Source organism: Streptomyces sp. NPDC045967 (assembly GCF_056430495.1).
Genome location: NZ_JBWKLE010000016.1, coordinates 1 through 55,659 on the forward strand (window position 1 = coordinate 1; position 55,659 = coordinate 55,659).

Annotated in this window: 52 protein-coding genes and 2 pseudogenes (1 of these 54 only partly in view); 32 read left to right on the top strand and 22 right to left on the bottom strand. The window is 73.5% G+C overall.

The features are described 5' to 3' along the window. Positions 1-561 precede the first annotated feature (561 nt). From AC07FY_RS25145 to AC07FY_RS25165, 5 genes are all read left to right on the top strand, one after another. A complete protein-coding gene (locus AC07FY_RS25145) occupies positions 562-852 on the top strand; it encodes a hypothetical protein (protein WP_479010029.1) in 291 nt (96 codons plus the stop codon). A 138-nt stretch (positions 853-990) separates the two neighbouring features. Beyond that, positions 991-1,830, top strand: coding sequence for an SDR family oxidoreductase (locus AC07FY_RS25150; protein WP_479010031.1), 840 nt, complete (start codon positions 991-993; stop codon positions 1,828-1,830). A 41-nt stretch (positions 1,831-1,871) separates the two neighbouring features. After that, positions 1,872-3,347 carry a cytochrome ubiquinol oxidase subunit I gene (locus AC07FY_RS25155; RefSeq protein WP_479010034.1) on the top strand — a complete coding sequence of 492 codons (1,476 nt, stop codon included), beginning with the start codon at positions 1,872-1,874 and terminating at the stop codon, positions 3,345-3,347. Continuing rightward, positions 3,344-4,414 carry a cytochrome d ubiquinol oxidase subunit II gene (locus AC07FY_RS25160; protein ID WP_479010037.1) on the top strand — a complete coding sequence of 357 codons (1,071 nt, stop codon included), beginning with the start codon at positions 3,344-3,346 and terminating at the stop codon, positions 4,412-4,414. Before AC07FY_RS25155 ends, AC07FY_RS25160 begins: the two co-directional genes overlap by 4 nt. Positions 4,415-4,463: 49 nt before the next feature. Next, positions 4,464-6,239 (top strand): cation:proton antiporter, encoded by a 1,776-nt coding sequence (locus AC07FY_RS25165; RefSeq protein ID WP_479010040.1) that lies wholly within the window; start codon positions 4,464-4,466, stop codon positions 6,237-6,239. Positions 6,240-6,262: 23 nt separating this feature from the next. Here the strand turns inward: AC07FY_RS25165 and AC07FY_RS25170 are convergent, their stop codons facing one another. Continuing rightward, positions 6,263-8,113 carry a glycoside hydrolase family 15 protein gene (locus AC07FY_RS25170; RefSeq protein WP_479010043.1) on the bottom strand — a complete coding sequence of 617 codons (1,851 nt, stop codon included), beginning with the start codon at positions 8,111-8,113 and terminating at the stop codon, positions 6,263-6,265. Between the two features lie 256 nt (positions 8,114-8,369). On the opposite strand from AC07FY_RS25170, the gene AC07FY_RS25175 reads away from it, so the two are divergent. The 4 genes from AC07FY_RS25175 (at position 8,370) to AC07FY_RS25190 (ending at position 13,184) form a co-directional block, all read left to right on the top strand. Beyond that, positions 8,370-9,656 (top strand): DUF2254 domain-containing protein, encoded by a 1,287-nt coding sequence (locus tag AC07FY_RS25175; RefSeq protein ID WP_479010046.1) that lies wholly within the window; start codon positions 8,370-8,372, stop codon positions 9,654-9,656. 156 nt (positions 9,657-9,812) lie between these two features. Further along, positions 9,813-11,174, top strand: coding sequence for a hypothetical protein (locus tag AC07FY_RS25180; RefSeq protein ID WP_479010049.1), 1,362 nt, complete (start codon positions 9,813-9,815; stop codon positions 11,172-11,174). Next, positions 11,171-11,749, top strand: coding sequence for a potassium channel family protein (locus AC07FY_RS25185; protein ID WP_479010052.1), 579 nt, complete (start codon positions 11,171-11,173; stop codon positions 11,747-11,749). Before AC07FY_RS25180 ends, AC07FY_RS25185 begins: the two co-directional genes overlap by 4 nt. A gap of 34 nt (positions 11,750-11,783) precedes the next feature. After that, positions 11,784-13,184: a chloride channel protein gene (locus tag AC07FY_RS25190; RefSeq protein WP_479010055.1), complete on the top strand. Its 1,401-nt coding sequence runs from the start codon at positions 11,784-11,786 to the stop codon at positions 13,182-13,184. Between the two features lie 79 nt (positions 13,185-13,263). On the opposite strand, the gene AC07FY_RS25195 is transcribed toward AC07FY_RS25190, so the two are convergent. The 3 genes from AC07FY_RS25195 to AC07FY_RS25205 form a co-directional block, all read right to left on the bottom strand. Then, positions 13,264-13,572, bottom strand: coding sequence for an SHOCT domain-containing protein (locus AC07FY_RS25195; protein ID WP_479010057.1), 309 nt, complete (start codon positions 13,570-13,572; stop codon positions 13,264-13,266). A 47-nt stretch (positions 13,573-13,619) separates the two neighbouring features. Further along, complete coding sequence (locus tag AC07FY_RS25200; protein ID WP_479010059.1) at positions 13,620-14,060, bottom strand: DUF6325 family protein; 441 nt, start codon at positions 14,058-14,060, stop codon at positions 13,620-13,622. A 204-nt stretch (positions 14,061-14,264) separates the two neighbouring features. Beyond that, positions 14,265-14,729: a GAP family protein gene (locus tag AC07FY_RS25205; protein ID WP_479010062.1), complete on the bottom strand. Its 465-nt coding sequence runs from the start codon at positions 14,727-14,729 to the stop codon at positions 14,265-14,267. A 315-nt stretch (positions 14,730-15,044) separates the two neighbouring features. Here AC07FY_RS25205 and AC07FY_RS25210 point away from each other — a divergent pair, with 315 nt between their 5' ends. From AC07FY_RS25210 to AC07FY_RS25220, 3 genes are all read left to right on the top strand, one after another. Further along, entirely contained in the window at positions 15,045-16,445 is a 1,401-nt protein-coding gene (locus AC07FY_RS25210; protein ID WP_479010065.1) for an MFS transporter, read from the top strand. Between the two features lie 80 nt (positions 16,446-16,525). Next, positions 16,526-18,472 carry a helix-turn-helix domain-containing protein gene (locus tag AC07FY_RS25215; protein ID WP_479010068.1) on the top strand — a complete coding sequence of 649 codons (1,947 nt, stop codon included), beginning with the start codon at positions 16,526-16,528 and terminating at the stop codon, positions 18,470-18,472. 106 nt (positions 18,473-18,578) lie between these two features. Continuing rightward, positions 18,579-18,935, top strand: coding sequence for a hypothetical protein (locus AC07FY_RS25220; protein WP_479010070.1), 357 nt, complete (start codon positions 18,579-18,581; stop codon positions 18,933-18,935). A 34-nt stretch (positions 18,936-18,969) separates the two neighbouring features. Here AC07FY_RS25220 and AC07FY_RS25225 read toward each other — a convergent pair whose 3' ends face one another. Together AC07FY_RS25225 and AC07FY_RS25230 are read right to left on the bottom strand one after the other, a co-directional pair. Then, positions 18,970-19,590 (bottom strand): L-threonylcarbamoyladenylate synthase, encoded by a 621-nt coding sequence (locus AC07FY_RS25225; protein WP_479010073.1) that lies wholly within the window; start codon positions 19,588-19,590, stop codon positions 18,970-18,972. Positions 19,591-19,615: 25 nt separating this feature from the next. Then, positions 19,616-19,846, bottom strand: a complete 231-nt coding sequence (locus AC07FY_RS25230; RefSeq protein ID WP_479010076.1) for a DUF6296 family protein — start codon at positions 19,844-19,846, stop codon at positions 19,616-19,618. Positions 19,847-20,048: 202 nt separating this feature from the next. On the opposite strand from AC07FY_RS25230, the gene AC07FY_RS25235 reads away from it, so the two are divergent. Then, positions 20,049-21,272 (top strand): MFS transporter, encoded by a 1,224-nt coding sequence (locus tag AC07FY_RS25235; protein ID WP_479010079.1) that lies wholly within the window; start codon positions 20,049-20,051, stop codon positions 21,270-21,272. Between the two features lie 90 nt (positions 21,273-21,362). Here the strand turns inward: AC07FY_RS25235 and AC07FY_RS25240 are convergent, their stop codons facing one another. Next, positions 21,363-22,754, bottom strand: a complete 1,392-nt coding sequence (locus tag AC07FY_RS25240) for a cellulase family glycosylhydrolase (protein ID WP_479010382.1) — start codon at positions 22,752-22,754, stop codon at positions 21,363-21,365. Positions 22,755-23,608: 854 nt separating this feature from the next. On the opposite strand from AC07FY_RS25240, the gene AC07FY_RS25245 reads away from it, so the two are divergent. After that, positions 23,609-23,767 carry a hypothetical protein gene (locus tag AC07FY_RS25245; RefSeq protein ID WP_479010082.1) on the top strand — a complete coding sequence of 53 codons (159 nt, stop codon included), beginning with the start codon at positions 23,609-23,611 and terminating at the stop codon, positions 23,765-23,767. 161 nt (positions 23,768-23,928) lie between these two features. Here the strand turns inward: AC07FY_RS25245 and AC07FY_RS25250 are convergent, their stop codons facing one another. Both AC07FY_RS25250 and AC07FY_RS25255 read right to left on the bottom strand, forming a co-directional pair. Next, a complete protein-coding gene (locus tag AC07FY_RS25250) occupies positions 23,929-24,168 on the bottom strand; it encodes a chaplin (RefSeq protein ID WP_479010085.1) in 240 nt (79 codons plus the stop codon). A gap of 220 nt (positions 24,169-24,388) precedes the next feature. Then, positions 24,389-25,288, bottom strand: coding sequence for an aminoglycoside phosphotransferase family protein (locus tag AC07FY_RS25255; RefSeq protein ID WP_479010088.1), 900 nt, complete (start codon positions 25,286-25,288; stop codon positions 24,389-24,391). A 157-nt stretch (positions 25,289-25,445) separates the two neighbouring features. On the opposite strand from AC07FY_RS25255, the gene AC07FY_RS25260 reads away from it, so the two are divergent. Beyond that, positions 25,446-25,652, top strand: a complete 207-nt coding sequence (locus AC07FY_RS25260; protein ID WP_479010091.1) for a hypothetical protein — start codon at positions 25,446-25,448, stop codon at positions 25,650-25,652. A 131-nt stretch (positions 25,653-25,783) separates the two neighbouring features. Further along, a complete protein-coding gene (locus AC07FY_RS25265) occupies positions 25,784-26,539 on the top strand; it encodes a DinB family protein (RefSeq protein WP_479010094.1) in 756 nt (251 codons plus the stop codon). Here the strand turns inward: AC07FY_RS25265 and AC07FY_RS25270 are convergent. Together AC07FY_RS25270 and AC07FY_RS25275 are read right to left on the bottom strand one after the other, a co-directional pair. Beyond that, positions 26,519-26,761 carry a DUF6059 family protein gene (locus AC07FY_RS25270; RefSeq protein ID WP_479010096.1) on the bottom strand — a complete coding sequence of 81 codons (243 nt, stop codon included), beginning with the start codon at positions 26,759-26,761 and terminating at the stop codon, positions 26,519-26,521. The two genes, AC07FY_RS25265 and AC07FY_RS25270, sit on opposite strands and share 21 nt — an antisense overlap. Positions 26,762-26,922: 161 nt before the next feature. After that, on the bottom strand, positions 26,923-27,174 hold the full coding sequence (locus AC07FY_RS25275) for an AMP-binding enzyme (RefSeq protein WP_479010098.1): 252 nt from the start codon (positions 27,172-27,174) through the stop codon (positions 26,923-26,925). Here AC07FY_RS25275 and AC07FY_RS25280 point away from each other — a divergent pair. The 11 genes from AC07FY_RS25280 to AC07FY_RS25330 all read left to right on the top strand — a co-directional run bounded on the left by AC07FY_RS25280 (position 27,164) and on the right by AC07FY_RS25330 (position 39,316). After that, positions 27,164-27,391 (top strand): hypothetical protein, encoded by a 228-nt coding sequence (locus AC07FY_RS25280; RefSeq protein ID WP_479010101.1) that lies wholly within the window; start codon positions 27,164-27,166, stop codon positions 27,389-27,391. The genes AC07FY_RS25275 and AC07FY_RS25280 overlap by 11 nt on opposite strands. After that, complete coding sequence (locus AC07FY_RS25285; protein ID WP_479010104.1) at positions 27,384-28,574, top strand: acyl-CoA dehydrogenase family protein; 1,191 nt, start codon at positions 27,384-27,386, stop codon at positions 28,572-28,574. Before AC07FY_RS25280 ends, AC07FY_RS25285 begins: the two co-directional genes overlap by 8 nt. After that, the gene (locus AC07FY_RS25290) at positions 28,571-30,118 is read left to right on the top strand and encodes an AMP-binding protein (protein WP_479010106.1); all 1,548 of its coding nucleotides are present in this window, start codon (positions 28,571-28,573) and stop codon (positions 30,116-30,118) included. Before AC07FY_RS25285 ends, AC07FY_RS25290 begins: the two co-directional genes overlap by 4 nt. Positions 30,119-30,304: 186 nt before the next feature. Next, on the top strand, positions 30,305-31,156 hold the full coding sequence (locus AC07FY_RS25295; RefSeq protein ID WP_479010109.1) for an ABC transporter substrate-binding protein: 852 nt from the start codon (positions 30,305-30,307) through the stop codon (positions 31,154-31,156). Beyond that, entirely contained in the window at positions 31,153-31,953 is an 801-nt protein-coding gene (locus tag AC07FY_RS25300) for an amino acid ABC transporter permease (RefSeq protein ID WP_479010112.1), read from the top strand. Before AC07FY_RS25295 ends, AC07FY_RS25300 begins: the two co-directional genes overlap by 4 nt. A gap of 37 nt (positions 31,954-31,990) precedes the next feature. Further along, positions 31,991-32,809, top strand: a complete 819-nt coding sequence (locus tag AC07FY_RS25305; RefSeq protein ID WP_479010115.1) for an amino acid ABC transporter ATP-binding protein — start codon at positions 31,991-31,993, stop codon at positions 32,807-32,809. Positions 32,810-32,965: 156 nt separating this feature from the next. Continuing rightward, a complete protein-coding gene (locus tag AC07FY_RS25310) occupies positions 32,966-33,169 on the top strand; it encodes a cold-shock protein (RefSeq protein WP_069918725.1) in 204 nt (67 codons plus the stop codon). A 197-nt stretch (positions 33,170-33,366) separates the two neighbouring features. Then, complete coding sequence (locus AC07FY_RS25315; protein ID WP_479010118.1) at positions 33,367-35,370, top strand: hypothetical protein; 2,004 nt, start codon at positions 33,367-33,369, stop codon at positions 35,368-35,370. A gap of 4 nt (positions 35,371-35,374) precedes the next feature. Further along, positions 35,375-36,853: an ABC transporter substrate-binding protein gene (locus tag AC07FY_RS25320; protein WP_479010121.1), complete on the top strand. Its 1,479-nt coding sequence runs from the start codon at positions 35,375-35,377 to the stop codon at positions 36,851-36,853. Positions 36,854-36,926: 73 nt separating this feature from the next. Then, a complete protein-coding gene (locus tag AC07FY_RS25325; RefSeq protein WP_479010124.1) occupies positions 36,927-37,481 on the top strand; it encodes a PadR family transcriptional regulator in 555 nt (184 codons plus the stop codon). 113 nt (positions 37,482-37,594) lie between these two features. After that, the gene (locus AC07FY_RS25330) at positions 37,595-39,316 is read left to right on the top strand and encodes an acyl-CoA dehydrogenase family protein (protein ID WP_479010127.1); all 1,722 of its coding nucleotides are present in this window, start codon (positions 37,595-37,597) and stop codon (positions 39,314-39,316) included. Between the two features lie 71 nt (positions 39,317-39,387). On the opposite strand, the gene AC07FY_RS25335 is transcribed toward AC07FY_RS25330, so the two are convergent. The 4 genes and pseudogenes from AC07FY_RS25335 to AC07FY_RS25350 all read right to left on the bottom strand — a co-directional run bounded on the left by AC07FY_RS25335 (position 39,388) and on the right by AC07FY_RS25350 (position 41,932). Next, positions 39,388-39,573 carry a hypothetical protein gene (locus tag AC07FY_RS25335; RefSeq protein ID WP_479010396.1) on the bottom strand — a complete coding sequence of 62 codons (186 nt, stop codon included), beginning with the start codon at positions 39,571-39,573 and terminating at the stop codon, positions 39,388-39,390. Positions 39,574-40,214: 641 nt separating this feature from the next. Beyond that, a pseudogene (locus tag AC07FY_RS25340) lies at positions 40,215-40,412 on the bottom strand (serine/threonine protein kinase); the annotation flags it as partial. Between the two features lie 34 nt (positions 40,413-40,446). Beyond that, complete coding sequence (locus AC07FY_RS25345; RefSeq protein WP_479010129.1) at positions 40,447-40,665, bottom strand: hypothetical protein; 219 nt, start codon at positions 40,663-40,665, stop codon at positions 40,447-40,449. Between the two features lie 166 nt (positions 40,666-40,831). Further along, positions 40,832-41,932, bottom strand: coding sequence for a M20 family metallopeptidase (locus tag AC07FY_RS25350; RefSeq protein WP_479010132.1), 1,101 nt, complete (start codon positions 41,930-41,932; stop codon positions 40,832-40,834). Between the two features lie 113 nt (positions 41,933-42,045). Here AC07FY_RS25350 and AC07FY_RS25355 point away from each other — a divergent pair, with 113 nt between their 5' ends. The 3 genes from AC07FY_RS25355 to AC07FY_RS25365 are packed head-to-tail and all read left to right on the top strand — an operon-like array spanning position 42,046 to position 43,693. Further along, on the top strand, positions 42,046-42,474 hold the full coding sequence (locus AC07FY_RS25355; RefSeq protein WP_479010133.1) for a hypothetical protein: 429 nt from the start codon (positions 42,046-42,048) through the stop codon (positions 42,472-42,474). Then, positions 42,468-42,728, top strand: coding sequence for a helix-turn-helix transcriptional regulator (locus AC07FY_RS25360; protein WP_479010136.1), 261 nt, complete (start codon positions 42,468-42,470; stop codon positions 42,726-42,728). Before AC07FY_RS25355 ends, AC07FY_RS25360 begins: the two co-directional genes overlap by 7 nt. Further along, positions 42,725-43,693, top strand: coding sequence for an NAD(P)-dependent alcohol dehydrogenase (locus AC07FY_RS25365; RefSeq protein WP_479010138.1), 969 nt, complete (start codon positions 42,725-42,727; stop codon positions 43,691-43,693). The genes AC07FY_RS25360 and AC07FY_RS25365 overlap by 4 nt, the downstream gene beginning before the upstream one ends. Before the next feature lie 33 nt (positions 43,694-43,726). Here the strand turns inward: AC07FY_RS25365 and AC07FY_RS25370 are convergent, their stop codons facing one another. Beyond that, positions 43,727-45,070, bottom strand: coding sequence for an LCP family protein (locus AC07FY_RS25370; RefSeq protein ID WP_479010140.1), 1,344 nt, complete (start codon positions 45,068-45,070; stop codon positions 43,727-43,729). 186 nt (positions 45,071-45,256) lie between these two features. Continuing rightward, positions 45,257-45,679: a YjbQ family protein gene (locus AC07FY_RS25375; RefSeq protein WP_479010143.1), complete on the bottom strand. Its 423-nt coding sequence runs from the start codon at positions 45,677-45,679 to the stop codon at positions 45,257-45,259. Between the two features lie 180 nt (positions 45,680-45,859). On the opposite strand from AC07FY_RS25375, the gene AC07FY_RS25380 reads away from it, so the two are divergent. Both AC07FY_RS25380 and AC07FY_RS25385 read left to right on the top strand, forming a co-directional pair. After that, positions 45,860-47,182, top strand: a complete 1,323-nt coding sequence (locus AC07FY_RS25380) for an MFS transporter (RefSeq protein WP_479010145.1) — start codon at positions 45,860-45,862, stop codon at positions 47,180-47,182. Then, a complete protein-coding gene (locus AC07FY_RS25385; RefSeq protein ID WP_479010148.1) occupies positions 47,179-48,411 on the top strand; it encodes an anhydro-N-acetylmuramic acid kinase in 1,233 nt (410 codons plus the stop codon). Before AC07FY_RS25380 ends, AC07FY_RS25385 begins: the two co-directional genes overlap by 4 nt. On the opposite strand, the gene AC07FY_RS25390 is transcribed toward AC07FY_RS25385, so the two are convergent. The 5 genes and pseudogenes from AC07FY_RS25390 to AC07FY_RS25410 all read right to left on the bottom strand — a co-directional run. Beyond that, positions 48,383-50,389, bottom strand: coding sequence for an MFS transporter (locus AC07FY_RS25390; RefSeq protein ID WP_479010151.1), 2,007 nt, complete (start codon positions 50,387-50,389; stop codon positions 48,383-48,385). The two genes, AC07FY_RS25385 and AC07FY_RS25390, sit on opposite strands and share 29 nt — an antisense overlap. Before the next feature lie 46 nt (positions 50,390-50,435). Continuing rightward, positions 50,436-50,795: pseudogene (locus AC07FY_RS25395) on the bottom strand (protein kinase domain-containing protein); the annotation flags it as partial. 181 nt (positions 50,796-50,976) lie between these two features. After that, the gene (locus tag AC07FY_RS25400; protein WP_479010153.1) at positions 50,977-53,382 is read right to left on the bottom strand and encodes an ATP-binding cassette domain-containing protein; all 2,406 of its coding nucleotides are present in this window, start codon (positions 53,380-53,382) and stop codon (positions 50,977-50,979) included. Between the two features lie 130 nt (positions 53,383-53,512). Continuing rightward, entirely contained in the window at positions 53,513-53,929 is a 417-nt protein-coding gene (locus AC07FY_RS25405) for a VOC family protein (protein ID WP_479010156.1), read from the bottom strand. Positions 53,930-54,176: 247 nt separating this feature from the next. Then, positions 54,177-55,659, bottom strand: partial view of a protein kinase domain-containing protein gene (locus AC07FY_RS25410; protein WP_479010158.1) — the 3' portion only. The gene runs 668 nt beyond the window's last position; the window shows 1,483 of its 2,151 coding nt (coding positions 669-2,151); its start codon lies off the right edge, out of view — the gene reads right to left on this strand; it ends in the stop codon at positions 54,177-54,179.

A 55,659-nucleotide genomic window follows, 5' to 3' on the forward strand; every position in this document is an offset into this window, starting at 1 on the left:
GGGTACATGTCATAGCTCTACCGACGGGGGGGACCCGCCGGGTAGGGCTCGCGGTGGCAAGTCCTCGTCGTGGCGCGTGTTTGCAAGCGTTGGGGGGGGGGGGGGGGGGGGGCACCCCCCCCCCCCCCGGGCCCGCGCCGCCCTCCGACGTGCACCGGGGGAGGACCTGGGCCGGATCGGAGGTATCCGACCCACCGGACGGACCACCCCGGCGGGACGCACGGACGGGACGACAGCGAGGGGCACGTCATGACGACCCGTACGAGCGCGCCCGGTCGGCGACAGACGCGCACCAGCGGTCGGCCCGTGGGGACGTGACCTCCGGGACGCCACCCATGACACGCGAAACCACGGCGGAACCGCCCCTGGAGAAGCGCGGCGTGCACCCCTTCCCCCTGCCGATCGGCGTCAACCTCAGCCACGACGCCGACGGCCGTGCCACGCACACCTGCGTCTGCATCCGGTGCAACCGGGTCGACGGCTTCCCCTGCCCGGTGGGCGGCAAGTCCGACGCGGAGGTGATCCGCGCCGAGCCGGGCCCTGCTCCATCCCCGCGTCGTGATGGCCACGCACACCCGAGTGGTGTGCCTGGGGACCGGTGCCGGGGGCCGCGGCGTCAGCGCGGCCGCCGGCCGGCTCCCCGACGGCTCGGAGGTCCGCTTCACCGCCGACCTCGTGGTCGTCTCCTGCGGGGCGGTCAGCTCCGCCGCGCTGCTGCCGGCCTCGGCGAACGAGCGCCACCCGGTCTTCCCGAGCATCGGCGCGGTCAACCCCTCCCTCACCGCCATCGCCCTGCGGGTCGGCGACCACATCCTGGCCCGGCTGGGCTGGAACGCGGTCCGCTGCTCCTAACGGACGAAGATGCTCGGCGAAATGGCGCAACCGCCGTCCGCGGGACATGCCGGTCCGCCGACTCCGGTGATTGCGTGGGCGTGCCCGGCCGAGCTGCCGCCGGACAGGGCCTGATCGCGCGGCGAGGGGACAGACGGCATGAATGCCACCGCGGGGGCACCGCAGGACTTGATCCCGACCCGTCTGCTGCAAGGGCAGAAAGCCCTGGTGACCGGTGCCAATTCGGGCATCGGCAAGGCCACCGCCCTCGGCTTGGGCCGGGCCGGCGCCGACGTGGTCGTGAACTACGTGGCGGGTCGCGAGGCCGCCGAGGAGGTGGCCGAGGAGATCGCCTCGTTCGGGGTGCGCTCCGCCGCCTACGAGGCCGACGTGTCCCAGGAGGACCAGGTCGTCGCCATGACCGCCCGGATGGTCGAGGAGTTCGGGACCATCGACATCCTGGTCGCCAACGCGGGGCTGCAACGCGACTCCCAGGTCGCGGACATGACCCTCGCCCAGTGGCAGAAGGTCCTCGACGTCAATCTCACCGGCCAGTTCCTGTGCGCCCGGGAGGCGGTCAAGGAGTTCCGGCGCCGGGGCGTGGTACCCGAGGTGTCCCGCTCCGCGGGGAAGATCATCTGCATGAGCTCGGTGCACCAGCTCATCCCCTGGGCGGGCCACGTGAACTACGCGTCCTCCAAGGGCGGTGTGCAGATGATGATGCGGACCCTGGCGCAGGAGCTCGCACCCGAGCGGATCCGGGTGAACGCAGTCGCGCCGGGGGCCATCAAGACGCCGATCAACCGGGACGCCTGGGAGACGCCCGAAGCGCGGGAGGACCTGCTCCGGCTGATCCCCTACGACCGGATCGGTGACCCGGAGGACATCGCCCACGCCGTGGTCGCCCTCGCCTCCGACCTCATGGACTACGTGGTGGGGACCACCCTGTACGTCGACGGCGGCATGACGCTCTTCCCGGGCTTCGCCACCGGCGGATGACCCCTCCCGGCCCCTGACGTCCACGAAGGGCGAAGGCTTACATGCCCACCTCGCTCCACCTGCTGGCGGATGCCCCGGCGCAACTCCTGCCGGCCCGGGAACTCATGGCCTTCACCCTGGGCTCCCACATCATCCTGGTACCCCTCGGTGTGGCCTTTCCCTTCATCACCCTGGTCATGCACCACCGCGGGCTGCGCCGCAACGACGCCACGGCCCTGCTCCTGGCCCGCCGCTGGTCGGCCGTCATGGCGGTGCAGTTCGCCCTCGGCATCGTCACCGGCACGGTGCTGTCGTTCGAGTTCGGCCTGCTCTGGCCCGGTCTGATGGGGCGGTGGGGCGACGTCTTCGGCATCGGCTTCGGCGTCGAGGCGTGGGCGTTCTTCCTGGAGGCCGTGCTCATCGCCATCTACCTGTACGGATGGCGGCGGCTGAATCCCCGGACGCACTTCCTGCTCGGGCTGCCGCTGCCGTTCGCCGCGCTCCTCGGCGCCTTCGGCATCCTGGCCGCCAATTCCTGGATGAACACGCCCCAGGGCTTCTCCCTCGACTCCAAGGGCAACCCGGTCGACGTGGACGTCCGGAAGGCGATCTTCACACCGATGTTCGGTCCGCAGTACTGGCACTTCGTCGTGGCGATGGTGATCACCGCGGGCTTCGTGGTGGCCGGGGTCTACGCCGTCGGCTGGCTGCGCGGCCGCCGGGACCGCTACCACCGGCTCGGTTTCGCCGTTCCCTTCACCATCGCCGCCGTCCTCACCCCGGTGCAGCTCGTCCTCGGCGACTCCATCGCCCGGTCGGTGTTCCACAAGCAGCCGGTCAAGTTCGCCGCGATGGAGATCGTCTGGGACACCGACACGCGCGTACCGGAGTACGTCTTCGGGCGCCTGCGGGAGGACGGGACGGTCGCGGGCGGCATCAAGATCCCGCTGCTCGACTCGGTGCTCGCCGGATTCAGCCCGAACACCGAGGTGGTGGGGCTCACTTCGGTCCCGGCGGACCAGCGTCCCACGGCCGTTCAGGCGACCATCGCGCACTGGGCCTTCGACGTCATGGTCCTCATCGGCTCCGCCCTCGTCCTGCTCGCGCTGTGGTACGGACTGGTCTGGCTGAGGCACCGCCGGCTGCCCGCCTCGCCGTGGTTCTACCGCTCGGCGGCCTGCGCGGGCGCCGGCTCCGTCGTGGCCGTCGAATGCGGCTGGATCGCCACCGAGGTGGGCCGCCAGCCCTGGATCGTCTACCAGAACATGAAGGTCGCCGAGGCGGTGACCTCGACCCGCTCCACCACCCTGTGGATCATGCTCGGCGTCGTGGTGGTGGTGTACGCGTGCCTCTTCGGCACCTTCCTCGTCGTGCTGCTGAAGATGCGTACGCGATGGCGGCGCGCCGACGCGGAGCGGGCCGCCGGAGGGACGGGCCACGCCCCGGAGGCCGACACCCCCTACGGGCCGCGCGCACCGCTGCCCGTGGGCGGCTCCGCCCCGAAGGACCCCGCCCGGCCCGAGGGAGGCAGCCCGTGATCGCCGACCTCATCGCCGTGGTGCTGCTCCTGGCCGTGACCGCCTACGCCTGCGCCGGCGGCACCGACTACGGGGCCGGCTTCTGGGACCTGACGGCCGGGGGCACGGAACGCGGCCGGCGTCCGCGGTGGCTCATCGACCACGCCATGGCCCCGGTCTGGGAGGTGAACAACGTCTGGCTGATCTTCGTTCTCGTCATCATGTGGACCGGCTTCCCGGTCCTGTTCCAGACGGTGTTCTCCGCGATGTGGCTCCCGCTGGCGCTGGCCGTCACGGGCATGGTCCTGCGCGGCGCCGGCTTCGCCTTCCGCAAGCCGTCCCGGCGGCTCGCCGACCGGCGGCTGTACGGGGCCGTGTTCGCCGTGGCCTCGGTCGTCACGCCGTTCTTCCTCGGCGCCGCCGTCGGCGGGGTCGCGTCGGGACGGGTGGCGCCCGGTACGGCGGCGTCGGCGGACGCCTGGGCCAACCCCACCTCCCTGCTCTTCGGGCTGGTCGCCATCGCGACGACGGCCTTCCTGGGCGCGGTGTTCCTCACCGCGGACGCCCGCCGGTTCGAGGCGCCCGACCTGATCGGCTACTTCCGGCGGCGGGCGCTCGCCAGTCTCGCCGTGGTCAGCGTCCTCGCGGTGGCCACGGGCTTCGTCACCCACGCGGACGCCCCCCACGTGTGGCACGGGCTCACCCGCGGGCTCGGGCTGCTCTTCGTCGTTCTGGCCGGCGCGGCCTCCGTCGTGACGGCGTGGCTGCTCCGGCGACGGCCTGGCGCGTGGGTCCGGGTGACGGCGGTCGGTGTCGTCGCCGCCGCCGTCTTCGCCTGGGGCACGGCGCAACGCCCCTACCTCCTCCCGACGTCGCTGACCGTGGCCGATGCCGCGGGTGATCCCGCCACGCTGACGTGGCTGGCGATCGTCACCCTGGTGGCCCTGGTGCTCGTCGTGCCGGCCGTCGTCCTCCTCTACTGGCTCGACACCCGCGGGGAGCTCGAGGAGCTCACCGACGCCGAGCTGGTCCGGGAGGGCGGCGCGCCGGGCGAGGGTGCGGGACACGACAGCCGGCCGACGTCCTGACCCCCCTCGACCTCCCCTTCGCGCCCGCACTCCGACGGAGGAAGCCGCTGTGACCGACGACGAGATCCTCCTGGGACTCGCCCTGACGGTGGTGCTCGCCACCGGATCGCAGATCCTGGCGAACAAGCTGCGCGTCCCGGCGCTGATCATCCTGCTCCCCGTGGGGTTCGCGGCCGGCGCCATGACGGACGTCATCCACCCGGACAAGCTGCTGGGGCCGGACTTCTCGGCCCTGGTGTCGCTGTCCGTCGCCGTCATCCTCTACGACGCCGGCCTGGGACTGGACCTGCGCAAGCTGGCCCACCACGCCCGGGGGGTCGTGATCAGGCTGCTCGTGTACGGCGTACTGCTCACCTTCCTCGTCACCGGGGCGGTGGGACCGGCGATGTTCGGCATGCCGCTGCGCGTGGCCGCGATGCTCGGCATGATCCTGGTCGTCTCGGGGCCCACCGTCGTGGGGCCCCTGCTGGACTTCGTGCGCCCGAGCGACAAGGTGCGCCGCATCCTCATCTGGGAGGGGACGCTGATCGACCCGATCGGCGCCATCCTCGGCGCGCTCACCTTCCACGCCGTCGCGTCGTCGCACCGGATCGACATCGGACGGGGTTACCAGCTGGGCCAGTTCGGCCTCAGCCTCGCGTTCGGGCTGCTGGGCGGGGCCGTGGCCACCGCGCTGCTGTGGTTCACCCTGCGCACGCTCCGGCTCGGCGAGACGCCAGGAACCCTGGCGCAACTGGCCGTCGTCATCGGCGTGGCGGCGGTCTGCGACGTCGTGCGGGACGACACGGGGCTGATCGCCGGAGTCGTGGCCGGACTGGCCGTCTCCAACATCCGCGGCTTCGACATGCCCGCGCGCCGGCCCTTCCTGGAGACCCTGGTCCAGCTGATCATCGGACTGCTCTTCATCTCCATCTCCTCCACCGTCACGCCGGCGTCCGTGGTGCCGGTGCTCCTGCCCTCCCTCGCCCTCATCGCGATCCTGGTCCTGGTCGTCCGGCCGCTCGTGGCGTTCGGCGCCGCGGCGGGCACGGACCTATCACGGGGCGAACGCGCCTTCGTCGGATGGATGGATCCGCGCGGCATCGTCGCGGCGGCGACGGCTTCGGCCTTCTCCGCCGGCTTGGTGGAACGGGGGGTGGCCGGCGCGACGAAGATCCTCCCCGTCACCTTCCTGGTGATCGTGGGCACCGTCGTGCTGTACGCCCTGACGGCGGTGCCCGTCGCCAGACGGCTGGGCGTGGTCAAGAAGGAGGGCACGCGCGTCCTCCTCGTGGGCGGCCAGCCGTGGGTGATCGACCTGGGCCGTGCCCTGCGGTCCGCCGGCCTCGACGTGCTGATGTGGGCGGGACGCGAACAGGAACGGGAGGCGATCAAGCTCGCCGCCCTCGACCTGGCCAAGGGCGAGCTGCTGGCCACCGCCATCAACCCCGGGGCGCGCCTGGAGGGGGTGACGGCCGTCTTCCTGGCTACCGACGACGACGACTTCAACGCCCTGGCGTCGATCACGATACGGGACAACGTGGAGGGGCCCGTGTACCGGGTCGGGCCCCCGCACGACAGCCACGGCGTGGTCGCCCCCTACACCGGTGGCGACATCCTCTTCGGCCGCTCCTTGGTCCGGCACGTGCTGGCCGAGCGCTACGAGCGGGGGGCACGGTTCGTGGTGCGGCCCTTCTCCCACACGCTGCCGCGGGAGCACGACACGCTCTTCGTGGTGCGCGCGGACCGCAGGCTGGTCCCGGTCACCGAACGGCAGGCGGCCGTCCCGAAGGAGGGCGACACCGTCGTCCTCCTCGGTCCCGTCCCCGCCCCCGCCGGACGGTGACGGGCGCCAACCCGCTCCGTGCCCTACCTCCCGCTGCCGGACGACCCCCCGAGCAGCCGGTCCAGGGTGAGCGCCGCGTCGATGAGGGCCAGATGGGTGAAGGCCTGCGGGAAGTTGCCGAGCTGCCGCCCGGTCAGGTCGATCTCCTCGGAGTACAGGCCCAGGTGGTTGGCGTAGGTGAGCATCTTCTCCAGCACCAGTCTGGCCGTGTCCGTGCGGCCGGCCCGCGCCAGGGCGTCGACGTACATGAAGGTGCACAGGGAGAAGGTGCCCTCGGAGCCGCGCAGCCCGTCGGGTGACGCCTCGGGGTTGTAGCGGTAGACCAGGCTGTCGCTGACCAGTTCGCGTTCCATCGCATCGAGGGTGGACTTCCACATCGGGTCCTGCGGCGTGATGAAGCCGACCGTGGGCATCCGCAGCAGCGACGAGTCCAGCACGTCGTCGCCGTAGTGCTGGACGAACGCCTGCTTGTCCGCGTCCCACCCCTTGGCGAGCACCTGGCGGTAGATGTCGTCCCGTGCGTCCACCCAGCGGCCGCGCGCCGCCGGACGGCCGTCGTCGGCGGCGATCCGCACGGCGCGGTCGAAGGCGACCCACGACATGACGCGGCCGTAACTGAAGTCCTTGCGGCCGCCCCGGGTCTCCCACAGCCCCTCCCCGGGCTGGTCCCAGTGGTCGACCAGCCAGTCGAGCAGGGTGTGCAGGGCTTTCCAGCCCCCGGTGTCGAGGTGCATGCCGCGCTGGTGCGCGAAGTAGATGCTGTCGAGCGCCTCGCCGTAGATGTCCAACTGGAGCTGGTCGGCCGCACCGTTGCCGATGCGGACCGGTGCGGAGCCGCAGTAGCCCTCCCAGTGCTCCAGGGTCTCCTCGGCGAGGTCGGTGGAGCCGTCGACCCGGTACATGACGTTCAACGGCCCCGTGGCGTCGTCCCCCTGGCCGGCCTCCTGCTTCACCCGGGCGTGCAGCCACTCGATGAAGGCGGCAGCCTCCTCCTTGAACCCCAGGCCGAGCAGGGCGTACACGGAGAACGAGGCGTCGCGGATCCAGGTGAACCGGTAGTCCCAGTTGCGCTCCCCGCCCAGCTGTTCGGGCAGCCCCGCCGTGGGCGCGGCGACCAGTGCGCCGGTCGGCGCGTAGGTCATCAGCTTCAGCGTCACGGCCGAGCGTTCCAGGGCCTCCCGCCAGCGGCCCGAGTAGGTGGACTGCCCCAGCCAGGAGCGCCAGAAGCGGACCGTCTCGCCGAAGAGCCGCTCGAACTCCTCCACCCGGAACTCCCGCGGCGGGCCGCCGGGGGAGGACTCGAGGACCATGCCGCGCTGCTGCCCTGCCCGCAGGCTCAGGGAGAAGCGCAGGTCCGTGTCGCCGGAGAGGGTGCTCAGCAGGCGCTCGTCGTCGGGCTCCCGGACGGGGTGGACGGCGAGGTCCAGCCCCTCGGAAGTGAACAGGGCGCCGTGCTCCGTGACGTGCAACTCGTGCGGCTTGCGGCCGTAGTCGAAGCGCGGGGCGATCTCCCCCTCGAACGCCATGCTGCCCCGGACGCACCGCAGCATCCGCACCAGGCGGTGCCGGTCCGTCGCAGTCGTGCCGGTCACGGGCATGAAGTCGACGACCTCGCCCGCTCCGGCCTCGGTCATGAAGCGCGTCACCAGAACGGCGGTGTCCGGGTGGTAGAGCTGCTTGGTCGTGTAGGTCTCGGCGACCGGCCGCACGGTGAAGTGGCCGCCCTCGCGCCGGTCGAGCAGCGCGCCGAAGACGCTGGGCGAGTCGAAGCGCGGACAGCAGAACCAGTCGATCGTCGCATCGGTCGTCACCAGGGCCGCGGTCTGCAGATCACCGATCAGGCCGTGGTCCTCGATCAGGGGGTAGGCATCCATCGTGGCCCCTTCCCGCGCCGGGCGACCACACCGCCGGCGCGTTCACACCGCGGTCGGCTGGGGTCCTGCGGCACCCGATCAGCTTAGGCCGACCGGGTGCGCGCGTCCTGTCGAGCCGCCCTGCGCCCGGCGGCGGGGAGTGCCGCGGCTGCGGCGGGACAGTGGCCGCCCTACCGTGGGTTGACGGCTCTTCCCGAGGGCCCGTCTCGTGTGCCTGCCGAGCACCCGACTCCTCCAGGCGAAGGGGGCGTGTGGCGTGGGTGTGCCGACCTCCTGGGCGGACCGGTTCCGGCTGCGGCAGTACGTGATGGCCAGCCTGTGGATCGTGCCGATGCTCGGTCTCGTCCTCGGCACCCTGCTCGCCGAGCTCGCGCTGGCCGCCGACCGGGCCGACTGGCCGCCCAGCGGTTGGCACTACTCGGCGACGACGGCGAGCGGCGTGCTCACCGCCATCGTGGGGGCGATGGTGGCGCTGCTCGGCTTCGTCGTCACCATCGGCGTGCTGGTGGTGCAGCAGGCGACGGGCACCCTCTCGCCCCGCTACATGCGCCTGTGGTACCGCGACCGGTTGCAGAAGGCGGTACTGGCCATGTTCACGGGGGCCTTCGCCTTCGCCTTCTCCCTGCTGCGCAGCGTCGAGACCGACTCGGTTCCCGACCTCGGGGTGACCCTGGCCGGTGCGGCGGTGGCGGTCAGCCTTGTCCTCCTGCTCGTCTACCTCAACCGGTTCACCCACGGTCTACGGCCGGTGGCCATCGCCGAACGGGTCGCGCGCATGGGGGAGGGCGTCTTCACCACCGGCGCCGCGCAGATCCGGGGCGCCGCCCCCCACGGCGACGTGCCGGCGCCGTCGGAGGGTCCCGTGGTGCGCATCCGCAGCGTGCGCGGCGGGGCGGTGCAGGCGTTCGACGTGCGGGGCCTGGTCGCGGAGGCCGCGCGCCACGACTGCGTGCTGGTGGTGACGCGGCTGATCGGGGACTTCGTACCGCCCGGCACCGTGCTGGCGGAGGTGCACGGAGGAACATCCGCCCCGGACCCGGCACGGGTGTGCGGTCGGGTCGCCCTGGGGGCCGAGCGCACGATCGAACAGGACCCCGCCTTCGCCCTGCGGGTCCTCGTGGACATCGCCATCAGGGCCCTGTCACCGGCGGTCAACGACCCGACCACCGCGGTACAGGTGATGAACTACATCGAAGGGCTGCTGCACACGGTCGGCGCCACCCGCCTCCCCGGCCGGTACGTCCTGGCCGATCGGGACGGCGCCGCCCGCCTCGTCCTCCCGGGGCGGGACTGGGACAACTACCTCCAGCTCGCCGTCTGCGAGATCCGGGAGTACGGGGCTTCGTCCGTGCAGGTCTGCCGGCGGCTCCGCGCCCTGCTCGAGGGCCTGCTCGAAGCCCTTCCCGCCTGGCAGCACCCCTCCGTCCGGACCCAGCTGGACCTGCTCCGGGCCGCGGTCGAACGCGAGTTCGCCGACCCGGCCCGCCGGGCCATCGCCCTCCAGCCCGACCACCAGGGCATCGGCGGGCAGCACCCCGCGTAAGCCCCTCCCCGTCCGTTCCCCCCGCTCGGCGCCTGCGCCAGAAGGGGGAACGTGACGCCGCTCCGGTCGCGGGAGCGGGGTGGAGCACCTTTGCTGGACTGACGGCGGGTGCTCCGCCGCCCGACGCCGCCCCGAAGCGCCCTCCAGGAGATCCGTATGGAACCCCAGCTCAGCCGGCCGGATCCCTCCCGCGCCGTGCCCCCGACGCAGGGGCAGCCGAACGAGTTGGCCGATCTGAAGCGGCGGATCGCGGAGCTGGAGAGCGGCGGGAGGCCGCGACGGCACCGGTGGCGGTCGCTGCTCTCCGCCGTCCTGGCGATCCTGGCCGCCGTGCTCTCCGTCCTCGCCGTCGTCGCCGTGTGGGCCAACAGCATGGTGGCGGACACCGGACGGTACGTCGACACCGTGGCGCCGCTCGCCGACGACCCGGCCGTGCAGACGGCGGTGACCAACCGCGCCACGACCGCGATCCTCGACCGGATCGATGTGAAGTCCCTGGTCGCCGAGCTCTCCTCGGAGGCCGGCAAGGAAGGGGCGCCCCCCGCCCTGGCCAAGCTGATCGGTGAACTCGAAGGCCCCATCGAGAACGGCCTCAAGGAGCTGGTGAGCAGCACGGTCCACCGGGTCGTCGCGAGCCCGGCGTTCGCCACCCTGTGGACGGACGCCAACCGGGTGGCACACCGCTCCCTGGACAAGGCGCTCACCGGCAAGGGCGGCGGCGCCGTGACGCTGAAGGGCGACCAGGTGGCCGTCGACATCGCCCCCATCGTCGAACGGGCCAAGGACGAGCTGGTGAAGTCCGGCCTGTCACGCGCCGCCGGCATCCCCGAGGTGCACACCGACTTCGTCGTGTTCTCCTCGGACGAGCTCGCCAAGGTGAAGACGTACACCCGGATCCTGCAGATCCTCGGCTCGTGGCTCGGCGTGATCGCCCTGCTGCTCGCCGCGGCGGCGGTCCTGCTGGCCGCGCACCGGCGGCGCGTGCTGGTGGCGACGGCGCTCGGCGTGGCCTTCGGGATGCTCGTGCTCGGCGTCAGCCTGGCCGTCTTCCGCAGCATCTACCTCGACCGGCTTCCGGCCGCGGTGTCGCAGGACGCGGCGGCCGCCGTCTTCGACGCGCTCGTGAGGTTCCTGCGGGCCACCGTCCGGGCGGTCGCCGCCGTGGCCCTGGTGACGGCCTGCGCCGCCTTCCTGAGCGGACCCTCGCGGCCCGCGGTCGCGGTGCGGCGGGCATGCGCCGGCGCGATCGCGTCCGTGCGGGGCACCGCCGCCTCGAGCGGCCTGCGGCTGGGCGCGGTGGGCCGTTTCGTCCACCGGTACAAGCGCTGGATCGGCGGGGCGATCCTCCTGGCCGCCCTGGTCGTCCTCGTCATCTGGTCGTACCCGACCACGGCGGTCGTGCTGTGGATCGTCGCCGCGGTCCTCCTCGCCTTCGCGGTGCGGGAGTTCCTCGACGACCCCGGTACGGCGGACGGGCCGCGCCGACGCGACGGCGGGAAGGAACCGCTGCCCTCATGAGCGACGCGCCGCGCGCAGGCGGTACGCGGTGGTGGCGGCGCCCCTCCGGCCGTCTGCGTTTCCTCCTTCCGCTCCTGCGTTCCTCCGTCGTGGTGGCGGCGACCGTCGCGCTGTACTTCCTGCTCCCCCTGGACCGCGATGCCGACCGGCACACCGCCACCTGGCTGACCCTGGGTCTGCTGGGCATCGGTGCGCTCCTCGCGCTGCAGACGGCCGGCATCGTCACCTCGCCCTACCCCCGGCTGCGGGCCGTCGAAGCGCTGGCCACCGCCGTCCCGCTCTTCCTGCTGCTGTTCGCGGCCACGTACTTCCTGTACGCGCGGGAGCAGGGGCCGGCCTCCTTCTCCGAGCCGCTCAGCCGGACCGACGCCCTGTACTTCACCGTGACCGTGTTCGCGACCGTCGGCTTCGGCGACATCGTGCCCCTCTCGCCGACGGCGCGGGTGCTGACCACCCTCCAGATGGTGGCCGACCTCGTCCTCGTCGGGCTGATCGCGAAGGTCATGGTCGGGGCCGTACGGCTCGGACTGGAACGGCGCCAGTCCGGCGCCGCTTCCGAGCGGCGCGATCCATGACGTGCACGTCCCCGACCCTGGAAGGACGCCGTCCATGACGACGCCGAAGGCCGGCCCGGCTCCCTCCGGAGAGCCGGAGGAGGTTTCCGAGGCCGACCGGTTGCGGGACTTGCTGCGGACGCCCGCCTACCGCAAGCTCCTCGTCTTCAGCGCGTTGATCGGCATTCCGATCTCGCTGGCCGCCTTCTGGTTCCTCGTCGCCCTGCACGAGCTGGAGCACGTCCTGTGGGCCGACCTGCCGGAGGCATGGGGCTGGGACACCCCGCCCGCCTGGTGGCCGCTGCCCCTGCTGGCCGTCGCCGGGGTCCTCGTGGGACTGGTCGTGACCCATCTGCCCGGCGCCGGCGGTCACGTCCCCGCGTACGGCCTCCACGCCGGAGGGGCGTCGGCCGCCGCCCTGCCCGGGGTGGTCCTCGCCGCGGTCGCGAGCCTGCCGCTCGGCGCCGTCCTCGGCCCCGAGGCGCCGCTGATCGCACTGGGCGGCGGTCTGGCCCTGCTGTTCCGCAGGCTCGTGCGCGCCCCCGACACCCCGCAGAGCACCGCACTGCTGGGAGCGGCCGGCGCGGCGGCGGCCATCGCGGCCATCTTCGGCAACCCGCTCGCCGCCGCGGTGCTGCTGCTCGAGGTGGCGGGCGTGGGCGGGCCCCGGCTGTTCATCATCATGCTTCCCGCCCTCCTGTCGAGCGGCGTGGGGGGGATCGTGTTCACGGGTTTCGGGCGCTGGACGGGCCTGCATACGGGCAGCCTCTCCATCCACTTCCCCATGTCGCCCCCGCGTCTGGACACCGGCGACGTGGTGTGGGCGGTCCTGCTGGCGGTCGGCCTGGGCGTCCTGCTGCATTTCGTGATCGTCTTGGGCCGTCTGACCGCCTCGTTCGTGGCCGCGGCGCCGCTGGTCCGCACGCTGGTGTGTGCACTCGCCGCCGCGGGCTGCGCGGCTCTGTACGCGGTGGTCACGGGCCGCAGTCCGGTGGAGGTGGCTTCGTCCGGCCAGGCCACCATGGCCCAGTTGACGGCCGATCCCCACGCCTGGAGCGTCGGCGCCCTGGTGGCCGTCCTGGTGTTCAAGGCCGCCGCGTACGCGCTGTGCCTGGGCAGCCTCCGCGGCGGCCTGGTGTTCCCCGCGCTGTTCCTCGGCGCGGCGGCAGGCGTGCTGCTCGCGCCGCTGCCCGGGCTCGGGGTGATTCCCGGCGCCGCCGCCGGCATGGCAGCGGCGTCCGCGGCCGCACTGCGGCTTCCGGTCAGCAGCGTGGCCCTCGTGGTCCTGGTGCTCGGGAACTTCGACACGGTCCCCGTGGTGATCCTGGCGGCTGTGACGGCCTTCGTGACCGCCGAGCTGCTCCCGGCGGGCCCGGCCCCCCGGGCGCCCCGCGCGCGGAAGAAGAAGCCCGCGACCCCGGAGGGGGCCGCGGGTGGCCGCGCGGTCCCCGAGTGAGGCAGGGGCCGGCGGGAGCGGCGGGCGGGCACGGGCGTCGTGAGGCAGGGCCGGCGGGCCGGCCCGGGGGTCGCCCCGTTCAGAGGGCGAGGATGCGCTCCTTCTGCGCCGCGAACTCCGCCTCGGAGAGCACCCCTTGGTCCCTGAGCTGGGCGAGTTCCTTCAGCTGGCCGATCTTGGTGTCCATCGACGCCGCGGCCGGCGGTCCGGGCGCGGGGGAGGGTGCGGGCGCCGGAGCGTCGTACGCCTGCGGTGGAGCAGCGGCGGCCGGCCCGTCGTCCTGTTGGGCCCATCGGCCGGCCTGCCGGCGCGAGACCCGGTTGGAGACGGCGGTGGCGGTACCGGAGATGACCGCGGTGCGGGCGATCCCGCGGAGCAGACCAGGCATGGCGGTGTCCTTGTCGTCGGGGGCTCTTGGATCCGGAGGGGACGGCCTCAGACCTCGGTGGCCTCCACGGCCCGCAGGAGGTCCTCGAGCGGGATCCGCCCGTTGGCCACCATCCGGGCCCCGCCACGGCGCAGAGCGGCCGCCAGCGGCGCGGCCCAGACGTTCTCGTACACGATGACGCCCGCGGAATTGCCGGGTTCGAGGACCGAGGCGGCCTCCTGCAGGTCCCCCTCGTCCAGCAGTCCCGAGGAGGCGCCTTCGAACACGGCCAGGTCGAGCAGCCCGTCGCCGTCCATGTCCGCGAGTTTCAGCGCGCGGACCGACCCGTCCTCGTCCTTGCGGACGAAGGAGAGGTCGAGGATCCGGATGACGTGCCGGTCGACGAGATCCAGCAGCAGGGGCAGGCCCTCGCCGGTCATGCGGTTTCCGGGGAACTCCAGGACCAGGTAGTCGACCGGCCCCATCTCGGTGAGTTCGTCGACGCTCATACCGACTCCTCGTCCGGCGGTCTCCCGCCTCCGATGGCGCGGCCGCCGTGCGCTGACCGCCGCTGTGCCACCCTCCATTCCAGCACCGCGCGACCGGCCACGCACCTTCGCGGCGGCAGGCGTGCAGGCGTGCAGGCGTGCGGGTGGGCAGGCGGCGGTCGGGGGCGACCGGGGGTCAGGTGAGTTCGTCCAGGCTCCTGCCGGTCAGCCAGAAGCCGATCGCCAAGGACAGGACGACGACGGCCTGGTCCCGGTGGCCGGTGCCGGCGGTGGAGCTGTACGCGGCGTTCCCGGCCGCCCGGCTCCAGGCACTGCTGCACGCGATAAAAGGCTGGAGCCCGCGAGGAGGCAGTAGAGCACCAGCGTCAGCCAGGTGACGGCCTGCGACAGGTCGGTGTTCACCGCGGTCGCGGCCCCCGCGGCGACGAGGCCGAACGGCTGCAGCAGGGCGGCGATGCCGGCGGCCGACCACCCGGAGGCCCGGCTCAGCCTGCCCAGCCACGCCGGCTCCTTCCCGGGGCGCCTCGCCCCGCGCCGTTTGCGCAACCCGTAGAGGACCAGCGCGACTCCGAGGGCGAGCTTGACGACGATGACGGCGGTCGAGGGGGCGGTGTGCTGCCTCGGCGGTGTTCCGCCGGTGAAGGGCAGGACGCAGGCGATCACCAGCACCAGGCACCCGGCCGTCGTCCGTGACCCGGTGCCCGCAGGGTCACGGAGACCGGGCTGTACGCGGACGTGGTCCGCCGAACCCAGTCGGCCACGGGAACGCGGGACGCGCGAGAGGTGGACGCCCGTCGGAGCGATGCGGCTGCCCGCCGGGGGGCGGGCAGCCCACGCCTGCGGGGAGCGACGCCGGGACTCATGGCGGCGGGCCGCACTCGTGGGCCCTGAACTATGGTGCTCCGCCACATACGCCCCTGACCTGCGTCTTACTACCGTGTGGCGACACGGAAACCTCCTCGGACCTGCCTGGAAGTGGTGCACATGGCCGCCGCAACTCCCTCCCCGACGCCACCCGGTTCCCTCAAGCGGGTCGTCGCCGCCAGCCTCATCGGCACCACCATCGAGTGGTACGACTTCTTCCTCTACGGCTCCGCCGCAGCGCTCGTCTTCAACCAGTTGTTCTTCCCCAGCAGCGAGCCGCTGGTCGGCACCCTGCTCGCGTTCCTGACCTATGCGATCGGCTTCGCGGCCCGCCCCCTGGGCGGCCTGGTCTTCGGCCACTACGGGGACAAGATCGGCCGGAAGAAGCTCCTGGTGCTCAGCCTCGTCATGATGGGCGGCGCGACCTTCGCCATGGGCCTGCTGCCCACCCACGCGAGCATCGGCGTCGGCGCCCCGATCCTGCTGACCGTGCTGCGCCTGATCCAGGGCTTCGCCCTGGGCGGCGAGTGGGGCGGCGCGGTGCTGCTGGTCTCCGAGCACGGCGACGACAAGGACCGCGGCTTCTGGGCCTCCTGGCCCCAGGCCGGCGCCCCCGGCGGCAACCTGCTCGCCACCGGCGTCCTCGCCGTGCTGGCCGCGGTCCAGTCCGACGAGGCGTTCCTCGCCTGGGGCTGGCGGATCCCGTTCCTGCTCTCCGGCGTGCTGGTGGTGATCGGCCTGTGGATCCGGGTGTCGGTCTCCGAGACCCCCCTCTTCCTCGAAGCCCAGGCCAAGGCCGCCGCGGAGGCCGCCGCGGGTGACACCGGCGCCCCGAAGCCGCCGGTGGTCGAGGTGTTCCGGACGAACTGGCGCGGCGTGCTCACCGCCATCGGCACCCGCCTCGGCGAGAACATCTCGTACTACGTCCTGACGGCCTTCCTGCTCGTGTACGTCACCTCCCACCTGGGCCTGTCCAAGAGCGACGGTCTGAACGCCGTCCTGATCGGCTCCGCCGTCCACTTCGTCACCATCCCGCTGTGGGGAGCGCTGTCCGACCGGATAGGCCGCCGCCCGGTCACGCTCATCGGCTCACTGGGCATGACCGGCTGGGCGTTCGCCTTCTTCGCGATGCTCGACTCCCGGTCCTTCCCGGTCATCGCCGCCGCCGTCACGGTCGGGCTGCTGTTCCACGGCGCGATGTACGGGCCCCAGGCCGCCTTCATCTCCGAGATGTTCGACACCAGGGTCCGCTACTCCGGCGCCTCGATGGGCTCGCAGCTCGCCTCCATCATCGGCGGCGCCCTCGCCCCCATCATCGCGGTGGCCCTGCTCGACGACTACGGCTCCTCGCTGCCCATCTCCCTCTACCTGGCCGCGGCCACCCTCATCACGAGCGCGACCGTGCTGGCCGCGAGGGAGACCCGCGGGCGTAACCTGGCCGGGCCGTCCGGCACGGGCCCGGTCAGGGTCCCCGGTCACCGGACCGGGGCCGACGCCGAGCTGACGTCCCCCGGCACCTAGGCCCTGTCGTCGAAGTCGCGCCTGGCCGCCGCCGCCGTCAGCGGCGGCGCCCGGCCCCTCGCCCCCGGAAAGAGCCCGACATGCCGAGCACCGCGAACAGCCCCGGCGACGGCGGGGCGTTCACCGCCCTGCGCCGACTGCTGGACCTGCTCGCCGAGGGCGCGCCCGCCGAGGACTTCGCCCGGGCCGCCGAAGCCGCCCGGCAGGCCGGCCTCCCCACGGCACGGGCCCAGGAGATCGCCGAGGCCACCGAGGTCGCCCTCGCCATCCGCCGCACCCTCAGCCAGCACCGCCGCCGCGAGGCCGAGTTGGCGGCCCTCTTCGACACCGCCGGCGACCTCGCGGCACTGCGCGACCCCGACGCCGTCCTGCGGGCCATCGTCCACCGGGCCAAACTCCTCCTCGGCACGGACGTCACCTACCTCTCCCTCAACGACGACGAGGCCGGCGACACCTACATGAGGGTGACCGACGGCTCCGTCTCCGCCGCCTTCCAGCAGGTGCGCCTGGGCATGGGGGAGGGGTTGGGCGGACTGGTCGCGGAGACGGCCCGCCCCTACACCACCGGCGACTACCGCGACGACCCGCGGTTCAAGCACACCGCCACCATCGACAGCGCCGTCGCGGAAGAGGGCCTGCGGGCCATCCTCGGGGTGCCGCTGCGCCTGGGCACCCGCGTGATCGGCGTCCTCTACGCCGCCGACCGCACCGCGCGCACCTTCACACCGGACGAGGTCGCCCTGCTCGCCTCGCTCGCCGACCACGCGGCCATCGCCATCGACAGCGCCCGGCTGCTGGCGGAGACCCGTACCGCGCTGGTCGACCTCAACGCTGCCTCCCAGACGATCGAGGCGCACAGCCGGGCCATGCGGCGCGCGGAGGACGCCCACGACCGGCTGACCGACCTGGTGCTGCGCGGCGCGGGGGTCACCGAGGTCGCCACCGCCATCGGTACCGTCCTGCAGGGCGGCACCCTCATCCACGACGCGGACGGAACCGAACTCGCCCGGGCCGGCGCGGACCCGGAGCCACCGCCGCCCGAGGCCGTCGCCGCCTCCCGGGCGGGCGGCCGCGCGGTCCCGGTCCGGGGAACCTGGGTGTGCGCGGTCCTCGCCGGCCACGAACTCCTCGGCAGCATCGCCCTGACCGGCCGGCCCGACCTCGACGACGCCGACCGCAGGCTCTTCGAACGGGCCAGCGTCGTCACCGCCCTGCTCCTGCTCCTGCGCCGGTCGGTCGCCGAGACCGAGGACCGGGTGCGGGGCGAGCTGCTGGGCGACCTCCTCACCCGGGCCGCCGACCCCGCCGGGCTGTCCGCCCGCGCCCGCCGCCTCGGGGTCGACCTCGACCAGCCGCACGCGGTGTTCGTGCTGCACGCCGACACCGTGCCCCGGCCGCGGCTGCTGGCCGCGGCCGTCCGCACGGCGCGGGCGCGCAGCGGGCTGGCCGGACAGCACCACGACGACGTGGTCCTCGTCTGCCCCTGCGACACCCCCAGTTCGTGCGCCGCCGCACTCGCCGCCGAACTGGGCCAGTCCGTGGCCGCGCCGGTCACCGTCGGGGCGGCCGGCCGGCCGGTGACGCGTCCGGCGGACTTCGCCGAGGCGCACGCCGAGGCCCGCCGCTGCCTGGCGGCCCTGCACGCCCTGGGCCACCGGGGGACCGGATCCGCCCTCGCGGACCTGGGCTTCGTCGGCCTCCTGCTCGGCGACCGGACGGACCTGGGCGGCTACGTACGCCAGACACTCGGTCCCCTCCTGGACTACGACGCCAAGCGCGGCACCGACCTCACGCACACCCTGCGGACCTACTTCGCGCTCGGCATGAGCCAGGCCAAGACGCGGGCGGCGCTGCACGTCCACGTCAACACGGTGGTGCAGCGCCTGGACCGCATCGGGCGGCTGCTGGGCCGCGACTGGCACCTGCCCGAGCGGGCGCTGGAACTCCAACTGGCGCTGCGCATCCACCAGGTGTCGGCGGACGGGGGTACGGACGGCACCCCGGCGGGGCCGCCGGCCGGCCGCTAGCGGTGCGGACCGGGTTCCGCGGGCCCGCGCGGACCGCTGATACCGATTCGGTTGCGACCGCCCGCGGACTCGTACCCGACCCGCGCGTGCGCCCGTTGCACGGTTCATGGAAGCCACCACCCCAGAGACGTACGCGGTCCTCGACGGCGCGTACTGGCTCGACGCCGCCGACGGTGACCGGACGGCCTGCGTCCACTGCGCTCTCCTGCGCCGGGGCCCCGCGCCCGGTCCGTCCGGGGAGCCCGGCCGCGGCGAGGCAACCGGCCGGGAGGCCCGGGCCGCGACCGACGCAGATGCGGGCGGGGGTGTGGGCGGGGGTGGCGACGACGCGGGCCAAGAGGGGCTGCTGGACCGGTTGCGGACCGCCATCACCTGCGGGAACCCGAGCACGCTGCGGGCCGTCATGCTCACCTGCTCGGTCGGTACCGTCATCGTGGGAGCGGCCGCCACGCTCCGCCGCTGAGCGCCGAACCGCTGCGCGGCCCGGGCCGCCCGGGTTACTCGAAGCGGTCGGTGTCGCCCGCCCCGGCGCGGACGATCTCGGCCTCGCCGCTGGAGAAGTCGATGACGGTGGTCGGCCTGGTCCCGCAGTCACCGGAGTCGAGGACGGCGTCCACCAGGTGCTCGAGCCGCTCCTTGATCTCCCATCCCTGCGTCAGGGGCTCGTCCTCGTCGGGCAGCAGCAGGGTGCTGGAGAGCAGCGGCTCGCCCAGCTCGGCCAGCAGAGCCTGGGTGACGGCGTGGTCCGGGATGCGCACCCCGACCGTCTTCTTCTTCGGATGCATCAGCTGGCGCGGCACCTCGTTCGTCGCCCGCAGGATGAAGGTGTACGGGCCCGGGGTCGACGCCTTGATCGCGCGGAACACGTCGTTGTCGATGTGGACGAACTGGCCCAGCTGCGCGAAGTTCTGGCAGACGAGGGTGAAGTGGTGCCGCTCGTCGAGGTTCCGGATCGAGCGGATCCGGGCCATGCCCTCGCGGTTGCCCAGCTGGCAGCCCAGCGCGAAGCACGAGTCCGTGGGATACGCGACGAGAGCGCCGGCCCGGATGCTGTCCGCCACGCCGCCGATCGTGCGCGGCTGGGGGTTGTCGGGGTGCACATCGAAGTACTTCGCCATCCGCCGAGCCTACCCGGGACGGGTGTCAGCCCGGCAACGGCCGGGCCCGGACACCCAGGGCGGGCATCTGCTGGCCGCTCGACGGGAGCATGCGCACCTCGCCCTGGTCGCTGATCTCGGCCTGGACGATGCCGGTCTCGTCGCAGTAGACGGGATGCCCGCCGGGGCCGCTGCGCTCCGTACGGCTCACGGCCACCACGTCCGGGCCCTCGTCGGCGCCCTCCGGAAAGACCAGTTCGTAGCGCTCCGCGTGCATCTCGTTCCCTTCGGCCGGTCCGCTCCGGGCAGGTTCGGACGGCAGCCCGCCCGTCGTCTCATCATGCGGTCCGGGCGCCGCGACCGCATCGCCGTGCGGTCGCGGAGGGTGCCGGTGGGGGTCCCGGGCCCCGGCAGTGCTAGAATGCGGCACGCAGCCTTCGACAGTGAGCGCCCCGCGCCCGTGTCCGAAGGCTTTTTTCATGCCCATTTCCCGTTCAGCGCCCGCCGGGGCGCCCACCACCACCACCGGATACCGCGCCCTGCTGCGCAGCGCGGAGTTCGCCGGCCTGTACGCCGGCTTCACCCTGACGGCCGCGGCGACCACCTTGTCGGGCTTCGCGCTCGGCACCCTCGTCGACCGGCAGACCCACTCGCCGTTCCTGACGGCCGTCAGCATGTACGGCGCCACCTTCGCCGCGGTTCTGGGCGCCCTCACCCTGATGTCCGTCGCGGACGGCAAACGCCCGCGGCGCACGCTGGTCCTGCTCCAGTTCCTCTCCCTGGCGGGGCTCGCCGCCCAGGCGGTGCCCGGCCTGCCGCTGGCCGCCCGGTTCGCCCTGCTGCTGGGGCTGGGCTTCTTCCAGGCCCTGGGGACCGGGACCCGGATGGGTCTGCTCGCCGAGGTGGTGCCCGCCTCCGCCTACGTACCGGCCCGCTCCCTGATGAACATCACCGCCGGTGCCACGGCGATCCTCGGCTACGCGTGCGGCGCCGTACTGCTGCGCTTCCTGACTCCTCAAGGGGTCTTCGCGGTCGCCGCCGCCCTGACCGCACTCGCCCTCGCCGTGGTGGCGGCCACCGTGCGGGAGCACTCCATCCGCCTCACCCGCCGTCCCGGGCTGCGCCGGACGTGGACCACCAACGCCGCCCTCTTCGCCGACCCCCGCCGGCGCCCGCTGCTGGTCGGCCTGTGGGTGCCCAACGGCCTGATCGTCGGCTGCGAGGCGCTGTTCATCTCCTACGACCCCGGCCATGCCGGGATCTTCCTCGCCGCCGGATCGGCGGGCATGCTCCTCGGCGACCTGACCGTCGGCCGCCTGCTGACCCCAGACCTGCGCCGCCGCTGCGCCTTCGGCCTGCGGCTGCTCCTCGCCGCGCCCTACCTGCTCTTCGTGTGCGAGCCGCCGGTCGCGCTCGCGGCGGTGGCGGTGTTCGTCGCCGGGACCGGTTTCGCGGCGACCCTTCCCTTGCAGGAGCGGCTGCTCGAACTGACCGCGGACGAGGTCCGGGGCCAGGTCCAGGGCGTGGAGGCGGCCGGCCGCATGACGTGGCAGGGGATCGGCGCCGCGATCGCCGGGGCCACCGCCCAGTACCTCGGTCCCGGCGCCGCGATGACCGCCGTGGCGGCCGCCTCCGTGGCGGTCACGCTCGCCTCCCGGGGCGGCGGCACGTTCCGGCCGAGGAGCCGCGCCGTCCTTTCGTAGCCCGCGTCGCCACGCAACCGTCGCGGCCCCGCCCGGCAGTGGGTGACGGGTGGGGCCGCGGCAGGAAGCGCGCGGTCGCGGTGGCGGGCGTCAGCCGGTGGGGAAGGCGTCGGCGGTGCGGATGCGTTCCCGGATCCAGACGCCGGCCGGCTTGAGCGGGGCGGTCCCGGCCCACGGTCCGCCGCCGTCGCAGGTGCCCGGCTTGAAGACGGCGCCGCTGCGGTCGTCGTCGGAGAAGTTCCAATTGGTCCAGCTGATCTTCTTCGCGGCCATGAGGTCGAGGTACTTCTGCGTCATGGCGAAGTCGTTCGCGCCCTCACCCGCGTAGTTCTGCGTGCCGAACTCCGTGACGAACACGGGGATCCGGTCGGCGGCGCGGGAGAGGGTGTCGAGGTATTCCTCGCGGTGCGAGTACGCGTAGAAGTGGAAGGTGTACATGATGTTCGCCGCGTTCACCGGGTTGTTCACGACCTCGGTCTCGTCCCCGCCCTCGGAGACGCCGAGGGAGGACCAGGCGCGGGTGCCGACGAGGACCGGTGCGTCGGAGTCGATCCTCCGGATGACCGGGATGATCTGCTCGGCGTAGCCCTTGATCGTGCCCCAGCTCACGCCGCTGGGCTCGTTGGCGATTTCGTAGAGGATGTTGTCCTTGCCCTTGTGGCGGTTCGCTATCGCGCTGAAGAAGGTCTTGGCCCGGGACAGGTTGTGGTTCGGGTCGCCCGGGTCGAGCATGTGCCAGTCGACGATCACGTACATGCCGCGTGCCGTGGCCTGCTCGATCAGCGAGTGGGCGAGGTCGGTGAACCTCTGCGGGTCGGTCTCGTAGCCGTCCTCCTGGACGTAGGTGGAGACGCGCAGGATGTCGGCGTTCCAGTCCTTGGCAAGGGCGTCGAGCGAACCGCCCGTGAGGCACTGCGCGTACCACTGGGTGCCGTGCGTGCTCATCCCGCGCAACTGCACCGGCTTGCCGTACTGGTTGCACAACTTCGTGCCGCAGACGGCCAGTCGGCCGTTGACACCGACCGGGGTGGCACCCGGTGCGGGCGGGGTGGTCGCGGCGTCCACGGTCAGGTGGTCGACGTTGGGACCGCCGTTCGCGGTGGTGGCGGTGGCCCGGATGGTGTTGGCACCGGCCCTGAGGGCCGCGCTCAGGGTGGTGGTGGACCAGGAGGTCCACGCCCCGGTGCCGTTGAACGCCTTGTTCGAGGCCACGGCCGCGCCGTTGACCGTGATGGTCATCGGACGGTTCGCGGTGGTGCCGTTGGCGTAGCGCAGGCCCAGCGTGGCGGTGCCGGCCTGGGCGGAGTCGACCGTCCATTCGACGAAGCCGCCGCCGGTGTTGTCGTAGTCGACGAACCCACTGCCGGTGAAGCCGGCGTGGTTGGACTCCGCCGCGCCCCGGGACACGGTGGCGCTCTCCGCCTCGTGCCTGACGGGGGCGGCGGTCGCGCCCGAGGCGCCGGGTGCGGTGGTGAGGGCCATGAGCAGGGCGCTGGCGAGGGCTCCGGCTCCGGCTCCGGCGAGGACGCGCGGTCGAACACGGGGGGATCGCAAGGTGTCTCCATCCCATTGACGATTCGGCGATCGTAAGGAAACTTTCCTAATGGCATGGAATAGCAGCGTCCGGCCGAAGCCCGCAAGACCCCTGCATCCGATCCACGTCCGCGCACCGCCCTGACTCCCATGGCACGCGCGGCAGTTGGCGGGCCCGGCCCGACCCGTGCCAGGAGGTACACGTTGTCCCCACGATGAGATGAAAAGCCCTCCAAGCCGCCGCACCACCCGCCCGCACGCGCACTTCCCCGGCGACAGCGATCCGCGGGGTCCTCGCGGGGCTGCTCACCCGGCCCGGCCCGGCCCGGCAGCGGCGTCGATCCGACCGGTGGTCGAGGTGGACACCCCGGCAGAGCTCCGCAGCGCGCCGGCCTCGGCCGCCCCCGGCCAGACCATCCGCGGCCCCCGGGGCGAATACCGGGGCGCCTTCATCGCCCGGAAGGCCCACGTCGAGGAGGAGGCCGTGCCTGTCCGCCGGTCCTCGGCCGACGGGGCGCTCCGCAACTCCGTCATCGAGGACACGGGCCCGGATCGGGCCGAACGCGGCCGCAGAGGCCATCGACGCCAAGCAGGGCACCTTCGCCGGCGTCATCCTCGGCAACACCTTCGACGGCCGCGGCATCACCGGCCGGAACTCCGCCGATTCATGGGTGGACGTGAAGGGCGTCGGCTACCTGATCGAGCACAACAGGGGCTCCTTCGCCCCTCCCGGCACCTTCGCAACGGGTACGAGACGCACAACCCCGCCACCGCACCCTCCTTCGTCAACGGCTGCGGGGGCGGTGTGGCGGGACAACACCTCGGACCGCGGCGGGACCGGCGCGTACGCCGTCAGGATCACCTCGGCGTCCAAGTGCTCCGGCCGGTCGAACGTGGTCCACGCCTCCAACACCGCCACCCGGGCGAGGAGCGGCCTGACCCACGTGCCCGTCACCCCGTGAACGGATGACGGCTCGCCCGCGTATGCCGAGGTGCCGCCCGCCCGCGCGGGCCCACCGGACCCTCCACGGCGCCCGCACGCCGGCGGATCGCGACGGCGCCCGCCGGGCCGGAGGGTGGTGCCGTGCCCCAACACGGCACCACCTCACGGTTTCGCGGTGTGTCAGGCGTTGACGCAAATGTTGCCGGCCGCCGGGTTGAGCACCCCGACGACGTTCACGGAGTTGCCGCAGAGGTTGATGGGGATGTGGAGGGGAACCTGGACCACGTTCCCGGACAGCACACCGGGGGAACCGACCGCGACACCCGAGGCTCCGGCGTCGGCGGACGCGACCGAGGCACCACCGAGGACCGCGAAGCCGACGGCGAGGGCAAGCCCGGCACTCTTCAGGACACGCGACATGTGGAATCTCCTTGTACGGACGGCACAGAGCGCGGCCGGGCCGCGCACGGTCCCCGACGGGGCCCGCACCTTTGCTTCGGCAGCACCCGCCCCGGCCGCCCGCCCCCGTCCGCCGGATTCCCCCGAAGGTGTGCGTCCCGGCCCCGCATTCGGCGGCACGGCGCCCCGCCCGGGCGGCGTCCGGCAGCCGTCACCGGTCCGCGCGGGCACCGGCGCCGCGTCAGTCTTCCTCCAGGACCGTCCGGATCACGTGCCGGGCGTTGCGCGCCATGGCCGGGTTCGTCGCCCGGTGGTCCGGCAGCGCGATCAGGGCCTGCGAGAGCGTCCGGCCCCGGCCGCGGTTCCAGGTCGCCCCGTCCACGCCGAGCGCCTCGCGAAAGGCCCGCCGCCCCTCTGCCGGCAGCAGGTTCCAGGCGGGGAAGAGATCGCAGGCGGGATCGCCCACCCCCGTACACCCGAAGTCGATCACCGCGACGAGCCGGCCGCCGTCCACCAGCAGGTTGCCCGGCATCAGGTCTCCGTGCAGCCACACCGGTGGCCCGTCCCAGTCCGGGGTCCCCAGCGCGGCCTCCCACGCGGCGAGCGCGGCATCGCAGTCCACGTCCTCCTCGGGCATCGCGCGCAGGGCCTCGATCGCCGCCCTGGTCTCCGCGTCGAGCGAGGCGAGGGGACCGCCGCGGTGGGCCTGCGGCGCGCCGGGCAGGGTGATGCTCCGCATCGCCGTGACGAACGCGGCCAGGTCCCGGGCGAGGTGCACCGGTTCGCTCAGCGCCCCGGGCTCGGGGTGCTCACCCTCCCGCCACGCGTAGACCGACCAGGGCCACGGATACCCCTGTGCGGGCACGCCCGCCCCGAGTACCTCGGGGATGGCCTGGGGCAGCAGGGGTGCGAGGCGGGGCAGCCAGCGCTGCTCCATGGCCACGTCCTCGGCGCCGCCCGGCCGCCGCGGCAACCGCACCGCCATCGCCTCTCCCAGGCGGTAGACGTCGTTGACCGTGCCTCCCGACGGAAAGCGTTCCACCGGCAGCCGCGCCCAGCGGGGGAACTGGGCGCTGATGAGGCGCCGTACGAGGCCGTCGTCCACGGGGCTCGCGCCGGTGCCGGTCCGTTCTGTGCTCATGACCGCCATCCGACGGCCGGACCCCGGTCGGAGTCAATCGTTTTTCCGGCCCGTGCGCGGCCCGCGCAGCACCCGTTCCGGGGCTCCTGACAGGCACGTCTCGGCAGGTGGAGCACATGGAACTGACACGGGCGGGGGTGAGTGGTCGGATCGGTGCATGAACGATCCGTACGCGATTGACGTCCTGGCCGTATCGGCTCCGGCCGGTCTCGCCGAACGCCGGGCGGCCCGCCGCACGGCGGCCGCCCACGCGGCGAACGCCGAAGAACTGGAGGTCCTCCTCGACATGCTCGGCCTCCATCCGGACCACGACTCCACCGCCACCGGAGGGGCGGGCTCGCCCTTGCGCCCCCGGCGGCCCTAGGTCCTGACGGGCGGCCCGGTCCTGGCGGGCGGGCCGCCCGGCGGGAATGGGGTCGCGGGCCGGTGGGCCGCGCGGTTATCTTCCGTCCGGCGTGGCGAGGTGCGCGACGCGGCGGTGGGACGGAGTGGGACGTGGAGACGCAGGGCGTGCGGACGGATCGGCTGGGGGTGCTGCTCGACCAGTTCGACATGGCCGCGGAGGCGGCCCGGGTGCGGCTGACGGGGCTGGGCGACGAGGAGTACCTCTGGGAGCCGGTGGAGGGCTGCTGGTCGATACGGCTCCGCGGCGAGGCGGTGACGCCGCGGGCGTACGGGCCGGGCGCGTGGGTGATCGACAAGGGGGCCGCGGACATCCCGGCGAGCGAGTACGCCGAAGTCGCCCGGCAGGCCGCGGGCGGCATGACGGTCGCCAAGATCGCCGAGGACTGGAGCGTCAGCGTGGAACGGGTCGAGCAGGTGCTCGCCCACACCGGTGCGGTCGAGCCCGACGCGGCGCACGTCACCACCATCGCGTGGCGGCTGGGGCACCTGCACTCCTGCTTCGCCGGCCAGTACGAGTGGACGTTCGGCGAACGGCGCCGGGACCCGCACCTGCTGGTGGACTTCACCCCCTGCGCGGCCACCGCCCTGGAGCGGTTCTGGGCGCTGGTGGACCGCTGGCGCGAGCGCGTCGCGGCCCTCACCGAGGAGCAGCTGGACACGGTCGGGCTCTCGCAGTACCCGTACGGCTCCGACCCCGGCGATCCGTTCATCACCGTGCTGGCGGGCGCCAACGTCGAACTCATCCACCACATGGCCGAGATCGGGGTGCTCCGCGACCTGTGGCGGTCCCGCTCCGCCGCCGTCGCACCGCGGTCGGGTCCGGTGTCAGCGGGCGGGGCCGCGTGACTCCAGATCGTGGAGCAGGGCCAGTTCCACGGGGCTGAACGGCAGGTCGGGGCGCAGGCGTTCGGGGTGGCCCGGTGGCGGGCAGTCGAGCGGGACGGGCCCGGGCCGGTGTTCGACGCGGGCGATCTCCCCGCTGAGGTGCAGGGTGCCGAAGGAGACCAGGCCCTGCCACACCACGCCCGCCCAGCGCCGTGGGAAGGAGGGCCGCCTGCCGGGTCGCATGTCCACTGTCACCTCATCCGTCGGAACGATCACGCTGCGGGAGATGCTTCCGGCCGCACCTGGGCCCCCGCTCGACACCTGCTCGGGATGCGCTCGCGTCCTGGCGGAGCCGACCCGCCGGCGAAGGGTGCGGCCGACGTGAGGAAGGGGGCGACCGGCCCTCACAACAGGGCGAGCAGCGCCGCCCGGTCGGTCTTGCCGTTGGCGGTGACGGGCAGCGCGGGAACCGACCTGACCTCCTGCGGCACCATGTAGGCGGGCAGCGTGTCGGCGCAGAAGGCGCGCACCCGGGCGGCGTCGGGAGCCTCGGCGGCGCCCGCCCCCGGCTCGGGGACGACGAATGCGCACAGCACCGCCCCCTCGGCGTCCCGATCCTCGGAACTGGCGACACCCAGCGGGCAGTTGCTGCTCAACGCCCTGAAGATCACGGCGGCCGAGCAGTGCCACGGCGCGGTCGACGACCTGGTGACGGCGGTCGGCCTGCGCCACGGCTACCTCAAGGACTCGCCGACCCGTCTGGAACAGGCCCTGCGCGACCTGCGGTCCGCCGCGCTCAACTACAGCAACGACCGCCTGCACCTCGCCGACGGCCGCCTCACCCTGCGCGACACGGGGGTACGCCTTGTCTGACCCCACCACCCGCACCCGCCCGGCCGGGCCGCACGGCGCCGGTGCGCAGACCCCCGGCGGCACCCCGGAGGGCCCACCGGACGGCGCGCTGCACCGTGACCTGGCGGCCCTGCCTCCCGGCGCCTCCGGCGCCGAGGTCTGGGCCGCTCTCGGAGCCGGGGGCCACCTGGCCGCCTGCTACCGCGACGGCGACCCCCGCGGCGGGGTGCGCCCCGGCGCCCTCGCTCGGGTGCTCGCCGCCAGCGACGCCCGCTTCGGCATCTCCGCCACCCTCTCGGTGAGCGTCCCGCTCGCCACCACGCTGCCGGTCCTGGCCACGGGCACCGGCGCCGGGGCCCGCCGGGCGCTGGCGGACGCGCTCGCCGGCCGGGTGACCGCGGCCCTGGCCGCCACCGACACCACCGCGGGCACCGACCTCGGCGCCCTGCGCACGGCCGTCCGCCTCGACGGGGACACCGTCGAGGTCACCGGCGGGAAGCAGTGGATCGCCAACGCCACCACCGCGGCCTGGTTCCTGGTGCTGGCCCGGCTGCGGCCCGGCCGCCACTTCACCTCCTTCACCTGGGTGCTCGTCCCCGCCGACGCCCCCGGCGTCCAGGTCCGGCCCGCCGAGACCTCCCTGTACGCGGCCTCCGGCACCGGACACGTCCGCTTCGACGGCGTCCGGCTGTCCACCGCCCACCTCGTGGACCGGGTGGGCATGGGACTGCCCTCCTTCGCCCGGCACATCGCGACCGAACGCCTCGCGGGCGCGCTGTGGGGAGTCGCCCTGTGCCGGCGCGTCCTCACCGACACCCGCCGCCGGCTCGCCGCCCGCACCCACGGCGAAGCCACGCTGTGGGACAACGAGGCCGTCCGGCAGCGCTTCGCCGCCTGCCTGGTCCGTACCCAGGAACTGCACGCCCTCTGTGAGCAGTTCGCGCAGCCCGTGGCCCGCCACCACGACACGACCGCGGCCGCCACCCTCAAGGCCGCGGCCGGGGCCACCGTCGGCCAGGTCCTCGGCGACTGCGCCCAGTGGTGGGGCGCCGCCGGATTCGCCGACGGCTCAGTGCAGCAGACCAGGGCGCAGGCGGCCCTGTTCGGGATCGGCGGCGGCGCCACCGAGGTCGTCCTCGCGACGCTCGCCGACTCCGCCGAGCAGGTGCTCGCCCGCCTCGAACCCCGAGGAGACACCCCATGACCCCGCCCGCGTCCACCCCCGCTCCCGCTCCCGCCGGCCACCGCACCCTGCACGACTGGTTCGCCGACTCCGTCGCGGCACACGCGGCCCGGCCCGCCCTCGAAGTCGCGGGGCGGACCGTCACGTACGCCGAGCTCGACGGCCTCGCCGGGCGGATCGCCGCCGCCCTCCTGGACCACCTCGGCGGCCGCACCCCGCGCCGGGTGGGCCTGCTCGCCGGCCGCACCCTCGTCGCGTACGCCGGTTACCTCGCCGTCCAGCGCCTGGGCGCCGCCGTCGTACCGCTCGGCCCCGCCTTCCCGCACGCCCGCCACGTCACCGTGGCCAGGGCCGCCGCCCTGGACGCCGTACTGGCCGACGAGAACACCGCGCCCGGCCTCGCCCTGCCCGCGCCCGTCCTGCGGTTGACCGACACGGCCCTCGACGCACCGGCCGCGGACTGCGCACCGCCCCCGGCCCAGGGCGCGCCGTCCGACCTCGCCTACATCCTGTTCACCTCCGGCTCCACCGGCGTGCCCAAGGGCGTCCCGGTCCTCCAGAGCAACGCCGACGCGTTCCTGCGGCACGTCGTCCCGGCGCACGGCGCGGGCCCCGGAGCGCGGCTCTCGCAGACCTTCGACCTCACCTTCGACCCGTCGGTCTTCGACATGTTCTGCGCCTGGGGCTCCGGCGCCACCCTCGTCGTCCCCGACCGCACCGAGCTGATGGCCCCCGTCCGGTTCGCGGCCCGGCGCGAGCTGACCCACTGGAACTCCGTACCCTCGCTCGTCTCGCTCGCCCGACGCCTGCGCCAGCTCCGGCCGGGGAGCCTGCCGGCGCTGCGCCGCAGCGTCTTCTGCGGCGAACCGCTGACCCTGCAGCAGGCGGCAGCCTGGCGGCTCGCCGCCCCGCACAGCACCGTGGAGAACGCCTACGGCCCGACCGAACTGACCGTGACCTGCACCGCCCACCGGCTGACGGGGGAGCCGGGCGCCTGGCCGGGAACCCCCAACGGCACCGTCCCGATCGGCCGCCCCCACCCCGGTCTGGAGGCGCTCGTACGGGACGGCGAACTGTGCCTGCGCGGCCCCCAGCGCTTCCCCGGATACCTGGACCCCGCCGACAACGCCGGCCGCTTCCTCACCCCCGACGGCGCCCCGTGGGACCCTGCGACGCCGCTCGGCGACGACCACTGGTACCGCACCGGCGACCGGGTCGCGGTGCTGCCCGACGGCGGCTACCTCCACCAGGGCCGGCTCGACCAGCGGGTCCAGGTCAACGGGTACCGCGTGGAACTCGGCGAGGTCGAGGCCGCCCTGCGGGAACAGTCCGGAGTCACCGAAGCCACCGTCATCGCCGTCGCCAACGCGGGCGGCGGCACGGAACTGGCCGCGGCCTGCTCCGGCCCCGTAGCCGACCGAGCCGCGGCCCTCACCGAGGCCCTGCGCGCCCGATTGCCGGGCTACATGGTCCCGGCCACCCTCACCGTGCTGGACGCCCTCCCGCTGAACGCCAACGGCAAGACCGACCGCGAGCGCCTGCGCACCCTGCTGACAGCCGCCTGAGGAAGCCGGACCGGGACGGACCCCCACCCGCCGGACCAGGTCCCGGGGGCCCGCCCCGCCCCCGGCTCCGGCCGCATCTGGACACTCGCTCGAATGGTCCGCCACGGTGCGCCGCGAGGGGCTTACGATCGCGACCGGCGGTCCCGTCCCGCGATCGCTCCCGCTTCGCACCCGTGGAGGTCAACCGTGTTCCGGACGGCCGAAGGACACCGCACCCACCGCAGCAGCCACCGCGTCCGCTCGGCGGCCTGCGCCGCCGTCGCCGCGGGAACGTTCCTCACGGCCGGCTGCTCCTCCGGCGACAGCGGCCCGGGGGAGGCGGCCGGCGGTGTGCCCGTCGTCGCCAAGGGCAAGCTGACGACCTGCACGCATCTGCCCTACCCGCCGTTCCAGTTCGAGCAGAACGGCAAGGTCGTCGGCTTCGACGTGGCGCTGATCGACCTCGTCGCGAAGAACCTCCAGGTCGAACAGAAGATCCTCGACACCCCGTTCGAGAACTTCAAGACCGGGGCCTTCCTCAACTCCGGCCAGTGCGACCTCGCCGCGGCCGGTATGACGATCACCGACGAGCGCAAGAAGAACGTCGACTTCTCCGTCCCCTACTTCGACGCCACCCAGGCGCTCCTCGCGACGAAGAAGAGCGGTGTCACCTCGCTGGCCGAGGTCAAGGCGCAGGGGAAGAAGCTGGGCGCGCAGGCCGAGACCACCGGCGAGAGCTACGCCAAGGCCCAGGGCTTCAACCCGGTCGCCTTCGAGAGCTCCGACGCCGTCCTCAACGGCCTGCGCACGGGCCAGGTCGACGCCGTCGTCATCGACTACCCCGTCGTCCAGGGCTGGCTCAAGGACAAGGCGAACGCCGACGCCTTCGTCCTGGGGCAGAACATCGAGACCGGTGAGCAGTACGGCTTCTCGGTGAAGAAGGGCAACACCGCCCTCCTCGCCGCGATCGACAAGGCCGTCACGGACGCCAAGGCGGACGGGACCTACAAGAAGATCTACGAGCAGTGGATCGGCCCCCTGCCCCAGGCCGCCTCGTGACCTCTCGGCTGACCCGGCGCCAGCGGCGCCGGGTGTCGCAGGGCATCCAGTACGCGATCTTCGTCGGCGCGGTGGTCCTGATCGCCGTCCTCGCCGACTGGGACCGCCTGCAGAACCAGTTCGCGCAGGCGGACCTGGCCGTCCGGCTCTTCCCGAACATCATCACCATCGCCCTGCGCAACACGGTGGTGTACACGCTGTCCGGGTTCGCCTTCGGCCTGGTCCTCGGCCTCGTCATCGCGATGATGCGGCTGTCCTCGGTGGCGCCCTACCGGTGGGTCGCCAGTGTGTACATCGAACTGTTCCGGGGCCTGCCCGCCCTGCTGATCTTCATCTTCGTGGGCGTGGCGGTGCCGCTGGCGTTCCCCGGCTACGAGATCCCCGGCGGCACGTACGGCAAGGTCGCCCTCGGCCTGGGCCTGGTCGCCGCCGCCTACATGGCCGAAACCATCCGGGCCGGCATCCAGGCGGTGCCCAAGGGCCAGATGGAGGCGGCCCGCTCGCTGGGCTTCTCGCACGCCCGCGCCATGGTGACGATCATCATTCCGCAGGCGTTCCGCATCGTCATCCCGCCGCTCACCAACGAGCTGGTCCTGCTGTTCAAGGACTCCTCCCTGGTGCTGTTCCTGGGCGTGACGCTGGAGGAGCGGGAGCTGACGAAGTTCGGCCGCGACCTCGCGAGCGAGACCGCCAACTCCACTCCGATCCTGGTCGCCGGCCTGTGCTACCTGCTGGTGACGGTGCCGCTGAGCATCGTGGTGCGCCGCCTCGAAGCCCGCGCGGACAAGGCCGTGTGAGGCCGCGATGAAACCCACGACGGGAACGGTGGAGACGATGACCACGGACCGCCCGGAAATCGAGATCCAGGGCCTGCACAAGTCCTTCGGAGACAACCACGTCCTGCGCGGCATCGACCTGGAGATCGCCCGCGGCGAGGTGGTGTGCGTCATCGGGCCGTCCGGCTCCGGCAAGTCGACGCTCCTGCGCTGCGTGAACCTCCTGGAGGAGCCGGAGCAGGGGCGGGTCTTCGTCGGGGGCACGGAGGTCACCGACCTGGACGTCGACATCGACGCAGTCCGTCGCCGCATCGGCATGGTCTTCCAGCAGTTCAACCTCTTCCCGCACGTCAGCGTCACCGAGAACCTCACGCTCCCGCAGCGCCGGGTGCTCGGCCGGGACAAGGCGCGGGCCGCCGCCGTCGCCCGGGAGAACCTCGCGCGGGTCGGCCTCACCGAGAAGGCCGAGGCATACCCGGCGCAGCTGTCCGGCGGCCAGCAGCAGCGGGTGGCGATCGCCCGGGCGTTGTCGATGGGGCCGGAGGTGATGCTCTTCGACGAGCCGACCTCGGCGCTCGACCCGGAGCTGGTCGGCGAAGTGCTGTCGGTGATGCGGGTGCTGGCGGGGGAGGGCATGACCATGATGGTCGTCACCCACGAGATCACCTTCGCCCGCGAGGTCGCGGACCGCGTCGTGTTCATGGACGGCGGGGTGATCGTCGAGCAGGGACCCGCCGCGCAGGTGATCGCCCGGCCGCGGCACGAGCGGACCCGCAACTTCCTCAACCGGGTCCTGGACCCCGCGGCCGCCCCCGCGCCCACCGTCCACGACGGCCCCGGGCACGACGGACCGGCCGACGGACGGCACGACGGATAAGACCCGCACCGGGCACCGGCGTTCATGTGGTTATCCGGTCGCACATCTCAGGTGTAAGCGTGGGGACAGCGGGGGAGAAGTGGCTCAGGCGCCCGTGATCGGGCGCCGCGGAGGCCCGGCCCCGGGCCAACCGCTGAATTGAGCAGAGGGATGAGTATGGCCAGCGGCACCGTGAAGTGGTTCAACTCCGAAAAGGGCTTCGGCTTCATTGCCCAGGACGGGGGCGGACCGGATGTTTTCGCCCATTACTCCAACATCTCCGGCAACGGCTACCGCGAGCTGATCGAGGGCGAGACGGTGTCGTTCGACGTCACGCAGGGCCAGAAGGGCCCGCAGGCGGAGAACATCGTCCGCGGCTGACCTCCCGCCCCGGCCTTCCCGGCGGCGCCCGCATCCGATGCGGGCGCCGCCGGCACGCTTGCGCGCACCGCAGCCCGGCGCGCGCGGCCTGCCCGGGGCGGCGCACCTGACGAACACGGGCGGCAAAGGCCATGGCAGCCGCCGGGTTTCGAATGGCACTCTCGTGTCCTCGACACGGCATGCTGGGGGGCACACACGTGAGGGAGCCGGGTACGGGCATGGGCCTGCGCGGCCGCAGCGGCATCCTGTCGCTGGTCGACGCCTGCCTGAAGGAGGCCCCCGCGGCCGAACGGCCCCTGACCATGCTGCTCGGCCCGCCCGGCAGCGGCGCCAGCGAGGCGCACAGCGCCCTCATGGAGCACTTCGGACCCCACTACCCCTTCGCCTTCGTCAACTTCGGCGGAGCGCAGTCGCTCCTGCCGCGCTACGCCCTCGGGCTGCTCGCCCGGCAGTTGGAGCGCAAGCTGCCCCGCTACGGCCGCTCCCACTTCCCGTTGCTCAGCCTCGGCCTGCTCGCCTCCGACCAGGAACTGAGGATGCGCAGCCTCGCCGAGGGCCGGCGCGCCGTGCAGCGGCAGCTCGACGAGTTCCAGCAGGAGAACGAAGCCCGCCACGGCGACTACCTGGCCGCCTTCTTCGAGGTGGGCATGGGGGCGGTCGGCATGCCCGAAGGCGCCTCCACCGCGGCCCTCGCCTTGTTCCAGGACGCCCTGCGGCGCAGCCGCCGCAGTATGCCGAGCCTGCTCGGCGGTCGGCTCGGCAACCGGCTGACCTCGGGTGCCCAGTGGTACGGACGGCACCCCATGACCCGCAGCGGGGACCCGATGGAGGCCCTCGTCGAGCTCAACCTGTGGCGCCACGAGGGAGACGAGAACGAACAGGAGCGCCTCGACCTCGTCCTGTTCTCGGCGTTCCTGGAAGACCTCAGACGCAACACCGCCCGCAACTTCATGCCCCGCTCCTACCTGCTGCTGCTCGACAACTCCCACACCGCGTACGGCCGCCGCTTCCTCGACCTGCTGGTGCGCGCCCGGCACGACGAAACGGTCGTGGCCGGCCACGCCAGCGACCCGCTGACCGTCGTCGCCAGCTCCAACCGCTGGCTGCCCCGCTGGGGCCCGGCCACCGGCGACTCCTGGCCCTGGCAGCTGCGCGGCCCCGACCGGGCCTCCCTCTCGGACTGGAACACCCACCGGCCGACCCGCGACAGCGAGGACACCTGGTGGTACCCGTTACGCCTGCGCGACCTCAACCTGGACGAGGTGCGCATCCGTATCGAGCTCCAGCTCGGAGGGAACAGCGACCTCGCCCCGCTGACCCGCCTCACGCCCTTCGTGCACCGGCTCACCGGTGGTCTGCCGCGTGCCGTGCACCAAGTACTCGACGTACTGCGCCAGTCGGGGTCACCCCCGGAGTCCGGCCCCCGGCTGGACCGCTGGCTGCGCACCCTGCCCGACCGGCCGCTGCGCAGCGGCGAGCAGACCGCCACCCTCGCGGACACCGCCCTCGGCCACCTCCTGCGCGACTTCGACGACTCCGACCGCTCGACCCTCGCCGAATGCGCCGCCGCCCGGGACTTCTCCGTCGGCACCCGGCTGCTCAGCCCGGGCGACGCCCTGTTCGGCGAGATCCGGTCCCGCTGGCTGCTGTCCGGACCGCTCACCGTCGTCCCCGTGCTCCACCCGTGGCTGCGCCGCCTGCTGCTGTGGCGGCTGGCCCGGCGCCCCGACGCGTGGGACACCGCGCACGAACTCCTGGCGGAGTTCTACCGGGGCGAGGGCAAGCCGGTGCAGGAGATGTACCACCAGCTCGCCGTCGGACGCACCGACGAGGTGACCACCCACCTGACCCGGCGGTTCACCCAGGTGCCGGCCGTGCAGTGGATCTCCGAGTTCAACGCGGTCACCGCCGCCCCCAACCGCCTCCCGGCGGAGTTCGGACCGCTGGAACTCCTCGCCGGACTCGGTCCGCTGCGCCCCGAGCGCGTGCGGGACGTCGAGTCGGTGATCCACACGCTGGTGACCACCCGCTGGGTGTGGAGCGATCCGCTGGCCGACCCCGCCATGCGGCTCAACGACATGATCGCCGACGGCTACACCCAGCTGTCCCAACTGCGGAGGAACGACATCGTGGCCCTGTTCAACGAGGCCGAGCGGCACCGCCACTGGCGTGATCCCCAGACGGCCGGCGGGGAGGGCTGAGCGGGTGGCCAGACTCGAATGGCCCCTGCACGTGGTGCGCCGCGTCGCCCTGGCCACCGCCGCCGCCGTCGTACTGGCGGCGGCCGTCTGGCTGGGCGGAGGCTGGATCCAGGAGCGGCTGGCCCGATGTGCCGACGGCGTGGTCGAAAAGGGCCCGGACGACGAATGCGTCGGCGTCACCGACGGCTCGTACGCCTTCGCCCCGCACCTCGACGAGGTCCGCAGGAAGATCCTGGCGGAGAACGACCGCGTCCTGGCCGACGCGGACAAGGAGCCCTACGTCAGCGTGGCGTACCTGACCTCCTTCACCGTGACCGCCGAGGACAGCAACTCCGCGGAGGGCGTCCGCCACGAACTCCAGGGCGCCTACCTCGCCCAGTACCGGCACAACCGCGGCGACCTGGCCGCCACGCCCAAGATCCGGCTGCTGATCGCGAACGCCGGCAGCAGGTCCGCGCACTGGCGGCACACCGTCGACGAGCTGATCGCCCGCAAGGACGGCCCGGACCGGCTGGTCGCGGTGGCCGGCCTCGGACCCAGCACGGACGAGAACCTCGCGGCCATAAGGCGCCTGTCCGAGCACGGCGTCGCCATGGTCGGCGCCACCATGACCGCCACGAACATCCAGGACATCAACGGCTTCGTCCGGGTCGCCCCCACCAACGAGGACGAGGCGTACGCGGCCGCCGGCTTCCTCAAGCGGCGCGGCGTCGGCACGGCCGTGGTCATCCAGGACGTGGCCAAGGGCAACCTGTACGCCTCCACCCTCGGCACCGCCTTCACCCAGGCCTTCCACGACGGCGACAGGTTCAAGCTGGTCGCCGAGCGCATGACCTACGACTCCTCCGTGGGCAGCGCCTGGCAGAACGAGCTGCGCTACATGCCGGGACAGCTGTGCCTGCAACGCCCTCAGCTCGTCTACTTCGCGGGTCGCGGCCGCCACCTCACCCACTTCCTCGACGCCCTGTCCAACCGCAGCTGCACCGATCAGAAGTTCACCGTCTTCGCCGGGGACGACACGACCAACCTGACCGCCGAGCAGCTCGCCCACGCTGCCGAGACGGGCGTCGAGGTCCTCTACACCGGCCTCTCCCATCCCGACATGTACCGCACGTCGCCCCAGTCGGTGTCCGCCCCCTCGGCGAAGAACTTCCAGCCGGGCGGCCTGCTCGACCAGTGGTTCCCCCACGACCCCCGCCACGACGGCGGGGCCCTCATGGGCCACGACGCGTTCCTGACCGCCGCCCACGGCATCCAGATGGCCGCCCGCTGGCAGGGCGCGGTCGCCGGCGACGCGGTGGCCCGGATGTTCCACCAGATGGACGGGAGCCAGCAGGTGGCCGGAGCCAGCGGCTTCATCTCCTTCCAGAACAACGGCAACCCCCGCAACAAGGCGGTCCCGGTCCTGCGGCTGAACGCCAAGGGCCAGGCCGAGTTCGTCGAGGTGTCCGCGGCCGAGGGGAAGCCGCCCGAGGCGCAGTGAGGGACGGGTGAGCCGCGTCTCACCCGGGCGGTGGCGCTTGTCTATGCAACGAGTTGCATAGAAAGATCGGGGCATGGCACTCGAGCACGCGATCCTCGTCTCCCTGCTGGAGCAGCCGGGCTCCGGCTATGAGCTGGCCCGGCGCTTCGAGCGGTCCATCGGCTACTTCTGGACCGCCACCCACCAGCAGATCTACCGCGTGCTGGGGCGCATGGAGTCGGACGGCCGGCTCGACGTCCGGCACGTGCCGCAAGAGGCCAGGCCGGACAAGAAGGAGTACTCCGTCACCGCCGCCGGCCGGGCCGCGCTGTCCGCCTGGCTGCACGAGCCGATCCAGCCCGACAGCGTCCGGCACGAACTCGCCGTGAAGATCCGCGGCGCCGCCTTCGACGATCCGGCCGCGCTGATCGACGAGGTGGAGCGGCACCGCGGCGCGCACGCCGACCGCCTCACCCGCTACCTCGCCGGTGAGCTGCGCGATTTCACCGGCCCGGACGCTCCCGCGCAGGGCGACACGGGGCGGGAACTGCAGCACGTCGTGCTGCGCGGCGGCATCGCCTACGAGCGGATGACCCTCGGGTGGCTCGAAGACGTGCTGTCCACGCTCCGCCGGCTCGCCGCGCCCTGACCCCGGCCCCCCACGCCGCACCCCTCCCTCTTTCCTCCGCCCCGTTCCCCTTCTCCTTCTCCTTCTTCTTCATTCTCGTCTTCTCCCTCCCGACCGTGAAGGACGGACCTCCCATGACCGACCCGCTGCTGTTCAACCCGCGCACCTACGACCCCGCCCACTTCGACCCGGAGACCCGCAGGCTGCTGCGCGCCACCGTCGACTGGTTCGAGGAGCGCGGCAAGCGCCGGCTGATCGAGGACTACCGCTCCCGCGCCTGGCTGGCGGACTTCCTCGCGTTCTCCGCGAAGGAAGGGCTCTTCGCGACCTTCCTGACTCCCGCCCCCGCCGGTGGGCAGGATCCGGACAAGCGCTGGGACACCGCGCGGATCGCCGCCCTCAACGAGATCTTCGGCTTCTACGGCCTGGACTACTGGTACGCCTGGCAGGTCACGATCCTCGGCCTCGGCCCGGTCTGGCAGAGCGACAACGCCGAGGCCCGCAGCCGTGCGGCGCAGCTCCTCGCGGAGGGCGAGGTGTTCGCCTTCGGCCTGTCCGAGAAGACCCACGGCGCCGACATCTACTCCACCGACATGCTGCTGGAGCCCGACGGCGCCGGCGGCTTCCGGGCCACCGGCTCCAAGTACTACATCGGCAACGGCAACGCCGCCGGCCTCGTCTCCGTCTTCGGCCGGCGTACCGACGTCGAGGGCCCCGACGGCTACGTCTTCTTCGCAGCCGACAGTCGCCACCCCGCGTACCGGCTCGTGCAGAACGTGGTCGACTCCTCCAAGTACGTCAGCGAGTTCCGGCTGGAGGACTACCCGGTCCGTGCCGAGGACGTCCTGCACACCGGCCGCGCCGCCTTCGACGCGGCGCTCAACACGGTCAACGTCGGCAAGTTCAACCTGTGCACCGCCTCGATCGGCATCTGCGAGCACGCGATGTACGAGGCCGTCACCCATGCGCAGAACCGCATCCTCTACGGGCGCCCCGTCACCGCCTTCCCGCACGTGCGCCGCGAACTCGCCGACGCCTACGTCCGCCTCGTCGGAATGAAGCTGTTCAGCGACCGCGCCGTCGACTACTTCCGCTCCGCCGGCCCCGACGACCGCCGCTACCTGCTGTTCAACCCGATGACCAAGATGAAGGTGACCACCGAGGGCGAGAAGGTCATCGACCTGATGTGGGACGTCATCGCGGCCAAGGGCTTCGAGAAGGACACCTACTTCGCCCAGGCGGCCGTCGAGATCCGCGGTCTGCCGAAGCTGGAGGGCACCGTCCACGTCAACCTGGCGCTGATCCTCAAGTTCATGCGCAACCACCTGCTGGAACCGGCCGAGTACGCCCCCGTGCCGACCCGCCTCGACGCGGCCGACGACGACTTCCTCTTCCGGCAGGGCCCGGCCCGCGGTCTGGGCTCCGTACGCTTCCACGACTGGCGCCCGGCCTACGACGCCTACGCGGCCGTGCCCAACGTGGCGCGCTTCCGCGAGCAGGCCGACGCCCTGTGCGCGTTCGTCACCACCGCCGCGCCCGACGAGGAGCAGAGCCGCGACCTCGACCTCCTCCTCTCCGTGGGCCAGCTGTTCGCCCTGGTCGTGCACGGGCAGCTGATCCTGGAGCAGGCCCGCCTGACCGGCCTGGACGAGGACGTGCTCGACGAGCTGTTCGGCGTCCTCGTCCGGGACTTCTCCGCGCACGCGGTCGAGCTGCACGGCAAGGACTCCGCCACCTCGGACCAGCAGACCTGGGCACTGGGCGCCGTCCGGCGCCCGGTGGTGGACGCCGACCGGTCGGCGCGGGTCTGGGAGCGGGTGGAGGCCCTGGCCGGGGCCTACGAGATGGCGCCGTAACGGCCGGCCGGCCGACCGGCTGGACGTACCCCGGGCGGCTCCCGGAACACCGGGGCCGCCCGGCGGACGTGTCAGCCCTGCTTCGTCCAGCGCTGGGAAGCCTGCCCGCCGCAGGTGTTGGTCACCAGGCCGGCGCTCATGCCCAGGTCGAGGCAGCCGCCGCTGTAGGAGTTGCGCAGACTGCCGTCCGGACCGGCCCGCCACAGCAGACTGCTGCCCGAGCCGCAGTCGCCCACGAAGACGGCCTGGCCGAGCATGTTGGCGTACAGGCAGCCGCCGGTCTGCTTGTTGACCAGCTTGAACCCCGTCGGACCGGCTCTGCACGGTGCACCTGGCGGTCGTGTCCGCGCAGTCGCCGTGGTCCGCGGAGCCGTAGACCTGGGTGGCGCACCTGCTGTTGTTGCCGTTGCGGTAGCGGTAGGTGCCGGAATCGGGGGGAGCCGGCGCCGAGGGGGCCGTCGAGGCTCCGCCACCGGAGGGGCGCGGGCTGCCCGCGCCGCCCGCGCACGCGGGTCCGGCGGCGGCGTTCGCGCCGCCCGGAGTCCCCCTTGGGAGCCGGAACCGGAGCCGGAGCCGGGGCGGGAGCCGAAGCCGGGGCGGGAGCCGAAGCCGGGGCGGGATCCGGCACCGGGATGCGCTCCGGTTCCGGTTGCCCACCCGTCCGCGGCGGCGCGGGTTCCGGCTCCGCGCCCCCGCCCGCGCCCCCGCCCGCGAGCGGGAGCGTCCGTACGTCGACGTCCTGGACGTGCGCGGCGAAGGCGGCCCGTTCCGACAGCCGGCGGGCGATGGCCGCCGGCCACGACGGGGCGACCGCCTCCCCCTTCCCGGAGGCCGGCGCGAGCAGTTCGGCGGCGGTGGGCCGGCCCTCGGGGTCCTTGTCGAGGCAGGAGGCGACGATCTCGGCGAGATCCGGCTCCAGTTCCCGCAGCGGCTCCAGGTCCGGCGCCTCGTGCACGATGCGGTACAGCACGCCGTGTCCGGACTCGTCGCCGAAGGGCGGCCGGCCGCAGGCCGCGTAGGCGAGCACCGAGCCCAGTGCGAAGACGTCGGTGGCACCGCTCAACCGCTTCTTCCCGGTGGCCTGTTCGGGCGCCATGTAGGCGGGGTGCCCACGACCATGCCGGTCCTGGTCAGCCGGCTCTGTGCCTCGCCGTGCGGTCGCTGGCGAGCAGCGGGGCGGTGGCCTCCGCGGGCAGCCGGGCGAGGTTGTCCAACTCGTGCCCGAAACGGCGCAGGAAGTCCTCGTCCTCGCCGACGACGGACGCCAGCAGCTGCTTGACGGCGACGTACCGGCCGTCCCGGACCCCGAGGTACACCCGTCCCATGCCCCCGGCACCCAGTCGGCCCACCAGCTCGATCGTGCCGATCCGGCGCGGATCCCCCGCCTCCAGTGGCTCGGCCCCGCTCCCCGTCAGCTCCAGCAGGCCAGCCCCGCCCCCGCTAGGAAAAATCGCCGTCCGCCCGGGAAACCTACCGGACGGGCCGACGGGCCAACACGCCGAGCGCGGCGGGTGGTTACCGGCCCCGGATGGCCGTCACCAGACCCGCCACCAGGGTGGCCCGCTCGACCATCGCCCCGATCACCACGTACTCGTGGTCGGCGTGGGCCCCGCCGCCGACCGCCCCGAGGCCGTCCAGCGTGGGGACCCCCAGGGCGGCCGTGAAGTTGCCGTCGCTCCCGCCTCCGACCGCCTTGCCCTCGATCCCGGGCAGCAGCCGCTGCGCCACGGCGAAGAGGCCGGCCGCCGCGGACTGCGGCATCGGGGGCCGCCCCACGCCCCCTTCGACCGAGATCTCCGCTCCGTCGAGATGCGGGGCCAGGGCCGCGAAGGCGGCTTCGACACGGTCCTGCTCGTCCTGCGACTCGACGCGGACGTCGACCACGACGGTCGCCTCCGCGGGCACGACGTTGTCCAGGGTGCCCGCCGACGCGACGGTCGGGGTGACGGTCGTGCCCAGCTCGGGCCGGCCGAGGGCCGTGATGTCCAGGACCTGGTGGGCGGCCTCGATCAGGGCGTTGACCCCGGCCGCGGGCTCCAGCCCCGCGTGCGAGGCACGGCCCCTGACGGAGACCCGGAACGTGCCGCAGCCCTTGCGGCCGGTCTTCAGGGCCCCGCCGTCGGCGGAGCCCTCCAGTACGAGCACCGCGCCGCAGGCGAGGGCCCGTTCCTCGAGGAGGGCGCGAGAGGAGTGCGAGCCGACCTCCTCGTCGGCGGTCACCAGGATCTCCACGCCCGACCGGTCGTCGAGGGACGCCAGCCCGTGGACGGCCTGGACCAGCCCGCCGAGCATGTCGAAGACGCCGGGCCCGGTCACGTGTCCGCCCTCGACCCGGAACGGGCGGCGCTCCAAGGTGCCGAGGGGGAACACCGTGTCGTGGTGGCCGAGGAGCAGGACGCGCGGATCGCCACCTCCCGACCAGTGCACGTGCGGCCCCGCCTCGCTTTCGACGAGAGCGGCGTGCCCGCCGAGACGGCTCTCGATGACGGAGGCGACCACCTTGGCCGACGCCGTCAGGGCGTCGGGGTCACGCGAGGGCGACTCCGTCTCGACGAGAGCCCGCAGGTCCTCGATCATCGCGTCCACGCTCACTTGTCCGGTCCTGTGCGTCGTCATGCCGGACAGATTAGTCGCAGCCGCCATCCGAGGTAAACAATTCTTGACATGATGTCGTAGCTCCTTGACACTTCGAGTGTCTGGTTTTCTTGACATGGGGAGCGGGAGCACACGTGGCAGTCGAGGAGAAGCGTGCCTGGAGCATGCTCGTGGTCGCGGTGGTGGCGTACGCGGCGTACCTGTGGGTGGTGCTGGGGCGCCCCGCGGCGGTGCCGCTGGCCCAGGCGCCGTACGTGGAAGCCCTGTTGTGGACGGTCGGCCTGTCGATCGCCGTCTCGATCGCGGCGCACGTCGCGATCGCCGCGGCCGCGCCGCGGGAGGCGAACGTCAAGGACCAGCGCGACCGCGAGATCCACCGCTTCGGCGAGTACGTGGGGCAGTCGCTGGTGGTGGTCGGTGCGGTGGGCGGCCTGCTGCTGGCGATGGCCGAGGCCGCTCCGTTCTGGATCGCCAACGCCATCTTCCTGGCCTTCGTCCTGTCGTCGGTGCTCGGCTCGGCGGTCAAGGTCGTCTCCTACCGGTTCGGTTTCCACCCGTGGTGAAGGCGACGCGGGTCACCAACACCATCCGCGCCCAGCGCTTCGCCCACGGCGAGATGACCCAGGCCGAACTCGCCCGCCGGATCGGCGTCAGCCGGCAGACCGTCATCGCCATCGAACAGGGCCGCTACTCGCCCTCGTTGGAGATGGCCTTCCAGATCGCCCGGGTGTTCGGGGTCCCCCTCGACACCGTGTTCCAGTACGCGGCCCACCCGGGCGGCTCCGACAACACCGGCACAGCGGAAGGCACGTCATGAGAGCCATCGTCCAGGACACCTACGGAACACCCGACGTCCTGCGCCTCGACGAGGTCGAACGGCCCGTGCCCGGCCGGGGCGAGGTCCTCCTGCGCGTGCGGGCCGCCGGCGTCGACATGGGTGTCTGGCACCTGATGTCCGGCCTGCCGATGGCGCTGCGCGCGGCCTTCGGCCTGCGGGCCCCCCGGCAGCGCGTCCCGGGCATGGACGTGGCCGGCCGGGTGGAGGCCGTCGGCGCCGACGTCACCCGGCTGCGGCCCGGCGACGAGGTGTACGGCACCTGCACCGGCTCCTTCGCGGAGTACGCCTGCGCCAAGGAGGACGCGCTCGCCCCCCGCCCGGCCGGGCTCACCGCCGAACAGGCGGCGGTCGTCACGATCTCCGGGTCCACCGCGCTCCAGGCATGCCGCGCCGGCCGGCTGCGGCCCGGCGGCCGGGTCCTGGTGATCGGCGCCTCGGGCGGGGTAGGGACCTACGCCGTTCAACTCGCCAAGGCGCTGGGGGCCGCCCACGTCACCGGCGTGTGCAGCGCGGCCAAGGCGGACCTGGTCCGCGCCCTCGGCGCCGACGAGGTCCTCGACCATGCCCGCGAGGACCCGACCCTCGGCGGCCGGCGCTACGACCTCGTCCTCGACATCGCGGGCAACCACTCCCTCGGGCGGCTGCGCCGGGTGCTGAACCCCGGCGGCACCCTCGTCATGGTCGGCGGCGAGACCGACGGCCGCTGGCTCGGCGGCTTCCACCGGCAGTTGGGAGCCCTGCTCGTGTCCCCCTTCATCCGTTCCCGGGTGCGGGTGCTCGCCTCCACCCCGAAGCCCGGGGACCTGCGCGCCCTCGGGGAACTCCTCGAGTCGGGCGCGCTGGTCCCGGCCGTCGACCGCACCTACCCGCTGGCGGAAGTCCCCGACGCGATACGCCGCCTGAGGTCGGGCCAGGTCCGGGGGAAGATAGCGATCAGCGTGTGAGGAGCCCCGCGCTCCGGGCGCCGCGCCGCCGGGCTACCGGTCGGCGGCCGCCGGGGCGGTGGCGGGAGCGGGCTGCGCGGCCGCGCCGGCGCAGCGGAGCCGGTCGGCGGTGACGGGGGCCCCGTCCGCGACGTTGCGGTCGTAGGTGACCGCCTTGACCCGGACGGGCCGGTCGCCCACGGCGACGTCGAAGGTGGTCTGGCGGGGGCCCGGCCGCAGGGTGGCGCCGGGCAGGGCGGCCGCGAGCGTCGCCGCGTCCTCCTCCCGTCCGGCCGGGTGCGTGATCACCGGCGGACCGGCGGGGCGTACGGCGGGCGCCGGCTGCGGGGCGTCGGAGACGGCGAAGCCGTTCGCGCGCAGGGCCGCGGCCACGGAGGCGTCGTCCACGCGGACCGCGATGCGCGCCGGGTCGCTCGTCACCGGTGTCTCCGCGACGGGTTGGATCCGCGGGTCACCGGTGACGGGGCGGTCGGCGCGTAGGGCGTCCCACAGCGCCGCGGACCGGGGTTCGTCCCACACGAGGGTGGAGCCGACCCCCGGCACCCGGTGGTCGAAGAGGCGGATCGGCACGGTCGCGAACTCGGTGCGGTCCGCGCGCAGCCGGCCGAGCGCCCAGCCGATCCGGATCAGGTCCTGCAGGCCGGTGCCCGCGTCGGTGCGTACGGACTTCAGCAGGGCCCGGGCGGTGCGCGCCGTGCTCACGGGGCCGTCCAGCGCGCCTTCGGCGGTCAGCCGGGCCAGCAGGTCGTTGACCACCCGCTGCTGGCGGCGGACGCGGCCGAGGTCCCCGGGACGCAGGTTGACGTGCCGGGCGCGGACGTAGCGCAGCGTGCCGTTGCCGTCGGTGCGGTGGACACCCGCCGCGATGTCGAGGCCGGAGTTCTCGTCCTTGAGGGGTCTGTCCGTGCACACGGTCGCGCCGCCGAGGTCGTTGACGGCCTGCTCGAAGCCGGTGAAGCCGGTCTCCAGGTAGTGGTCGACGTGCAGGCCGGTGGCCTTCTCGACGGTGCGCACGGTCAGGGAGCCGCCGCCGGCTGCGTACGCGCCGTTGATCTTGCCCCACCGGGCCGGTCCGGTGCCGGTCGTGCGCGCGTATTCGACGTAGGAGTCGCGCGGGATGGACACGACGCTCGCACGGCTGCGGTCCGCCGACAGGTGCACGAGCATCATCACGTCGGTGCAGTCGCAGCCCTTGCCGCCGACGTGGAGCCGCCTCTTCTCGGCCGCGGAGATGCCGGTGCGGCTGTCGACGCCGACGACGAGGATGTTCGTACCGCGGCTGGGGTCCGCCTGGCCCGCCGAGAGCGCCTGGGGGCTCAGGAGGACGCCGGCGCCGAGCGTCGCGAGCGTGGTGAGAGCAACAGTGAGACGACGCACCGAACATCTCCAAATCATCCGATCAGCGAATCAAACGGACATTAATGGGTCGGTGTGCGTGTCCGGGGGTTACGCGCCCGGACGAGCCGCCTCCTGGCCTAGGCCCTGTCGTCGAAGTCCCACCTGGCCCGCGGTGCCCGGCACCGCACCTCGCCGCGTTGTCGGGGCGCCCGAGTACGTCCGCGGTCAGCCCAGGAAGGACAGCCGTACCGTGCGCTCGGGGTTGTCCCGGTTGGTGTCCACCAGGACCACCGACTGCCAGGTGCCCAGCGCGAGGGCCCCGCCGATGACCGGCAGGGTCAGGTGGGGCGGCACGATCGCCGGCAGCACGTGGTCGCGGCCGTGGCCGGGGGAGCCGTGCCGGTGGCGCCAGCGGTCGTCCGCGGGCAGCAGCGTGCGCAGGGCCTCCAGGAGGTCGTCGTCGCTGCCGGCGCCGGTCTCGATGACGGCCAGACCCGCCGTCGCGTGCGGGGTGAACACGTTGAGCAGCCCGTCCCGTCCCCGGGCGGCCGCTCCCAGGAACTCCTCGCAGGCGGCGGTCAGGTCGTGGACGGTCTCGGAGCCGCCGGTGACCACGTCGACGGTCCGGCTGGTGAAGGTGTGTGACATCCCTCCATCGTGCCGCCGCGCCGGGCGCGACGGGACGCAAACGCGCCCGTCGTGCGGCCGATCCGTTGAAATCCGGCCGCCCCGCGCATCGACGGAGGCCGGCCGGGGGAGCCAGCCACCGTGGCCCGCCCCGCTCCCCGCCCCGCTCCCCGCCCCCGGAGCAGGCCCGCGGCCCCCGCCGTGGCGCCCGCGCCCCTCCGTGCGGCGTCCGCCCGGCACGCCCTCGTCGCCGGATCCGTCGGGAACTTCGTCGAGTGGTACGAGTTCGGCGTCTACGGCTCCTTCGCCACCGTCATCGCCGCCCGCTTCTTCACCCCGGACGGCGGCGACCGCGTACAGGCGCTGATCGCGACCTACGCCGCCTTCGCCATCGCCTTCTTCTTCCGGCCGCTGGGCGCCCTGCTCTTCGGGCGGCTCGCGGACCGGGCGGGACGCCGGCCGGCGCTCGTCTGGGCCGTCTGCCTGATGTCGGGCGCGACCGCGCTGATCGGCGTCCTGCCCGCCTACACGGCCGCCGGCGCCCTCGCGCCCTGGCTGCTGACCCTGCTGCGCTGCGTCCAAGGCATCTCCGCCGGCGGCGAGTTCGGCGGAGCGGTGAGCCTGCTGACCGAGACCGCACCGGCCGGGCGGCGCGGCCGCCACGGTGCCTGGCAGTCCTTCACGGTCGCCCTCGGCCTCCTCACGGGCGCGGGTCTCGCCGCCGGCCTGGCGACCGTGCTCCCCGAGAGCGCGCTGTACGCCTGGGGCTGGCGCATCCCCTTCCTGCTCGCGCTGCCGCTGGGCGCCGCGGCCCTGCTGCTCCGCCTCCGCCTGCCGGAAACCGCCCCGCCCCCGCACCCGCCCGCGCCGGATCGCACCGGCACCCCCGGCCGCCCCGACGGCCGCGCCTCGGCGGACGGTACGGCTCCGGCGGAGGTGCGGGCCGCCGTCGTGCTCGGGATCGGACGGATCATGGGGTGGTCCGCGGCCGGGTACACCTTCCTCGTCGTCCTGCCCTCCTACCTCCAGGCCACCCTCGGCGCGACCTTCCAGCAGGCCCTGGCCGCCACCTTCGCCGCCAACCTCGGGTTCGCCGCCGCCATCCTCCCCGCCGGCGCGCTCAGCGACCGCGTGGGCCGGCGGGCCGTCATGCTCACCGGCAGCGTGCTCATCGCCCTGACCGCCGTACCGCTCCTGCACCTGCTGCGCGACCCCGGCACCCCCGTCGCGGTGAAGGCGGCCCTGCTGGCCGGGGCCGGCGCGCTGGTCGGGCTGCTCGCCGGCCCCGGCCCCGCACTGCTGGCGGAGATGTTCCCGGCCCGGGTGCGCAGCACCGGGCTCGGCCTGGCCTACGCCCTCTCCAACGCCGTCTTCTCCGGCTGCGCCGGCCTGATCGTCACCGCCCTCGTACGGCACACCGGCAACCCCGACGTCCCGGCCCTCTACGCGGCGGGCGCCTGTGCGCTCGCCGTACCCGCCCTGCTCACCCTGAACCCCGACGACCACCTGCGACCCCTGCGATGACCCGGCCCGACGAACCGCCCGACCCGGAGACGGCGCCGACGACCGTCATCGGCCTGATGTCCGGCACCTCCTGCGACGCCGTCGACGCCGCGGCCGCCCGCATCACCCGCGCCGGAACCGAACTGCGCCTGACCCCGCTCGGCATGGTCAGCGCACCGTACGACGACGAGCTGCGCCAGGCGCTCGCGGCGGCGCTCCCGCCCGGCACCACCACGCTCGCCGACGTGTGCCGCCTCGACACCCGCATCGGGCAGTCCTTCGCCCGGCTCGCCGTCCGCGCCGACCGCGAACTGTGCGCGGGCGGGGCCGACCTGGTCGCCTCGCACGGGCAGACCGTCTTTCACTGGGCGGACGACGGCCGCGTCCACGGCACGCTGCAACTCGGCGAACCCGCGTGGATCGGGGAGGCGACCGGACTCCCCGTCGTCTCCGGCTTCCGGACCCGGGACGTCGCCGCCGGAGGCCAGGGCGCCCCCCTCGTCGGGCTCGTCGACCGCATGCTGCTCCGCGGCCGCCCGGGCGTCCCGGCCGCGCTGAACCTCGGCGGCATCGCCAACGCCACCGTGCTCACCGCCGACGGCGCCCCGGCCGCCTTCGACTCCGGACCCGGCAACGCCCTGCTCGACGCCGCCGCCCGCCGGTTCACCGCCGGACGGCTCGACCAGGACACCGACGGCCGCCTGGCCGCCCGCGGCACCGTGCACCGGCCGCTGCTCGACCGCCTGCTCGCCGAGCCGTACTACGCACTGCCCGCGCCGAAGACCACCGGCCGCGAACTGTTCCACTCCGGCTACCTCGGCTCCGCCCTGGACGCCGTCGGCCCGCTCCCCGCCCCCGACGTCCTCGCCACCCTCACCCGGCTCACCGCCCGGACGGTCGCCGACGCGCTGCGCCCCTTCGGGGTCACGGAGGTCCTGGCCTCCGGCGGCGGCACCCGCAACCCCGCCCTGCTGGCCGCGCTCCGGCAGGAACTCGGCGCCCGGGTGCGGCTGCACACCTCGGACGCGCTGGGGCTGCCCAGCGCCGCCAAGGAGGCGTACGCCTTCGCCGTACTGGGCTATCTCACCCTGCACGGGCTGCCGGGCACCTTGCCGCAGTGCACCGGCGCGGCCGGCCCGCGGGTCCTCGGCAGCCTCACCCCGGGCCGCGCACCGCTGCGTCTGCCCGCAGCGCCGGCGCGGGCGCCCGACACCCTGCGCGTCACCCCGCCGACGACCACGCGGCGTTGACCCCGGCCGGCCTGGGCGCCCTCGCCGTGACCATCAGCCCGGCGGCCAGGGCCGCCAGCAGCAGCGCGCCGGCCGACCACCACAGGGTGTCGGTGTAGCCGTGCAAAATCGCCTCGGACCGGTCGTCCTCCGACGCACTGTTCAGCCGGACGGTGACGACGCCGGTGAGCAGCGCGACGCCGATCGCCTCACCCACCCGCTGGGCCGTGAGGACGAACGCCGAGGCGGTGCCGGAGTGCTCGGGGGCGACGCCGGCGGTGGCGGTGTCCAGGAGCGGCACGAAGGCCAGGCCCGAACCGAAGCCCGCCAGCAGCATGCCGGGCACCACGTGGGGCCCGTACGCGCTGCCGGAGTCGGTGCCGGCGAGGAGCAGCAGCCCGGCGGCCGCGGTGACCAGGCCCGACACGATCAGGACGCGGGGCGCGGTGCGGTGCCGCAGCCGCGCGGAGACCTGCGTGGCGGCGGCGACGGCCGCGGCCCCCGCGGGCAGGACCATCAGTCCGGTCGTGCCCGGGCCGTATCCGAGGACGTACTGGAGGTAGAGGGTCACCGCGGGAACCAGGGCCAGCAGGCCGGCGCCGGCCAGGACCATGGCCAGGGCGCAGCCCGCGCGGTCGCGCTCCCGGGTGGGGTGCGGCGCCCGAGGGGGGCCGGACACGGCGGTCTGCCACCACAGGAAGCCTCCCAGCAGCAGGAGGCCGGCGGCGAGCAGACCCAGGGCCGTCGGGGACGTCCAGCCGCTCCGCCCGGCCTCGTCCAGACCGTGGACCAGGGCGGCGAGTCCGGCGGAGCCGAGGAGCACGCCGAGCCGCTCGAAGAGGGCGGCAGCGCGGCCCCGCCGGGCCGGCAGCAGGAGGGCCGCGCCGACCAGGGCGAGCACGGCGAGCGGGACGCAGACATACTGGGACCAGCGCCAGGACAGCAGGTCGAGGAGCCAGCCGCCCGCGAACAACCCGAGGGCCCCGCCGCCGGCCGCGACCCCGGCGAAGATCCCGAAGGCGCGGGAGCGTTCCCCCGGATCGGTGAAGCCGGTGGACACCAGCGTCAGCGCGGACGGGGTCATGAGGGCCGCGCAAGCGCCCTGCAGGGCGCGCGCCGCGATCAGCAGGTCGGGGTCGCCGGCCGAGCCGCCGAGCGCGGCGGCCACCGCGAAACCGGCCAGGCCGATGACCAGGGCCCGCTTGGCGCCCACGCGGTCGGCGATGTGCCCGCCGGGCAGCAGCAGCGCGGCGAAGGACAGTGAGTAGGCGCCGAGCAGGCTCAGGCCGTCGCCGCTGAAGTCGAGTTCGGACTCGATCGACGGCAGGGCCGTGGTGAAGGTCATCGCGTCGAGCAGGACCAGCAGCTGCGTCAGGACGACCGCTCCCAGGCCCCACCAGCGCCTGGGGTGCGGGGCGGCCGGGTCCGAGGGCACGCCCGTCGGCGGTCCGAAGCCCTGCCGGGGCACGGAGGACGGCGGCGCCGGGGCGGTGGGCGGGTACGGGGGCGGCGCGGGCAGCGGCCGGTGCAGGCGGGGGTCCGGGGTACGGGGCTCCGGCACGGCGGCGGGGGCCTCGGGCGGCGCCTCCGGGGCGTAGTCCAGCAACCGAGCGGCGCGGCGGCCGAGTTGCGCCAGGACGGTGCCCGGCAGCCACTCCCCGGGCTGCTCCACCGCCGTGCGCTCGGCGACCTCCCGGGGGGTGGGCCGCCGGGCCGGGTCCTTCTCGAGGCAGGAGGCCACCAGACCGGTCAGTGACCGCGGCACACCCGTGAGATCCGCCTCCTCCTCCGCGACCCGGAAGAGGTGGGCGTTGAGACCGGAGTCCGCGGCGCCGAACAGGAGCCGCCCGGTGGCCGCGTACACCAGCACGGCGCCCAGGCAGAAGACATCGCTGGCGGGGCCGAGCTCGCGGCCGCGGACCTGCTCGGGGGACATGAAGCCGGGGGAGCCGATCAGCATGCCGGTGCGGGTGTGCAGGCTGTCGGCGAGGCTGTCCATCGCGCGCGATGCCGAAATCGATGACACGGGGGCCGTCGACGGTGACCAGGACGTTGGACGGCTTCAGGTCGCGGTGGATCAGGCCCGCCCCGTGCACGGCCTCCAGGGCGACGGCGAGCCGGTTGGCGAGGGTGTGCACCGAGTACTCGGGCAGCGGCCCGAAGTCCTCGGCGACCACCGTGCGCAGGTCCGGCCCCGGGATGTACTGGGTCGCCACCCAGGGCACGTCGGCCTCCGGATCGGCGTCGAGCACCGCGGCGGTCCAGTCCCCGCCCACCCGCCGGGCGGCGGCCACCTCGCGGGCGAAGCGCCTGCGGAAATCGGGGTGCCCGGCGTGCTCGGCCTGCACGACCTTGACGGCCACGGTCCGTCCGCCCTCGGAACGGCCCAGATAGACCAGGCCCATACCGCCCGCACCCAGCCGGGCGATCAGACGGTACGGGCCGATACGGGTCGGGTCTGCTGCGATCAACTGGTCCACGGGACGAAGGTATGCCACCTGCCCGACGGGGCGGACCCGTTCCCGTGAGGACCGCGGACCCGGCTGCTCGGCGGTGGCTCGGCCCGCCGGGTCCGCGTACTGCCCGTCAGGCGCCGACGTACGCCGCGAGGTGCTCCCCGGTGAGGGTGGGGCGGGTGGCGACCAGGTCGGCGGGGGTGCCCTCGAAGACGATCCGGCCGCCGTCGTGGCCGGCGCCCGGACCGAGGTCGATGATCCAGTCGGCGTGCGCCATGACCGCCTGGTGGTGCTCGATCACGACGACCGACTTGCCGGAGTCCACCAGGCGGTCCAGCAGGCCGAGCAGGTGCTCCACGTCGGCGAGGTGCAGACCGGTCGTCGGCTCGTCGAGGACGTAGATCCCGCCCTTCTCCGACATGTGCGTGGCCAGCTTGAGGCGCTGCCGCTCGCCGCCCGAGAGCGTGGTGAGCGGCTGGCCGAGGCTGAGGTAGCCCAGGCCCACATCCGCGAGCCGGTCGAGGATCTTGTGGGCGGCCGGCGTGTGCGCCTCGCCGGCGCCGAAGAACTCCTCCGCCTCGGTCACCGACATGGCGAGCACCTCGCTGATGTCGCGGCCCGCGAGGTGGTACTCCAGCACCGAGGCGTCGAACCGCTTCCCCTCGCAGTCCTCGCAGGTGGTGGCGACGCCCTGCATGATCGCCAGATCGGTGTAGATGACGCCGGCGCCGTTGCAGGTCGGGCAGGCGCCCTCGGAGTTGGCGCTGAACAGCGCCGGCTTCACGCCGTTGGCCTTGGCGAACGCCTTGCGGATCGGGTCCAGGAGCCCGGTGTAGGTGGCCGGGTTGCTGCGCCGGGAGCCGCGGATCGGGCTCTGGTCGATCGACACCACCCCTTCGCCGGCCTCCCCCGCCCGGTGCGGCAGCGAGCCGTGGACGAGTGAGCTCTTGCCCGAGCCGGCGACCCCGGTGATCACGGTCAGCACGCCGAGCGGGATGTCGACGTCCACGTCGCGCAGGTTGTTCGCCGTGGCGCCGCGGATCTCCAGCGCGCCGGTGGGCTCGCGCACCGACTCCTTCAGGGACGAACGGTCGTCGTAGTGGCGTCCGGTGGTGGTCCCGCCGGTCCGCAGGCCCTCGACCGTGCCCTGGTAGCAGACGGTGCCGCCGCCCGTCCCGGCGCCCGGGCCGAGGTCGACGACGTGGTCGGCGATCGCGATCGTCTCCGGCTTGTGCTCCACGACGAGCACCGTGTTGCCCTTGTCCCGCAGCCGCAGCAGCAGGTCGTTCATCCGCTGGATGTCATGGGGGTGCAGGCCGATGGTGGGCTCGTCGAAGACATACGTGATGTCGGTGAGCGGGGAGCCGAGGTGGCGAATCATCTTGACGCGCTGGGCCTCTCCGCCCGACAGCGTGCCCGCGGGCCGCTCCAGCGAGAGGTAGCCGAGCCCGATCTCCACGAACGACTCGAGGGTCTGCCGGAGCGCGGTGAGGAGCGGCCCCACCGACGGCTCGTCGAGGCCGCGGACCCAGGCGGCGAGGTCGCGGATCTCCATGGCGCAGGCGTCGGCGATGCTGATGCCCTTGATCTTCGAGGTGCGGGCGCCCTCGCTGAGCCGGGTGCCGTCGCACTCGGGGCAGGTGGTGAAGGTGACGGCGCGCTCCACGAACGCCCTGATGTGGGGCTGCATCGCCTCCTTGTCCTTGGACAGGAACGACTTCTGGATCTTCGGGATGAGCCCTTCATAGGTCAGGTTGACCCCGTTGACCTTCACCTTGGTCGGTTCGCCGTACAGGAAGTCCTGCATCTCCTGCTTGGTGAACCTGCGGATCGGCTTGTTCGGGTCGAGGAAGCCCGACTGGGCGTAGAGGCCCACCGTCCACTGGCTGTCCGACTTCCAGCCCGGGATGGTGAAGGCGCCCTCGGCGAGCGACTTGGAGTCGTCGTAGAGCTGGGTCAGGTCGATGTCGGAGACCTTGCCGCGGCCCTCGCAGTGCGTGCACATGCCGCCGGTGCGCTCGTAGGTCGCCCGTACCGCCTTCTTGTTGCCCTTCTCCACGGTGATCGCACCGGACGCCCGTACCGACGCGGTGTTGAAGGAGTACGCGCTGGGCGGGCCGATGTGCGGATCGCCCAGCCGGCTGAAGAGGATCCGCAGCATCGCGTTGGCGTCGGTGGCGGTACCGACCGTGGAGCGCGGGTCGGCCCCCATCCGCTGCTGGTCGACGCTGATCACGGTCGTCAGCCCGTCGAGCACGTCGACCTCGGGCCGGGAAAGGTTCGGCATGAAGCCCTGGACGAAGGTGCTGTAGGTCTCGTTGATCAGCCGCTGGGACTCCGCGGCGATCGTGTCGAACACCAGCGAGCTCTTGCCCGATCCCGACACGCCGGTGAAGACCGTCAGCCGGCGCTTGGGGATCTCGATGCTGACGTCCTTGAGGTTGTTCTCGCGCGCTCCGTGCACACGGATCAGATCGTGGCTGTCGGCATCGTGCGGCGCAGGCGACCGCGTGTCCGTCCGCGTGACCTTGCTCATCGTGTCTCCATCTGTCGGGCGGGGGCCGCTCCCGCGGCCCCTCGGCGCCGCCCGGATCGACCGGGCCGGTCCGGGCGGCATGTCTGGTTCTACTTCGTCGGCGCGATCACGGCAACGACGTTCTCGCCGGCTACCGCGCGCGGGGCTGGGCGAAGCGGACCATGTTGCCCGCCGGATCGCGGAACGCGCAGTCGCGTATCCCGTAGGGCTGGTCGATCGGTTCCTGCAGCACCTCGCCGCCCGCGGCCCGGATCCGCTCGAAGGTGGCGTCGCAGTCGTCGGTGGAGAAGATGACGCCGCGCAGCATGCCCTTGGCCAGGAGCTCGGCCATGGCCTGCCGGTCGGCCGGGGAGGCGCCCGGGTCGGCGAGTGGCGGTTCGAGGACGATCTCCACGTCGGGCTGCGCGGGGGAGCCGACGGTCACCCAGCGCATCCCCTCGTATCCGACGTCGTTGCGGACTTCCAGGCCGAGGGCGTCGCGGTAGAAGGCGAGCGCCTTGTCGTGGTCGTCGACGGCGATGAAGCACTGCGAGAGCGTGATGTCCATGCCCACGACGCTACGAGGCTCCGGCGGACAGCGCTTCTCCGATCCTGACCGGTTTCCCGGCGCGGGCGGGCGGCCGGGCAGGCGGCCGATGCCCGGTTTCCGCCAACCATCCGTGCTTTCGGGCGGGTTGACGCCACCCTGACCTTTCTTCCCTGGAGCACGCCCTTTCGCCCCTGGAGGTCGGAGTGGAGTCCAGGCGCCGACGCGCCCTCCCACACCTGTTGTGCCGCTCGCCGGCCCCGGCGGCTCAGCGCCAGGAGGGGTGGCCTTCGGCGGCGCCCTCGGCGGTCAGCGCGCGCTCGCCGGTACGGTCCGTGCGCACCGCCCAGACCACGGGCTTCTCGTACGGGCCGCGGACGAAGGCCACCCACTTGCCGTCGGCCGACCATGCGGGGTCCATCTCGTGGGCCCCGGTGGCGGCCAGCTCGCGGTCGTCCGTGCCGTCGGCGTCGACGAGGCGGATGTCGCCCTGGCTGCCCGTCCCGTAGGTCCCGGCGGTGTACGCGAAGGCCGCGCCGTCCGGCGACCACACCGGGTCCAGGGCCGGGTGGGGGAGCCGGGTGACCTGCTGCGGGGCGCGGTCCGGCGCCGCCGGGTCCACCAGGTGGACCTGCCAGTTCCCGGACCCCGTCTCCAGGCACACCGCGATGTGCCTGCCGTCCGGCGACCAGGCCGGGTCCTCCACGGGGCCCGGGCCCGAGGTCAGCTGGCGGGCGGTACCGTCGGCGACGTCGACCGCGAACAACTGCTGCACGCCGTTCTTCTCGCGGAGGACGGCGAGCCGGCCGCCGTCGGGCGACCAGGACACCCGCCCGCCGCTGATGGCGGCGACCCGCCGCGGGTTCCCGCCGTCGGCGTCGGCGGTCCACACGGCCGTGCCGCCGGGCGTGGTGCGGGTGAACGCGAACGACTTCCGGTCGGGGGCCCACTGGGGCAGGACGTCGCACGCGTCCCCCGCGACCAGCCGCACGGGCGGGGCCGAGCCGCCGTCCCGGCGGGCGATGACACCGTGACAGGTCCCCGGCCAGCCGGGGGCGGTGTCCTGCCGGACCAGCAGGGGCTCGGCCGGGAACGCGGCGGCGGACGCGGACGCGGATCCGGTCGGGCCGAGAGCGCCGGGCTCGGCATCGTCCGGGGGGCCGCCGTTCCACGGCTGCCACACCAGCAGGCCGACGGCCGCGAGGGCGAGCACGACCCCGGCGGCGACCACCGCGCGGCGCCCCCGGGCCCGCCCGCCCCGCGGGTCGGGTCCGCCGACGGGCGCGGCGCCGGGGCCGGGGGATTCCGGCGTCGTACGGGGCTCCGGCTCCGGATCGGTACGGGGCTCCCGGGCCGTACGGGGCTCCGCGCCGCCGGGGCGCGGAGTCGGGGGTTCGGCCCGTACGCCCGGGGTGGCCGGCCGGAGGGTCTGCGGAGCCGGGGTGTCCTGCGCGTCGGGGGTGGCGGGGTGGGGCGGCGTTTCCTGTGCGGCGTCGGGGGTGGTGGGGCGGGGCGGCGTTTCCTGTGCGGCCTCCGGGGTGGCGGGGCGGGGCGGGGTGTCCTGGCGGGGGAGCAGCTGCGTCGCCGCGTCCGGGAGCCAGCCGTCGCCGGCCGGGTGGCGGATGGTCAGGCCGCCCAGGAAGGCGGTCGGGGTGGGCCGCGCCCGCGGGTCCTTGGACAGGCACGCGCCGATGGCCGCCCGCAGCTCCCCGGGGACCGCCGTCAGGTCCGGCTCCTCGTGGACCACCTTG

What these genes read in the sequence shown, in the direction of transcription:
- AC07FY_RS25200 (WP_479010059.1), bottom strand. Translation starts at nt 14,060, where the DNA reads ATGAGCGTCGACGAACTCACCGAGATGGGGCCGGTCGACTACCTGGTC.
- AC07FY_RS25250 (WP_479010085.1), bottom strand. Translation starts at nt 24,168, where the DNA reads ATGTCGCGTGTCCTGAAGAGTGCCGGGCTTGCCCTCGCCGTCGGCTTC.
- AC07FY_RS25310 (WP_069918725.1), top strand. Translation starts at nt 32,966, where the DNA reads ATGGCCAGCGGCACCGTGAAGTGGTTCAACTCCGAAAAGGGCTTCGGC.
- AC07FY_RS25385 (WP_479010148.1), top strand. Translation starts at nt 47,179, where the DNA reads ATGACCCGGCCCGACGAACCGCCCGACCCGGAGACGGCGCCGACGACC.
- AC07FY_RS25375 (WP_479010143.1), bottom strand. Translation starts at nt 45,679, where the DNA reads ATGTCACACACCTTCACCAGCCGGACCGTCGACGTGGTCACCGGCGGC.
- AC07FY_RS25210 (WP_479010065.1), top strand. Translation starts at nt 15,045, where the DNA reads ATGGCCGCCGCAACTCCCTCCCCGACGCCACCCGGTTCCCTCAAGCGG.
- AC07FY_RS25190 (WP_479010055.1), top strand. Translation starts at nt 11,784, where the DNA reads ATGACGACGCCGAAGGCCGGCCCGGCTCCCTCCGGAGAGCCGGAGGAG.
- AC07FY_RS25400 (WP_479010153.1), bottom strand. Translation starts at nt 53,382, where the DNA reads ATGAGCAAGGTCACGCGGACGGACACGCGGTCGCCTGCGCCGCACGAT.
- AC07FY_RS25230 (WP_479010076.1), bottom strand. Translation starts at nt 19,846, where the DNA reads ATGCACGCGGAGCGCTACGAACTGGTCTTTCCGGAGGGCGCCGACGAG.
- AC07FY_RS25150 (WP_479010031.1), top strand. Translation starts at nt 991, where the DNA reads ATGAATGCCACCGCGGGGGCACCGCAGGACTTGATCCCGACCCGTCTG.
- AC07FY_RS25220 (WP_479010070.1), top strand. Translation starts at nt 18,579, where the DNA reads ATGGAAGCCACCACCCCAGAGACGTACGCGGTCCTCGACGGCGCGTAC.
- AC07FY_RS25155 (WP_479010034.1), top strand. Translation starts at nt 1,872, where the DNA reads ATGCCCACCTCGCTCCACCTGCTGGCGGATGCCCCGGCGCAACTCCTG.
- AC07FY_RS25180 (WP_479010049.1), top strand. Translation starts at nt 9,813, where the DNA reads ATGGAACCCCAGCTCAGCCGGCCGGATCCCTCCCGCGCCGTGCCCCCG.
- AC07FY_RS25365 (WP_479010138.1), top strand. Translation starts at nt 42,725, where the DNA reads ATGAGAGCCATCGTCCAGGACACCTACGGAACACCCGACGTCCTGCGC.
- AC07FY_RS25325 (WP_479010124.1), top strand. Translation starts at nt 36,927, where the DNA reads ATGGCACTCGAGCACGCGATCCTCGTCTCCCTGCTGGAGCAGCCGGGC.
- AC07FY_RS25350 (WP_479010132.1), bottom strand. Translation starts at nt 41,932, where the DNA reads ATGACGACGCACAGGACCGGACAAGTGAGCGTGGACGCGATGATCGAG.
- AC07FY_RS25290 (WP_479010106.1), top strand. Translation starts at nt 28,571, where the DNA reads ATGACCCCGCCCGCGTCCACCCCCGCTCCCGCTCCCGCCGGCCACCGC.
- AC07FY_RS25405 (WP_479010156.1), bottom strand. Translation starts at nt 53,929, where the DNA reads ATGGACATCACGCTCTCGCAGTGCTTCATCGCCGTCGACGACCACGAC.
- AC07FY_RS25255 (WP_479010088.1), bottom strand. Translation starts at nt 25,288, where the DNA reads ATGAGCACAGAACGGACCGGCACCGGCGCGAGCCCCGTGGACGACGGC.
- AC07FY_RS25235 (WP_479010079.1), top strand. Translation starts at nt 20,049, where the DNA reads ATGCCCATTTCCCGTTCAGCGCCCGCCGGGGCGCCCACCACCACCACC.
- AC07FY_RS25240 (WP_479010382.1), bottom strand. Translation starts at nt 22,754, where the DNA reads ATGGCCCTCACCACCGCACCCGGCGCCTCGGGCGCGACCGCCGCCCCC.
- AC07FY_RS25305 (WP_479010115.1), top strand. Translation starts at nt 31,991, where the DNA reads ATGACCACGGACCGCCCGGAAATCGAGATCCAGGGCCTGCACAAGTCC.
- AC07FY_RS25260 (WP_479010091.1), top strand. Translation starts at nt 25,446, where the DNA reads ATGAACGATCCGTACGCGATTGACGTCCTGGCCGTATCGGCTCCGGCC.
- AC07FY_RS25170 (WP_479010043.1), bottom strand. Translation starts at nt 8,113, where the DNA reads ATGGATGCCTACCCCCTGATCGAGGACCACGGCCTGATCGGTGATCTG.
- AC07FY_RS25145 (WP_479010029.1), top strand. Translation starts at nt 562, where the DNA reads ATGGCCACGCACACCCGAGTGGTGTGCCTGGGGACCGGTGCCGGGGGC.
- AC07FY_RS25215 (WP_479010068.1), top strand. Translation starts at nt 16,526, where the DNA reads ATGCCGAGCACCGCGAACAGCCCCGGCGACGGCGGGGCGTTCACCGCC.
- AC07FY_RS25335 (WP_479010396.1), bottom strand. Translation starts at nt 39,573, where the DNA reads ATGCTCGGCCAGGCCGTCTTCGTGGGCGACTGCGGCTCGGGCAGCAGT.
- AC07FY_RS25195 (WP_479010057.1), bottom strand. Translation starts at nt 13,572, where the DNA reads ATGCCTGGTCTGCTCCGCGGGATCGCCCGCACCGCGGTCATCTCCGGT.
- AC07FY_RS25330 (WP_479010127.1), top strand. Translation starts at nt 37,595, where the DNA reads ATGACCGACCCGCTGCTGTTCAACCCGCGCACCTACGACCCCGCCCAC.
- AC07FY_RS25185 (WP_479010052.1), top strand. Translation starts at nt 11,171, where the DNA reads ATGAGCGACGCGCCGCGCGCAGGCGGTACGCGGTGGTGGCGGCGCCCC.
- AC07FY_RS25270 (WP_479010096.1), bottom strand. Translation starts at nt 26,761, where the DNA reads ATGCGACCCGGCAGGCGGCCCTCCTTCCCACGGCGCTGGGCGGGCGTG.
- AC07FY_RS25390 (WP_479010151.1), bottom strand. Translation starts at nt 50,389, where the DNA reads ATGGACAGCCTCGCCGACAGCCTGCACACCCGCACCGGCATGCTGATC.
- AC07FY_RS25225 (WP_479010073.1), bottom strand. Translation starts at nt 19,590, where the DNA reads ATGGCGAAGTACTTCGATGTGCACCCCGACAACCCCCAGCCGCGCACG.